Source organism: Nonomuraea angiospora, from assembly GCF_014873145.1.
Classification (GTDB): domain Bacteria; phylum Actinomycetota; class Actinomycetes; order Streptosporangiales; family Streptosporangiaceae; genus Nonomuraea; species Nonomuraea angiospora.
Window position 1 is genome coordinate 9,852,000 of the sequence record NZ_JADBEK010000001.1, and the last position, 55,969, is coordinate 9,907,968.

A 55,969-nucleotide genomic window follows, 5' to 3' on the forward strand; every position below is an offset into this window, starting at 1 on the left:
CCGCGTCGCCCTGCCCCGCGGTGATCGCGTTGCCCATCTCGGGGAACGGCTTCTCGGCGAACTTCACGTCAGCCTCGCTGAGCCCGGCCGCCCTGAGCTGGGTCGTGACCGCCAGCGTGGCGATGTTCCTGAGGTTGTTGACCAGGACCGTCTTGCCCTTCAGGTCAGCGACCCGCTGGATCGGAGAGTCCTTGGGGACCATGATCTCGAAGGTGTTGGGGGCCGCCCGGTACATGTCGGCCACCAGCTTGATCTTCTTGCCCTGGCCGGCGGCCAGAATCGAGGACACGTAGTTGGTCTGGGTGATGTCCAGGGCGCCGCTCTCGATCTGCGGCAGCGCGGCGGCGCCGCCGGTGATCGTGACCGGCTCCACCGCCAGGCCCTCTTCCTTGAAGAAGCCCTTGGCCTGGGCGATGTAGAGCGCGACCGGGTCGGGGATCGGCAGCGCCCCGACCTTGATGGTGGCCTTCTCCAGGCCGTTGGGTCCCGTCGAGGCCGGGGACGCGCCGCCCCCGCTGCAACCGGTGAGCGCGAGGACGGCGACGGAGCCGAGCACGAGTACGTGACAGCGCAGAGTGCGTGCCATGGGGGGTCTCCTACTTGTATTTGGGAGAGCGAGACACGTTACTTTGCGTGAGCGTACCCGAGGAATGATCGACTTTGCAGGCGCACGCGCCTTCAGGCGGGCCGGGACACGTAGCGGCCCACCGGCCGGCCCACGATCTTGCCGGCGTCCAGCACGTGGTTGCCGCGCACGAACGTGTCGGTGACCTTGGCGGTCAGCTCGAACCCCTCGAACGGCGTGTACTCCTGCGTCGACTCCGAGTCCTGCGCGCGTACCGTCCAGGTCTGCCCGGGGTCGACCAGGCAGATGTCGGCGTCGAACCCGGGCGCGATGGTGCCCTTGGTGCGCAGGCCGTACCGCTTGGCGGGGTTCCACGAGGTCAGCGCGGCGATCCGGCCGTACGGCAGGCCCCGGCGGCGGCCCTCGGTGATCAGGCCGGGCAGCAGGTACTCGGCGCCGCCGAACCCGGCCTTGGCCACGAAGACGTTGTCGCTCGGCTCGCCGAACTTCAGCTCCTCGCGGCAGCAGGCGTGGTCGCTGACCACCCAGTCCACGGTGCCCTCGAGCACGTGTCCCCACAGCGCCTCGACGTCCTCGCGGGGCCTGATCGGCGGGTTGACCTTGGCCCCGATGCCGCTGGCCGTGTCGATGTCGGCGAGCAGGTGACCGATCGTGACCTCGCGGCGGAAGTCGATGTGCGGGAACGTCGCCGCCATGCGGACGGCGGCGTCCAGGGCCTTGGCGGAGGACAGGTGCAGCAGGTTGATGTTGGCCAGGCCCGTCTCGTGGGCGAGGTAGGAGGCGATGAAGACGGCCAGCCCCTCGGAGTGCGGCGGGCGCGAGGCGCTGTAGGCGGCCAGGCCGCTCAGGTCTCCGGCCTCCTCCACGAGCTTCGTGTACGCGGTCATGATCTCGGCCGTCTCGCAGTGCAGCGACAGCGAGATCTCGCCGGCCAGCTCGGGCAGCCGCTCCCTGGCCGCCTGCACGCCGCGCATCACGAACTCGAAGTGCGCGTAGTCATAGCGCTCGCCCTCCGGCAGCATGAGGAACGCCCGCTGGTCGTCGGAGCGCCCGTGCAGCCCGTGCCCGCCGTAGAACATGAAGATCTTGAACGACGGCACCCCGAACCGCTCGACCAGGTCGGGCAGCTCGCCGATGTGCCCGCTCGACATGGGCGCCAGGTGGAAGCCGTAGTCGACGTAGGCCCGGCCCTCGGCCTGCTTGAGCACCTCCGGGAAGAACTCGGCGTAGGGGCCGCCCCTGTTGAGGTAGTACTGGCCGGTCCGCATGTAGGTGAGCGCCGTCGTCACGCCGCCCTGGGCACTGGCCCGGCTCTCCGACTCGGTGTCCTCGGGGAGCGGGTTGTAGATGCCCCAGTGCTGGTGGGCGTCGACGACTCCGGGGAAGGCCAGCTTGCCGCCGCCGTCGATCACCTCACCGGCGGCGGACTGGCCGGGCTCCACCCGTACGATGCGGCCGTCCGCGATGGCGATGTCCGCCTCCACGGGGTGGTCGTTCTCGTGGGTGACAACCTTCACGTTCTTCAACAACAGGTCGGTCACAGCAGTGGTCTTTCCTAAGCGAGGCGGTAGGCGTGGCGGTGCCAGGACAGCACGCGCCGCTCCACCGTGAGGAACAGTGAGTTGAATGCGAAGCCCAGCACGCCGAGCAGCACCACGTTGGCCCAGATGGCGGGCATGTCGGCGGCGCTGACGGCCATGTTGAGGAGATAGCCGAATCCCTCGGTGCTGGCCTTGAGCTCGGAGATGACCATGAGGATCAGCGCCAGGGAGACGCTCAGGCGCAGGCCCGCGAAGATCTTCGGCGCCGCGGCGGGCAGGATGATGCGGAAGAACCGCAGGTGGGCGGGCACGCCGAAGACGGCCGCGGTCTCGACCTTCAGCATGTCGAGGTTGCGCGCGCCGTCGATGGAGTTGAGCAGGATCGGCCAGACGATGCCGAACACGATGGTCGCGACCTGCACCTGCGGGCCGATCTGGAAGAGCACGAGGAAGATCGGCAACATCACGGGAGGCGGCACGGCCCGGCCGAACTCGATGAGCGGCTCGACGATGTCGGCCAGCCAGGGGGTCCTGCCGATCGCCACGCCGAGGCCCACGCCCACGACCACGGCGATGGCCCAGGAGCCGACCACCCTGATCAGGCTGGGCAAGAAGTGGTGGACCGCCTCTTCGGTGAAGAGGTAGGGCCCGGAGAACCACATCTCGTACATCCGGGACAGGATCAGGCTCGGTCCGGGGAGGAACGGTGTGGCGAGCGCCCCCGCGAGCAGCTCCCAGCCGAAGAACATGACCGGGATCAGCCACAGGCGCTTGATCAGGGTGAGGATCATGTGTTCCGCCACTTGAACAGCCGTCGCTCGGCGCGTGCGAGCAGGATGTTGACGATGAGCCCGATCACGCCGGCCCAGATCAGGACCGCGACGACGTCGATCAGCGCGTCCATGCCGATGCCGGTGCTCGCCTCGATGAGGAAGCCTCCGACGCCGACCGAACCGCCCACGATGTACTCCACGCTGATGGCCAGGATGAGCGTGATGGAGGCGGCCAGCCGGATGCCCGTCGCGATGAAGGGCGCCGCGCTCGGCAGGGCGACCCGCCAGATCACCGCGCCGGGGCCGAACCCGAAGGAGCGCAGCGTCTCCTTGCCCAGCGGGTCCACGTCACGCACCCCGTACAGGGTGTTGATCAGGATCGGCCAGGCGGCGGCGAACACGATGAGCGCCACCTTGGCGTTGATCTCCGGCTGGAAGAAGAACAGCGCCAGCGGGATCAGCGCCACCGAGGGGATGGGCCGCAGGAACTCCACGAACACCCGGGTCATCTCCTCGACCACCGGGACCGTTCCCAGCAGCAGCCCGATCGGGACGGCGATCAGGACGGCCAGCGGCAGCCCGATGACCGCCGCCGTGAGCGTGCCTCCGATGTCCCCGAGGAACTCCGGGTCCACGGCCAGGGAGAACGTCCTGGCCAGGGTTTCCGCGGCCGGAGGCATCCACTTGAACAGGCCCGTCATGCCGAGAAGCTGCCAGGCAAGCAGAAAACCCGCCACGCCGATGGCGTGGCGGGCGAATTTGGCCAGCTTGGCGCGGGCGAGCGGATTCTGCCCGCGCCGCGCCAGGTTGATCGTGCTCATCATCCCTGAGGTGCTGCGTAGATCATCGAGTTGACGTCCATCTTCTGCTTGAGCAGGCCGGAGTCGAACATCAGGTCGGCCACCCGCTGGATGCGCTGGGCGTTCAGCGAGGTCGGGTAGGCGCCGAGGTTGATCGTGGCGGCGGTCTCAGCCGGGATCTTGGTGTAGGTCGGCAGGACCTTGGTGACCGCGCTGCGGTCGGTGGCCGCGATCTGCTGCGCCTTGGCCATGGCCCGCTGGAAGGCGGCCAGGGTCTTGGGGTTGTTCTGCGTCCACTTCTCCGTGGCCGCCCAGCCGGTGATGGGCAGACCGTCGGTCGGGCCGGACATGGTGTCCAGCAGCATGGTGGCGCCGATCTCCTTCTTCGCCTGGCTGACGTACGGGTCCGTCATCCACACGGCGTCGACGCTGCCCTTGTCCAGGGAGGAGATCCAGTCCGTCGTCTGGATCACGACGTAGGTGATGTCCTTGCCGGGGGTGGGGTCGAGGCCGGCGATCTTGAAGTGGGGGCTCATCGTGAGCGTGCCCAGGCCGCCGACGATGTTGACGCCGATCTTCTTGCCCTTCAGGTCGGCGACCTGCTTGATCGGGGAGTCCTTCTTGACCATGATGCCGAAGGCCCCGGGGGCGCCCTGGTAGGAGTCCGCGATGTACTTGAACTTCTCAGTGCCGGCCTGCTGGATGGTCAGGATCGTGGCGTAGCTGCCCAGCACGACGTCCATCTGACCGTTGGCGAGCTTGGGGAGCACCGCCTGGGGAGCCTGGATGGGCTCCTGCTTGACGTTGAGGCCCTCTTCCTTGAAGAAGCCGCGCTCCATGGCGATGAACAGTGGCGCAGAGTCCGCACCCGGATACTGTCCGACCAACAGGTCGGTTTTCATGCCGCCGGCCGCGGAACTCGAGCTTTCTGGTTTGTCGCCAGAACTTGAACACCCGGTGATGACGAGGGTGCTCACAAGCCCAATCAGGGCACTACGCCCTAATGCACCGAACCGCATTACGCGTCTCCTTATGAACCCATGGGGGTTGGGTGTGTTGGTAACTGAGGGTGTCAGCGACGGTCGAACCCTAGCGCAGGCAGTAGTTCCCGATGCACCGGGAACTCCTAAAATTAACAAGATATATCACCATATGTGGCGATATATCCCTTTTGTCCGATTATTATCTCTGACCTGGCTTGACTTCTAGGGCCTGTGGCAGGTGTTGTGATTTGCGTAAAATGTGCAGCTGTGTGTCGACCGTGATCTTTGCGCTATTGGCCGATCTCGTGTTGATGTGCTCCAATAAGCTCTCGCCCCAAGGGTGCGTCGGCGTCACACCGCAAACACCTGCATAACGTGATCTTCGTGCACCAGACCGTCAGAGGAGAGGTTGCGGAGGCAAGTGAAGAGTGTTGTCCCCTCTGTGGGCGGGGATCCGGGCTTAATAGAGGAAGCCCCCCGACACGCGTCCGGCGGACCGCAGCCGGCCGCGCCGGGCGTTGCGGGTCAGGCCGTCAAGGCTGGGACGGGATCGCGTTTCTCCCTGCGTAACTGGCGTGTGCGCTCCAAGCTGCTCGTCCTGGTCGTCATCCCGACCCTCGCCGCCCTCGTGCTCGGTGGTCTGCGTGTCACGACCTCGATCGCGAGCGCCGGCGACTACGCACAGGTCAACGAGGTCGCCGTGCTGGCCAGCCGGCTGACCGCCCTCGCGCACGAGGTCGAGGTGGAGCGCGACTACACCGCGCGCTTCGTCGCCCTCGGACGCAAGGCCGGCCGGACGGAAGTGACCGATCAGTACGAGCCGGTCAACAAGCTCGTCGCCGAGGTCAAGGGCAGCGTCGACGCGCTGGCGACCTCCGACAGCCCTCAGGCGCCCGAGGCCCTGCGCATCAAGAACCGTCTCAACGAGCTCGACACCGCGCGTAAGAACGCGATGGACTCCCAGCTCGACGTGAACTCCGTCATCGAGCTCTACGACCGGTTCATCACCGACCTCCTCTCCCTGAACGACACCATCGACCAAGGTGCGGTCGACAAGGAGCTCTCGGCGAGCGTCTCCGGCTTCGCCGCCCTCGCCCGGGCCAAGCAGTACGTCTCCACGCAGCGCGCGCTGCTCGTGGCGGCCCTGGCCACCAGGGAATTCGGCCGGGTCGAGCTCGACGCCTTCATCGCCGCCCGCGCCCAGAAGAACAGCGAGCTGGCCACCTTCCGGGCACAGGTGCCCCTTGAGCTGCGCCAGGCGTACGACGACACCGTCAGCGGCAAGGCCAACGACCGCGCGGAGATCCTGGCCGCCCGAGCCCTGTTCCTGCAGAGCCTCGGGCAACCACGGAACGTGTCGGACCCGAAGCTCGGGCTCACCCGTGACGGCAAGGACTGGTTCGCCGCCATCAGCGAGACCGTCGACGGCATGCGCAAGGTCGAGACGCGCGTGGCCGACTCGATCGTGCTCCGCAGCCGCACCCTGGAAGGGGCCGAGCAGCAGAGCGCCATCATCGTGGCGGTCGGCATCCTGATCCTGCTCATCCTCGTGCTGCTGGTCACCGTCTTCATGGCGCGCTCGCTGAGCGGCCCCCTGCGCAGGCTGCGCAGGGAGGCGCTGTTCATCGCCGGTCGCCGCCTGCCCGACACCGTCCGCCAGCTCCGTGAGGCCGACTCTGTCGAGAACGTCGACGTCCAGCCCATCGGCGTCGCCTCTCAGGACGAGATCGGTGAAGTCGCGCGGGCCTTCGACGAGATCCACCGCGAGGCGGTCCGGCTGGCGGGCGAGGAAGCCCGCCTGCGCAGCAACGTCAACGCGATGTTCGTGAACCTGTCGCGCCGCAGCCAGACGCTGGTGGAACGGCAGATCACCCTGATCGACGGTCTGGAGCAGGGCGAGCAGGACGAGCAGCGGCTCGGCAACCTGTTCAAGCTGGACCACCTCGCCACCCGCATGCGGCGTAACAGCGAGAACCTCCTGGTCCTCGCGGGCCAGGAACCGCCCCGCCGCTGGAGCAAGCCCGTCAAGCTGGTCGACGTCGCCCGCGCCTCCCTGTCCGAGGTCGAGAACTACGAGCGGGTCGTCCTCCAGGTGCCCGACGGCGTCGCCGTGGCCGGCCAGGCCGTCAACGACGTCATCCACCTGCTGGCCGAGCTGATCGAGAACGCCCTGTCGTTCTCCCCGCGCGAGACCAGGGTGACCGTCTCCGGCAGCCGGATCGACGGCGGCGGCGTCATGCTGTCGATCAGCGACTCCGGCATCGGCATGACTCCGGACGAGCTCACCATCGCCAACGACCGCCTCATGGACGCCCCCACCGTGGACGTGTCCGTGTCGCGCCGCATGGGCCTGTTCGTGGTCGCGCGGCTGGCCCACCGCCACGGCATCCGGGTGCAGCTGCGCCCCCACGGCACCGGTGGTCTGACCGCCATGGTCCTGATGCCGGAAGCGCTGCTCGGCTCGCAGTCTCCTGCCTACGCCACCCCCAGCGGCAACAGCATGGGGACGCTGGACTCGTTCGACGAGGGCTTCGGCGCCCGTACGCCCATGCCTCCCATGCAGCAGCAACCCCCCATGCCGCCCGTGCCGCCGCCGCCCGCCCCCCAGTGGGGTCCGGGGGGCTACCAGCCCGGGCCGGGGCACCCGTCGTTCCCCTCACAGCCGTCCTTCTCGGCCCAGCCGAGCATGGACGTGGGCTGGCCGTCCGACCCGCGCGCCAGCAGCGGCGGCTACGACACCTCTGACGTCTGGGTGCCGGCGCGCAACTCCAACAGCCGGCCGGGCGAATGGGGCCAGGACAACGGCAACTCCCTGCCGAAACGGCCCTTCGGCGGCGACCAGATGGACATGGGTCAGCCGAGGTACGACTTCCCCGAAACGGAGGCGGCGGCGACCGGTCCCATCCCGGCCGTGAAGCCCGCCTCTTCGGGCGACGAATACCTGCCGATCTTCGCCTCGGTCGAGTCGGCCTGGTTCGAGCACGGCAACGAGGGCGCCGCCACCTGGGGTTCCGCCAAGGCCGACGCGGGCTGGAGCGCCGCGGAGGCGGTCGTCGAGCCGGTACGTGACGGTGCGACCGCCGCAGGGCTGCCCAAGCGGGTGCCCAAGGCCAACCTGGTGCCCGGCTCGGCCGACACCGTCTCGGCGCCCAAGGGCGTCGCCCCCATGCCGGCGGTCTCGCCGGAGCGGGTGCGCAGCCGCCTGTCGAGCTTCCAGCAGGGGTTCAGGGCGGCACGTGACGACATCAGCGAGGGCAGGACGTACCCCTCCGGTCCGAGAAGTGTTGAAAGCAGGGATGAGCGCGCATGAATGACCTGAGCCAGTCGGCACGTGGGGTGGACTGGTTAATCACCGATTTCGTCAGCACCGTTCCTGGCGTCGCGCACGCGGTGGTCGTCTCATCCGACGGGCTGCCGCTCGCGGCCTCCGCGGGATTCCCGGCTGACCGGGCCGACCAGCTGGCCGCCATCGCGTCGGGCCTGGTGAGCCTGACGCAGGGCGCGGCCAGGGTGTTCGAGGGCGGGCCGGTCAACCAGACGATCGTGGAGATGCAGCGCGGGCTGATGCTGATCATGTCGATCAGTGACGGCTCGTGTCTGGCGGTGCTGGCGGCTCCGGACTGTGACATGGGTCTGGTGGCGTACCAGATGACGCTGATGGTTGATCGCGCCGGTCAGGTGCTGACCCCGGCTGTGCGTGCCGAGCTGCGCGCCAGCCAGACCAGGTGATGTAGGTGACAGACCCGAGATGGAACAGCGGCGGCTGGGACTCCCATAACAGCGGTGCGTGGGATTCCCAGAACAGTGGGAGCTGGCAGCCTCCCCCTCCGCCGCCGCCCAGCAACGACCCCGCCTCGCCGGTGCGGCCCTATGCCGTGACCGGCGGGCGTACCGCGCCCAAGGTCAAGCTGGCCATGGAGGCCCTGGTGTCCTCGGCGACCGCCGAGCACCGGGAGTTCTCGCACATCACTCCCGAATACAAGGCGATCAGCCAGCTGTGCCTGCAGGTCAGGTCGGTGGCTGAGGTGTCGGCGCTGCTGCGGATCCCGCTCGGTGTGGTGCGTGTTCTGATCGCGGATATGGCGGCAGAGGGCCTGGTTCGGGTGCATCAGCCGCAGCTGGAAGCGGGTAGGCCGGACGTCAACCTGCTGGAAAGGGTGCTCAGTGGACTTCGCAGGCTCTAGCCCCGGTTTGACCTCGACGAAGATCGTGGTCGCCGGTGGGTTCGGGGTGGGCAAGACGACCTTCGTCGGCGCGGTGTCGGAGATCATGCCGTTGACCACGGAGGCCGTCATGACCGACGCCTCCAAGGGCATCGACGATCTGGGCATGACGCCGCTGAAGTCGACCACCACCGTCGCCATGGACTTCGGCCGCGTCTCGCTCGATCGCGACCTGATCCTGTACCTGTTCGGCACGCCCGGACAGCACCGGTTCTGGTTCATGTGGGACGACCTGGTGCGCGGCGCCATCGGCGCGGTGGTGCTCGTGGACACGCGCCGCCTGGCGGACAGCTTCCCCGCGATCGACTACTTCGAGGAGGCGCAGCTGCCGTTCATCGTGGGGGTGAACGGCTGGGACGGTCAGTACGCCCACAGCGACTCCGAAGTGCGTGACGCCCTGACCCTGGCGCCGCACATCCCGATGGTGCGCCTCGACGCCAGGTCCAAGGACTCGGTCAAGACCGCGCTCATCAACCTGGTCGAGCACGCGCTCTCGGTCCGCATGGCCGTGCCAGGCTGGAGCGGCTAGCGGAGCGGATAGGCTGGAGTCTTAGACGTTCATTCGCTTCGAGGACTGGCCAACCACGTGTTCGAGACGCTATCCGACCGGTTGACATCGGTCTTCTCCTCCCTCCGGTCCAAAGGCCGGCTGTCCGATGCCGACATCGACGCCACCACCCGCGAGATCCGCATCGCCCTGCTGGAGGCCGATGTCGCGCTCCCGGTGGTCAAGGCGTTCGTCGCCCAGGTCAAGGAGCGCGCCCGCGGGGCCGAGGTCTCCCAGGCGCTCAACCCGGCTCAGCAGGTCGTCAAGATCGTCAATGACGAGCTGATCGGGATTCTCGGCGGCGAGACGCGCAGGCTCCGCCTCGCCAAGACGCCGCCGACCGTCATCATGCTGGCGGGTCTGCAGGGCGCCGGTAAGACCACCCTGGCCGGCAAGCTGGCCAGGTGGCTGCGCGAGCAGGGCCACACGCCCCTGCTGGTCGCCGCCGACCTGCAGCGCCCCAACGCCGTCCAGCAGCTCCAGGTCGTGGGCGAGCGCGCCGGGGTCGCGGTCTACGCCCCCGAGCCGGGCAACGGCGCCGGCGACCCGATCGAGGTCGCCCGCACGTCGATCGACGAGGCCAAGCGCCTGCTGCACGACATCGTCATCATCGACACCGCCGGCCGCCTGGGCATCGACCAGGAGATGATGAAGCAGGCCGCCGACATCCGCGACGCGGTCTCGCCCGACGAGGTCCTGTTCGTGGTCGACGCCATGATCGGCCAGGACGCCGTCACGACGGCGCAGGCGTTCATGGAGGGCGTCGGCTTCGACGGGGTCGTGCTGACCAAGCTCGACGGCGACGCCCGCGGTGGCGCCGCCCTGTCGGTGCGGCACATCACGGGCCGGCCGATCATGTTCGCCTCCACGGGCGAGAAGCTCGAAGACTTCGACGCCTTCCACCCCGACCGGATGGCCTCCCGCATCCTCGACATGGGTGACATCCTCACCCTGATCGAGCAGGCCCAGAAGACGTTCGACGAGGAGCAGGCCGCCAAGATGGCGGGCAAGCTCACGTCGGGCGAAAACTTCACGCTCGAGGACTTCCTCGAGCAGATGATGATGGTCCAGAAGATGGGGCCCATCAAAAACCTGCTGGGCATGATGCCCGGCATGGGGCAGATGCGCGACCAGCTCAACTCCATCGACGACCGCGACCTCGACCGCATCGCCGCCATCATCCGCTCGATGACGCCCGGGGAGCGCCAGGACCCCAAGATCATCAACGGCTCGCGCCGGGCCCGCATCGCGGCCGGCTCCGGCGTCTCGGTCACCGCCGTCAGCAACCTCGTCACCCGCTTCTTCGAGGCGCAGAAGATGATGAAGCGGATGGCGGGCGGCATGGGCATTCCCGGCATGCCGGGCGGGCGCGGCAAGGCGGCCAAGGCGCAGAAGAAGGCCAAGAAGGGGCGGCGGGTCAGCGGCGACCCGCGCAAGGCGGCCCTCGGCAACGCCTCCTCGGCCGAGGCTCCGGAGGCGGCCGAGCCCAAGGGCGGCGGCCTGCTGGGCAACCTCGGGGGGAAGCTGCCTCCGGGGGTGGAGCTGCCGCCGGGCTTCGACCCCTCGAAGTTCCGCCTGCCGGGCCAGAAGTGACCACCGCCGGGATCCACCTCCCGGGGGCCTGACCTCCGGCTTTCCGGCGGCGCCGCTCCCGGTTTCCAGGGGTGGCGTGCGTCGGGCTTCCGCGTCGGTGCTCCGGCTCCGCGGTCCGCGCCCTGGCTCTCCGGCGGCGCGTGTCCCGACGGCCCTGGCTTTCCTTGCCCGTCATCATGAGCGCCCGCGCCCCTCGTACGGCACGGCTGCCCGCCCGGAACCGGTCGTTCCCCATTCGCGCGGCCGGAGATCAGGCGCCGGCGGGATAGCATGAGCGGGTCGCTCGCCGTACATGCGGCCAGGTCGCAAGCAGTGCCGAGCCTCCGGGGCGCCGTTCGGGCGCGGACGGAGGCGGCGCGCCGTGACGGAACGTCGATGGCAGTGCCATCGATCTGGCACAATGGCATGTTGGAACATCGTGACCAGGCGGGTGCCCTCTCACCTCCCGCCGGACGCGCCTGTCCCTGGAGCGTCGTCCCGTCGTGCCCCACTCGGCGAGATGCCGTTCACCCACGCTCGAATGCAGGAGAGACCACACCCGTGGCAGTCAAGATCAAGCTCAAGCGGCTCGGCATGATCCGCAACGCTCAATACCGCATCGTCGTCGCCGACAGCCGCACCAAGCGTGACGGCCGGGCGATCGAGGAGATCGGCCTGTACCACCCGAAGGACAACCCTTCGCGCATCGAGGTCAACGCCGAGCGTGCGGCCTACTGGCTGGGGGTCGGCGCGCAGCCGACCGAGCCCGTCCTCAAGCTGCTCAAGCTCACCGGCGACTGGCAGAAGTTCAAGGGCGAGCCCGCCCCTGCGCCGCTGCTGGTCGCCGAGCCCGCGCCCGACCGTCACGCCCTCTACGAGGCCGCGGCCAAGGAGGCGCTGTCCGGTGGCGACACCGGCACGGCCGCCACCACGCCGAGGAAGGCCAAGAAGAAGGAAGAGGCCGAGGCCCCCGCCGAGACCCAGGCCGAGGGCGAGGCCTGACGTGCTCGAGGAGGCTCTCGAGCACCTCGTGAAGGGCATCGTCGAACATCCAGACGATGTCCGGGTCCGCGCACGCCGCATTCGCAGCGGGCGCGTCCTGGAGGTCCGGGTGCACCCCGAGGACCTGGGCAAGGTCATCGGACGCGGCGGGCGCACCGCCAAGGCGTTGCGTACCGTTGTGAACGCCCTGGCCGACGGGAAGTACGTACGGGTCGATCTGCTCGACCTGCACGAAGCAGTCCGTTAGCGTCAGGTTTCCGCGCCCTCATCGGCTTTGCCGGCCGATGGGGGCGCTTGCGTTAGGAGTTCATGTTGCAGCTGGTCGTCGGCCGGATCGGCCGTCCGCACGGGGTGCGCGGTGAAGTGTCCGTGGAGGTACGCACCGACGATCCCGAGCTGCGTTTCGCCGTGGGCACGTCCATCGCCACGGATCCCGCCGGCAGGGGGCCGCTCGTCGTCGCGGGCCGCCGCTGGCACAAGGGCTTCCTGCTGCTGACCTTCGAGGGCGTCGCCGACCGCGACGTGGCGGAGGAGCTGCGGGGCACCATGCTGGTCATCGACTCGGCCGACGTGGCGCCGATCGACGACCCCGACGAGTTCCACGATCATCAGCTCATCGGCCTGACGGTGGAGACCGCCGCGGGGGAGCCCGTGGGCGAGATCACCGACGTCCTCCACCACGGCCAGGACCTCCTGGTGGTACGCAGGGCCGGGGCGGACGAGGCGCTCATCCCGTTCGTCAAGGCGCTGGTGCCCGAGATCGACCTGGAGGGCGGTCGGCTGGTCGTCGACCCGCCAGAGGGCCTGCTGTGATGCGGCTCGACATCATCTCGATCTTCCCCGAATACTTCGCGCCGCTCGACGTCTCGCTGATCGGCAAGGCGCGCGAGCGGGGCACGCTCGACGTACACGTGCACCAGCTCCGTGACTGGACCCACGACGTGCACAAGACCGTGGACGACACCCCCTACGGCGGGGGGCCGGGCATGGTCATGAAGCCCGAGGTGTGGGGCGAGGCCATCGACGCGGTGGCCGGGGACGGCGCGCCGCGACTGATCGTTCCGACGCCGAGCGGGCGGCCGTTCACCCAGGAGCTGGCGCAGGAGCTGGCGGGGGAGCCGTGGCTGCTGTTCGCGTGCGGGCGGTACGAGGGCATCGACTCGCGGGTCATGGAGGAGTACGGCTCCCGGCTGCGGGTCGACGAGGTCGGCATCGGCGACTATGTGCTGGCCGGGGGCGAGGTGGCGGTACTGGTCATGGTGGAGGCCATCGGGCGGCTGCTGCCCGGAGTGCTGGGCAATGCCCAATCGGCCGTGGACGACTCGTTCGCGCCCGGATCCATGCAGAATCTGGTCGAAGGTCCCGTCTACACCAAGCCGCCCGTCTGGCGGGGGCATGAAGTGCCTGAGGTGCTGCTGTCCGGGCATCACGGGAAAATCGCCAGATGGCGGCGTGACCAGGCGCTGCGCCGTACCGTACGGAACCGGCCGGAGCTGGCGGCGGCGCTCGACCCCGACACGCTCGACAAGCACGACAGGAAGCTCCTCGAGGAGCTGTCGTTTCGCGTCGAGCGCGAAGATATGGCAAACTGAATCGCTGCCAACCGTCATTTGGTTGGTCCGCCATGCCCGGGAGACGGTCCCGGGTTCATCACATCAGCAGGCGTGTCCGCCGCGAGCCACGGCCGGGTGGACCTCCGCGTGCTCACGAGGACTTGAGGACAGCTCTCATGCACACGAAGATCCAGGAGCTCGAGAAGGCGACGCTGCGCAGCGACGTGCCGGACTTCCGTCCCGGTGACACGCTCGAGGTTCACGTACGAGTCGTCGAAGGAAACCGTTCCCGTATCCAGGTCTTCAAGGGCTTCGTGCTGCGCAGGCAGGGCAGCGGCGCCCGCGAGACCTTCACGGTCCGCAAGGTCAGCTACGGCGTCGGCGTCGAGCGCACCTTCCCCGTGCACAGCCCGGTCATCGAGAAGATCGTGCTCGTGACCCGCGGCGACGTGCGCCGGGCCAAGCTCTACTACATGCGCGACCTGCGCGGCAAGGCCGCCCGTATCCGCGAGAAGCGCGAGACGACGGCCGCCAAGTAGCCCGGTCTTTTCGATGGCCCGCGCCTTGCGCGGGCCATTCGGCTTTACAGGGCCGTTTCCTTTATGTGGAGCGACTCGTGCATGGGTGTAACGTCGGTCGAGGCTTGTCGAGCCGAAGCATCATCTAGGCTCGTCAGCGATGACTAGCGAGAGCCAGGAGCACGGCGCGGCGCGCCGCCCTGTCGAGGACGAGGTGGACGTGGTCGCCGAAGAGACTCAGAAGCCAGCAAAAGGCGAGAAAAAGGAGAAGAAGGGGTCGTTCTGGAAAGAGCTGCCCGTTCTTGTCGTCGTGGCCTTGGTGCTGGCCCTGATCATCAAGACGTTTGTGGTCCAGGCCTTCTACATTCCGTCGGAGTCGATGGAGAACACCCTGTTGAAAAACGACAGGGTTCTGGTCAACAAGCTCGTCTACCACACGCGTGACATCGAGCGCGGCGACGTGGTGGTCTTCTCGGGAGTCGACTCCTGGGACGGTGAGTTCCAGATGGAGGAGCCGTCCAACCCGGTCGCGGCCTTCTTCCGCTGGGTCGGCACGGCGTTCGGCATCGTGCCCGGCGAGAAGGACTACATCAAGCGGGTCATCGGGGTCGGCGGCGACCACGTCAAGTGCTGCGACTCCAAGAATCGCATCACGGTCAACGGCACGCCCATCGACGAGGAGAGCTACCTCTATCCGGGCAACGTGCCCTCCGACAAGTTCTTCAACATCACGGTGCCGGAGGGGCGGCTGTGGGTGATGGGCGACCACCGGTCGGTCTCGCTCGACTCCCGATCCCACACCGGTGACGCGGGCGGGGGTTCCATTCCCGTGAGCCAGGTCATCGGGCGGGCCTTCGTGATCGTCTGGCCGTTCAACCGGGCGACCTCGATCGACATTCCGGACACGTTCTCGCAACCGGCACTTCAGGCGCTCGGCGGCTCCGTACCGCTGGTCGCCGGGTTCGGGCTCGCCGTACCCTTGGTCCTGGTTCGTCGCCGCTTGAGGGGGAGGAAGCGCTGATGGCCGTCACCAAGAAGGCGGAGGGCGTGGGGAAAGAGAAGAAGAAGGGCGGTTTCCGCGAGACGGTGCTGCTGCTGGTCCTGGGCGTTGGCATCGCGCTGCTGCTGCAGGCGTTCGTGGTCGGCTCGTTCTACATCCCGTCCGTCTCGATGGAGAACACTCTGCTGGTCAACGACCGGGTCTTCGTCAACAAGCTGGCGGGCAAGCCCGAGCGCGGCGACATCGTGGTCTTCAAGGGCTGGAACACCGGCGAGGACACCATCAAGCGGGTCATCGGCATCGGCGGCGACAAGGTGGTGTGCTGCGACTCCAAGAAGCGCATCACGGTCAACGGCACGCCGCTGGAGGAGACTTCCTACCTCTACCCCGGCGATTACGCTTCCGGCGATAAGTTCAGCGTCACCGTGCCGCCCGGAAAGCTCTGGCTGATGGGCGACCACCGCAGCGCCTCGGCCGACTCGCGGGCCCACATGGACGAGGCCGGAGGCGGGTTCATCTCGGAGAACGACGTGATCGGCAAGGCCGTGGTGCGCTACTGGCCGCTGTCGCGGGGTTATCTCTTCTCCCGTCCTGACACTTTCGACAAGGTCAAATAGCGGTCGCTTTCGGTCGCGGTTCGCGGCGTATGGGGCGTACGCTGCCTCTGTCATGACAGTTGCGTTCCGCCCTCGGCCAAGCGTCGTCCGGCGCGATTCCGGACTCTACGCCTATGAGCGGGCGCTCGCCCGCCGCGGCCTCACCCCCATCGCGGGCGTCGACGAGGCCGGCCGCGGCGCCTGCGCGGGGCCCCTCGTCGTCGCGGCCGTGATCCTGCGCAGGCAGATCGAGGGCCTCGGCGACTCGAAGCTGCTCTCCCCGGCGGTGCGCGAACGGCTCTACGACCAGATCGTCCGCGTCGCCCACATCGGCATGGTGATCATCCCGCCGGGGGAGATCGACGCTAAAGGTCTTCACAAATGCAACGTTTCAGGAATGCGGCGGGCTGTCGCACAGTTGCCTTGTGACCCGGAGTACATCTTGACGGACGGCTTCCCGGTGCCGGGCCTCCCGGCGCCGTCGCTGGCCGTGTGGAAGGGGGATCAGGTGGCCGCATGCGTGGCGGCGGCGTCGATCGTGGCCAAGGTGACGCGAGACCGCCTCATGGTCACGCTCGACGAACGCTACCCGCAGTACGGTTTCGCCGAGCACAAGGGGTATGTCACACCAGGACACCGGCTGGCGCTGGAAACGCACGGGCCGTGTCCTGATCACCGATACTCCTTCGTCACGGTGGCGAGGGGGATGGGTGAAAATGAAATGGGGGCCGGGGTTGCCTGACCAGGCGAACCGGGGGACCGGTACGACAGGAGGACCGCGATGAGCGCAGAAGATCTCGAAAAGTACGAAACCGAGATGGAGCTGCAGCTTTACCGCGAATACCGGGATGTCGTCGGTTTGTTCACATACGTGGTCGAGACTGAGCGTCGGTTCTATCTGACCAACTCGGTCGACCTCGACGTCCGTACCGCGGAGAACGGCGACGTCTTCTTCGACGTGAAGATGCAGGACGCCTGGGTGTGGGACATGTACCGGCCGGCGCGGTTCGTGAAGAACGTTCGAGTGGTCACGTTCAAGGATGTGAACGTGGAAGAGCTGGCCAAGGCGGACCTGGAGATGCCCAAGGAGGGGTTCTCGGGGTAACTGGGCGGGGCTCCGTACGCTCTCTCAGCTTGCCCGGCCGCCGGCGGCACGCCCCTGCCCTGGACAGGCTCAGCCGGCACCGCGCCCCACAACCTCACCACCACACGCGACAGGCGTCCCTGTGGCGGGGCCACACGCGTGCTTCCCACGGCGAGCCGCCACTGTGCACCGGCAACGGCGAGCCGCCACTGTGCACCGGCAACGGCGAGCCGCCACTGTGCACCGGCAACGGCGAGCCGCCACTGTGCACCGGCAACGGCGAGCCGCCACTGTGCACCGGCAACGGCGAGCCGCCACCGTGCACCGGCAGAGCGAGCCGTGCCTGTGCACCGCAACGACCGGCCGTGCCTGTGCACCGCAACGACCGGCCGTGCCTGTGCACCGCACCTGCCTGCCGTGTCTGAGCACCGCGCCTTCCGACCGCCACCGTGGACTGCACCCGGCCAGCCGTCACTGTGCGCCGTGCGGGGCAGCTAAGGCCGTGTACCCACTCTCATAAGCTCCCACCGTGCCCCAGACCCCGCCCAACACCGTGGCGCCCGGCTGGCTCAGTGTGGCGTACAGCCCCCAACCCGCCACCCATCTCGCCCCCCTGGGAGCGCACCCGCAGGATTCACAGCTCGCACAGCACTCCCACAAGCCGCGATAACGCACAGGCACCGCAGAGCACACCATGCACAAAAGCGTGCCCACAACTGCCGCCACGGAGCGCCACGTCGAGCCACGACGCCCCGCCCACAGCCACATGCGACCAACCGGCCGGAACGCCACAGACCACAGCCGTCGGCCCGACAAACCCTCACCCGCGAACGCGACCCCCAACCGCAGACCCCCAACCGCAGACCCCCAACCGCAGACCGCAGACCGCAGACCGCAGACCGCTGGCCCAGACCCCGACCCCCATCTCTGACCTGAGCGCCGTCCCCTCCATCTGGGAAACGCGCTATCCACAACCGAGCCCGGGCCCACCCCCACCATCCCCAGAAGAACATAGGTCGTCTGTGGACGCTGGAAAGAGACTGTTGCGGCCCTGATCAGGGGGTTGACGGCTATCTGACCTGCGGAAAGGCGGGAGAGATGAAATCAGGGGGTCCCATAGAGTCTCACGGATGCTCACTGTCGCTGACTGTTCGCGGGCCACACACGGGCCAAGCTTTTGGGGGCGTGCGCAGGGGTTATCCCGGCGACAAGGGTTCGCCTCCTAGCCTTCCCGTCTGCCGTCGCCCACCGCTCGGAAGCATGTCATGGCCCGGGGGGAAAGATGGAGCTCCCTACCGGAAGAACGATCTTTCCCCCCGGGCCATGACATGCTTGGCTTTGCCTGGGCGATGGCCGGCGGGAAGGCGGCCCTACAGCAACCACCTGCTGCCTGCGCTAAACGATCATGGCCATCCCGAAGTCGGAGCCCCCGCCGGAGGCGGGTCCTTTATGTTCTGCACAGGGCTACGGCGAGTCCAGCGGGCCAGAGGCACGCAGTGCGGCGGCCAAGCCCGAGGGGGTTCCCAAAAGGCTTTCTGGTTGCGCTTGTGGGCTTAGAGGGTGACGCCGACGCGGCGGGCGAGTCCTCGCAAGCCGGAGAGCTTGCTGTGGGGATCCCGGCGAAGTAGCTCGGTGATGACTTGGCGGGTACCGGAGCGTCGTACTTCGGAGGGCGCTATCTTCTCGGCGATGAGCAAGGCTCGTATGGCGCGGTCGGTCTTGCCCCAGAGGGCGTATGCCTCGGCGATGCCGGTGTAGTAGCTGCCTCGTCGTTCTAGCGTCGGGATTTGGTTGGGGATGACCGCCTTGGCGTGTTCGATGGCTGTGCCTGCGTCCCCTAGCACGATGGAGACGCCCATCTTGTAGATGGGGACGTGTCCATAGCCCAGAGTGAGATTGGGGGCGTGATGGGCGGCCTCGTCGGCTTCGGTGAGCATGTCGAGCGCTGAGTGTCGGTCCTCAAGGCGAGCGGCGGCAATAGCGCCAGTAGAGAGCAGAGCACCATAGGCCCCCCACGCGTGAGGTGTTGCGTCGGCGAGTTGGGGCCGGAGGGATTCTGCGGCTGAGATAGCGACGTCGCGAGCCTTGCGGTACTCGGCGGCGCGATGGAACAGGCTGATCAGGTCGCGCCGACATTCCCCTATGGCTTGGAGATCGGAGCTTGCTTGCGCGACTTCGACGCCTTTGTGGGCGGAGATCCATGCGTAGGGCGAAGCACTGAGCTTGATCAGGGTGCGCGTGGTGAGGTGGTAGATGCGCGCGGCGGTGGCCATGTCGGCAGGGGTTGAGACGGCTGAGGCAACGGGGAGGAGCGCGGCGAGTTCGTCTGCCAGCGGGAGGTAGCGAGCAGCGGCGAAGTCGCGCTGAGCACGAATGAGTGAGCGGGAAAGCGACGCTGCGGGGCTAGCTGCCTGAGAAGTCGGCGTAGTCGGGATAAGAGCATCCCGAAGTCGTGCGACGGCGGCCGTACTGGGTTCAGGCTGCCCCGCGAGGTCGTCGAACGCGCCTCCGGCCAAGAGCGCCGCACTGGTGATGAATTCACGGCGTTTCGTTGCCTCACCTCCCGAAGAACCCACGATAGTCCGGTTGGATGCGTAGTCGCTATCCCACGCCCTGATGAGCCGTCCATTCGCGCCAAGAGCCTCATCGACAAGCTCGGCCAGTACCCGCTCGGGGTTGCGTTCGCCCCGCTCAACGCGGCTGAGGTAGCTCTTGGAAAAGAACGTCAGCTCGTGAAGCGTATTGAGCGATACCTTCTGACGCTCGCGACTCTTACGAAGCGCTTCGCCAAATCGCACGGTTGCCTCTATCCGTTGCCCGGTTGCCTGCATGAGGCAACCCCTCGGTGTGGCGATATCTATCCCACATCCTTGACCGCAGGCAGGCAAGGGAACGGCAAGAACGGCAGTCAATAGGACGGGAGCCGCAGGCGCTGACACGCCGTACGGCTCCCTTGATCAGGAATCGAGGTCCTGACCCATGGCACAGCATACGGCCAGTGCGGAAGCGCGAGACGGCAGCAAGGACGGCCCAGCGGCGTTGGACGCCGATCTGCTCGGGCATCGGCGGGGGGCGTGGCCGGTGATTAATCCGAATGTGCCGAATGTGGCGCGTATGTACGACCGCTTCCTCGGCGGCAAGGACAATTACGAGGCCGACCGGGCGGCGGCTGCGGAGGCGCTGCGGCTGAATCCCGATGCGGCGCGGTGTGCGCGGGGGAACCGGGCGTTCCTGGGTCGGGCGGTGCGGTTCGTCGCCGGGTCGGGGGTGCGTCAGTTCCTGGATGTCGGGACGGGTTTCCCGTCGATGGGCAATGTGCACGAGGTGGCCCAGAGCGTCCATGGTGACGCTCGGACGGTGTACGTGGACTATGACCCGGTCGTGGTTCAGCACGGGCGGGCGCTGCTGGCCACGGACGGACACACCGTGATGGTGGAAGAGGACCTTCGCAAGCCGGGACGGGTCCTTGAGCAGGCGGCCGATCTGCTGGACTTCGGTAGGCCGGTATGCGTGCTGCTGGTGGCGTGTCTGCACTTCGTCACCGCGCAAGAGGATCCGTACCGGATCGTGAAACGGCTGATGCGGTTCACAGCGCCGGGAAGCTATCTGGTCATCTCGCACGTGATCAAGACGCCGAAGACGGTGGCGGCTGCTGCTGCCTACCAGGGTGCGTCTGCGCCGGTGGTGCTGCGGACGGACACGCAGGTCGGCCGGTTGTTCACGGCGGCGGGCGTGGAGTTGGTGGAGCCGGGGCTGGTTCGTGTCCCGGTGTGGCGGCCAGAGGTGGATTCGCAGCTTGCGGCAGAGGACGCCGCGAGGGTGGATTTCCTGGGCGGGGTCGGGAGGAAGGCGTGAACGCGGGGGCGGGGGTGGTCAGCCCTGCGGAGAGCCTGGCGCGCAAGCTGGCTGAGGAGTTGGAGCGGTACGGGATCGCATCGCAGGTCTCCGAGTGTCAGGGGGTCGCGCTGGTGGGGATCTGGTCGGTCCGGCTCGCGGTCTGGTGCGAGTGGGGGTCGCAGGGCTGGCGTTTTCGCTGGTGTCTGAACGATACGAGTGCGCGCTGGACGTATACCTCGTGCCCGTGCTCGGCGATGGAGACGGCGGTGCGGCGGCTGGTGGACCGCTACCGGATGCGGCATAGGCAGGTGTACGGGACGGACCCCTTCGGCACGGGTGAGGTGCCGTCGTGAGCGGCAAGAACGCGGCGGTGACGGCGTTCCGGTATCCGTACGTGATCGGCTGGACGGGCGAGGCTGAGAAGCATCGCCTGATCTGGGTGCCTCGGCCGCTCGGCAGTGTGCGGTTGAGCTACGTCGATTCGCGGCCGGGTGATTACGAGCTGGGTGTGCTCCGTCTGCGGCAGAACGGCAGGCGGGCGGGGCGGCCGGACTTTACGACGGTGAACACGCGTCGGCAGTGGCGCTGCATGACCCGGTCGTGGTGTCAGGTGTGCGCGGGGTCGGCGGTGGAGGCGGAGACGGGGCGGATCTGGTGGCTGTTGTCGTCGGATCAGGGTGACGCCGGGGACGGCTACACCAATGCGCCTCCGACGTGCCGGGCGTGCATCCCTGAGGCGATCTCTCAGTGTTCGCATCTGCGCCGTCATGCGGCGGTGTTCACGGTGGGTGCGTGTGTTCCGTTCGGGGTGCGGGGGGATGTGTTCCTGCCGGGCCTGCCGCCCGTGGTGCCGTTGGCCGTGAACCGGGTGGTGCGTTTCGATGATGCGGAGTTGCCGCATTGCGTGGCGCGAGAGCTGTTGATGCGGGTGGTCGATGTGCGGGAGGAGACGGCCATCGATTGCTGACCCTTGAGCGCCCCCGGTTGAGTATGCGCAGCCGCGCTTAGCCGGGGTGCCGCCCCCGACCAGGCAGGCAACTGATCACCGCACATCCGCGCCAAAGGCTCACAACCTCTGTCCGGGCGCGGGCGGTGGTCGTTGCCAGGCGGTTCCGTGGCCCCACCGCGCAAACCCCGCCGTCTGGTCGGGGGCATCGCATTGTCCAGGCAAGGTGAAGGGAGGCTCCGGTGGGAGCGGCACAGGTGGTGCACGCGGTCATGGTGGGTGAGCGGTGAGCGGGACAGCACCGGGCATGGTGAAGGGGGGCGCGGTGAAGCGGGGCCGCAAGCCGATACAGTGCCCGGTCAGCGTGGAAGAGCTGGGCAGGCGGTATGCGTCCAACTCGATACGAGGGCTCGCGGAGTCGCTGGGGGTTGCGCCCGTAACGGCGAAGCGCTGGTTGAGGGCAGCGGGGATTGAACTGCATCCGGTGGTGAAGCGGGGGCCGGAGCCGATGCGGTGCCCGGTCAGCGTGGAAGAGCTGGGCAGGCGGTATGCGTCCACCACGGTGCGGGGGCTGGCGGCGTCGCTGGGGGTGTCGTCCTCGACGGCGAAGCGCTGGCTGAGGGAAGCGGGCATCGGCAATCGTCCGGGTGGCCGGGGCGGCAAAGAGCGGATCGACATGGCGGTCTTGATCGCGCGTTACGAGGGCGGCGAAGGACTGATGAGTCTGGGCAGGGCCTATGGGCGCGACAAGGTGACGGTTCGCCGCTGGCTGCGTGATGCGGGGGTGGAGTTGCGTGGACCTGGGCGACCCCGGAAGCGGGCCGCGTCGGGGTCTGATCGCGGACAGACGGGGTAAGTCCCGGACGCTGGCGCACACCGCGCAGGGCGTGGCTGGCGGGCGCGGGCTGTCGTGGGGTCGCGCCGGGCATGCGACGGCCTTTCGGGTGGGTCGGGGCGTCGGCGGGTGTCGGTGCGGTTCGATGGGCGCGGCGAGGGCGGGCCTGCCGGACGGCGAGGGCGAGCACGGCGCGTCAGCGCCGCGCGCAGTCCCGATGCCGGTCCGGCCGGCGCGTCCCGTGGCCGAGTCCATCCGGGCGGGCAACCGGGGTGTCGGCGCGTGCCTGCTACGGCCCGGCAACGGCCGTGGGGGTGGGGTTTGCCCGCGAGCGAAGCAATGCGGGCCACGCGCGAGCGAAGCGACGCGCGAGCGGGGCGGGGGCAAGGGGAGGGGCGGCAGCCCCTCCCCCAAGGGAGGGGACCGGGGAGGGGAACCCCTCCCCGGGCTTGGGCAGGAGCGGCGGGGGCGAGACGACGCGGGCGGGTTCATGTGTCACGGGCTCTGGCATGAGGTGCTGACACTCCACTCATGGGGGCGGTTACGCGGGTGGGTGAGGGGGGCGGGTGGCGGGCTACCTCTCCGAGCCCCCGGCGTGGTTACGCGTAGCGAGCAATTGATGACTGGTATAGATGCGGGGTGGCTATCCGCTGGAGGGGGGATGGCTGCTCACAGGGGCGTCTAGGGCTGGGTGGCTACGTGGCTCGCCTTAGGCGCCCACACATCAAGATCAATTCCGCGGGACGGTGGCCCGCGTCCCGCCCGGCTCGGCCGGGCGGGCTTGATGTACTAGGGAAACTCATCACACACGCCGCTGGCTGGGCTTTTCGATGGTCGCGCCTCGCCAGGGAAGGGGTGTCCGTCCTTTCGCGCCCTGGTGGGGCTTTGCTGTGCTGGCGGCTATCGGGTTGCGGCCTGGGTAGCTGGAGAGGCGACCTCGCCCGGGATCCTCCCTGCGTGTCACGCCGACTCGGGCGAGGCCGCCACTCGCGCGGGATGTGGCTGGCCAAGTCAGCTCCCGGGGACGGGACACCCCCCGATGCCGTCCCCGGGGCTGACTCATGCGCTTGGCTTGGCTACCAAGCTCCGGCCTTAGGGCTCCATACGGTGACCGGTCGGCCTTCTATGAGCAGGAGAAGAACCGCAGGTTCAGCATGCGGGGTCGGCGCGCTATGAGGAAGCATTCGGGCGGGCGCGGCGCGACGACATATGCACTTTTGACCTGGGAAGATTAGCGATGACCTCGTCCGGGATGGGTCGCACGTGCTCTCCGTTCCTCGGGCGAGGTCGCCTGCTGTCCGGCCCTAGCATGCGGGACACGGTCTGGCATGCCGGTATGCCGTAGCGGTATGACGCTGAACCATTCGAACGCGCGTTCGAGTACTGCCTGCCAAGGTGGGTGTCACGGGGACACCCCAGAGGCAGGGAGAGACGTATGCGCTTCCCGATCGACACGAGTCAGCTCGGGTTCACGGTCGCCTCGCCGCCGACTCCGGCGAAGGACTTCGCGACCAAGAAAGTCAAGGTGACCGAGGACGGTCTACCGATCATGGTGGTCCGGTTGCTGGCGATGGACGGCAGCGACTCCACGATGATCAAGTTCAACCTGGCGGGGGAACAGCATCACCTGGTGCCGGGCCTGCCGGTGCGGGTGGAAGGTCTGGCCTACGGCACGGCGAAGGACGGGGACGTTCGCTGGTGGAGCGCCACGGGCGTGGTGCCGCTCAACGGCGGCGCGGGCCACATCGCTCCCGCGTCGAACGGCTCCCCGGCGGCCGGTGAGCAGGGCGCGGCGGCGGGCACGCGGGGGCGTAACCCGATCGGGGCCGCGCGCCACTCGGTGGCCTCGGCGGCGGGCGAGTCGTCCGGGGGCGAGGGCTGATGGATCTGGTCATCGCCCCGACCGAGAACGCGCGGGTGCACACCTGGCGCTTACCGCACGGCTGGCCACTGCTCAGCTTCGCCAGCATGACGGGTCAGCTCGTGGTGGTGCGCGTGGATCACCTGTCCCCCTCCGGCGCGGCGTGGTTCGCCTCGGCGCTGTCGCGCTCGGCGGCGGTCTTCGCCTCGGAGGTCCTGGGCTGCTTCGGCGAGGGTGAGCCGGGCTGGCTGCTGCGCGGACACGGCCCGGACGGCAGACCGGATCTGACGGACGCCGCTCCGGTGTTCGCCGGGGATCCGCCCGCCGTGGCGGGCGCGCGGCTGCACTCCCTCACCCACCAACCCCCCTACCCCGGCGACGGGGACGGGGACGCGGGCGAGGTGGCGACATGACGGGGCTGGTGGGTCCGCAGGTTCCCGGGCGTCCCTCGGGACTGCCCCCGGCAATCGAGATGCCCGCCGTGCCGATCCGGGCGCAATCCACCCCCGGCTCGCGGCTGACGGTGTACGTGCTGCGTCCGGCGTGGCTGGCCCGGCGCGAGATCGCCCTGACGGCTGCCGTGCTCGCCTCGGTGGGCGGCGGCTGGACGTACGGTGGCTGGCCGATCGCGGTGGCGGTGGCGGTCTGCCTGCTGGGTGCGCTCGGCGGGGTTCCTGCCGTGCGGGGCTGGCTGGTGGATCTGCTGTGGCGGGCGCACGTGATCCGCCGCTGGGATCGGGCGGCCCGCTTCGCCGGACTGGCCACGCACAACGACCGCATCCCCCGCGTGATGAACGCGGAGCGGACGGCGGCCGGGGAACGGCTGCTCGTCCGTGTCCCCAAGGGTGGCGCGGCCTGCGACGTGGAAGACCGCGCCCCATGGCTGGCGGCCTCGCTGGAAGCCTCCGCCGTGCGGGTGGCGGTCGATGAGAGCAACGCCCGGTACGCGCACGTGGAGGTGATCCGGCGTGATCCCCTCGACGGGTTCGGCGTGCTGGCCTGGCCGTGGGCCGATGCGCCCGATCAGGGCTGGGTGACCAGCGCGTGGGATCCGATCCCGGTCGGCGTGTCGGAGACCGGGGAACTGGTCACGGTCTCGCTGCTCAGCGACGGCCCTGAACAGGTCACGGGCGGCGGCCTAGACCAGATCGAGGGGAGGCCGGGCCGGTGAGTGTGCACACGATCATCGGCGGCGGCCCGGATGCGGGCAAGTCGGTCTCCCTGCACACGCTGATCGCGGGTCTGATGCTGGACCCCGCGACACAGGGCGTGCTGATCGACGGCAAGCGGGGCGTGGAGCTGGCCTGCTGGGAGCAAGTGGCCTACGGCGGGATCCGCACGGACATCGACAGCGCGACGGCGGGCCTGCAATGGGCGCGCGATCAGATGGAGGAGCGTTACGGCTACCTGGCCGCGTCCGGCGCACGGAAGATCACGCGCGGGATGGGTTACGGGGTGCTGGCCGTGGTCATCGACGAACTGGCCACGTTCACGCTCCACCCCGAGAAGAAGAAGCGCGAGGCGTTCCTGGTGCCTCTGCATGAGCTGGGTGCGCGGGGGCGCGCGGCGGCGGTACGCGTGATCGCGGCCACGCAGAAACCCGGCTCGGACGTGGTGCCGACCTACATCCGGGATCTGTTCGATACCCGGTGGGCGCTGCGCTGCACGACGCGGGAAGCCTCTGACACCGTGCTGGGCTCGGGCTGGGCGACGCGGGGCGTGGATGCCTCGACCATCCCCCTGGGATCGCCCGGGGTCGGCTACCTGCTGGCCGGCTCGGCCGGGCCGGTCCGTCAGAAGGGCTTCTACCTGTCCGACCGGCAACTGTCCGACCTGGCGGCGTATGCGGCTGAGCTGCGCGCCACGACTCTCACCCCCTGGAGATGACCATGCATGACACGCTCACTGACCGGACGCGCGACATCCACGACAGCACGGAGTACGTCACTCCTCGGCCGGTCCGCATCGCTCAGGGCTGGATGTACGTCCAAGCCTTCCTCGGGATCGCTGCCAGTGTCCTGCTGGTCGCTCTGCTGGCACCGTCCGGCCCGCTGCCGGGGGGCGTCTGGGCGCTCATCGGTGTGTCCGTCGCCTTCTACGTCGGGCTCGGCGTGCTGGGCGGGCTGCTCGACTCGCGCCGCCGCTGGATCCGCGTTACGGCGCTGATCCTGGAGACCCTGATGATCATTCAGGGCGGCGTCTCGATGATCACCGGCCCGAACCTGGGCACGGCGGTCGGTCTGATCGTCGCCGTCGTCGCCGTGCGCTACCTCGCCCACGAGGAGACCGCGCGCTGGCTGCACCGCTGACGCCCGGTCAGCTCAACAACCTGTCCAAGAGATCAACTGTTCCGCAAACACAAAGGAGAAACGATCATGTTCAAGCCGTCCACCGTCTTCGCGTCCGCCATCCTCGCCGCGACCCTGGCGGCGGTGCCCGTCACGACCGGCGCGGCCAACGCGGCGACGACGACGCAGACCACCACGCAGGCCAGCACGCAGGCCAGCGCGCAGGGCTCGGCGTCGGCGTGCCGAACCCTGCGGGTGACCGGGGTTAACGTCGCCATCCGCGACTTCCCCTTCGTCAACGGCCTGGTGCTGCGAACCGTCAACACGGGGACCGTCCTGACCACCTGCGAACTGGTGCGGGGCGAGCCGATCAACAGGTACCTCAACAAGTGCGGCAGGGACGGACGCAGTTGGTACAAGGTCCGTTCCGGCCGGACGAGCCTCACCGGTAGTCCGTTCGGGTACGTGCCCGCCACGTGCGTGCGCGTCGGCTGAGTCGCGACTGAAAGTCACCGTAGGTGAGCTGCCCGGCATCCGCTACGGACCGGGCAGCTTTCCGGAAACGGCTCTTACCTGCGGAAATACGGGAAATCGTTGAACCGGGCGGCGGGTCGGCGCGTACAACCCGTATCTGACAATCCCGTCCGAACGGACGGTCAAGACGTAAGACGGGGGTTTCCCCCGGGGATGGGGTCGCGGGCGATGCGGGGCTCTCCGCGACAAGGGAGACGACGACAAGGAGAAGACAGTGCGGATGTGGGTCACCGAGGGGGAACTGGTGGAGATCGGTGAGGCTTACGCGGCCGAACGGTTCGTGAGCTGGCTGAAGAAGTACGGGGAGAAGGAACTGGAGCGGACCCTGAGGGAGTTCGTTCACTCGCCGTGGGGGCACGGCGGGCTCGGCGCGGGGCTGCTGTCCGATGACAAGGACCTGGAGGCGCTGCGCGATGCGGTGCTGGAGCGGTGGGAGCCGATCAGGGCGGGCGGCTGATCGTCGGCTCTAGATCAGGCGGGGGTCTAGAGCGGGCGGTGTTCGCACGAGCGGGGGCGGCGAGTGGGGGCCGCTCCTGATGCGGATCGCCTGAAGGAACGGGGAGATTGTCAGATGATCAAGAGTCAGACGGTACTCGGGCAGATGATCGCCCGCATGGCTGATGAAGATGACTACCGGCGTTGGACGGCTCAGGTGGAACGGGCCGGGCACTGTGTGCGGCCGGTGCGGCTGGTCGGCTCGGCGATGACGGTGAACGCGGCGACGGGCGAGATTGAAGCCACCTACGCCAGCGAGCAAGAGCCGGGCGGGGCGCTGCTGGTGGCGTGTAAGGACCGCCGCGAAAGCGTCTGCCCGCCATGTGCGGCCCGCTATCGCGCCGATGCCTGGCACGTGTTCGCCGGTGGCGTGACGCCGGATGATGGCGGTGATCAGGTGGGGCATCCGATGGTGCTGGCCACGTTCACCGCGCCCAGCTTCGGACGCGTGCATGCTGCCCGTGATGGCGGGGTGTGCCGGGCCGCTCGGGGTGGTAGACGGGGCAAGCGGACGTGCGAGCACGGTAGGCCGCTGTGGTGCCATGCGCGCCATGAGGCGGCTGACGGGATGGTGGGGGCTCCGCTGTGTGAGGACTGCGCCGACCTGGCCGGGCTGGTGCTGTGGAACGCCAGTGTCGGGGAGCTGTGGCGGCGCACGGTGATCTACGTCTATCGTGCGCTGGCGGCGCTGGCTCCTGCTCTGGATGGGCGGGCGGTGACGGTGCGGCGGGTGCGGGAGGTGCTGCGCATCTCGTACGCCAAGGTGGCCGAATTCCAGAAGCGTGGCGTGGTGCACCTGCATGTGCTCGCCCGGCTGGACGGCGTGAACCCCGATGACCCGGAACAGACGATCGCGCCCCCGGCGTGGGCCGATGTGAACCTGCTGACGGCAGCCTTGGCGCACGCGGCGGCGCGGGTCAGTGTCCCGCTTCCGGTCGTGGACGGGCGTGCGGCGGCGGTGGCACGCTGGGGCGCTCAACTGGACGTGCGGCCGGTGCAACCCCGCGAGGTGGACCGGGCACGGGTGGCGGGCTATCTGGCCAAATACGCGACCAAGACGGTTGGCGACAGCGTGAGCGGCCTGCCCTCCTCGCGTCCGCGTGCCGATGAACTGGACGTGGACGGGGGCGGCAGGATCCCGGCGCACGTGGCGGCCCTGACGGCGACAGTGCGCAGGTTGGCGCGGCTGGGTGCCTGCCGGGCGCTGCGGCTGGCACGGCACGTGCACACGCTCGGCTTTCGCGGGCACGTGACCTCCAAGAGCCGCCGCTACTCCACGACGTTCGCGGCCCTGCGCGAGGCGCGTCGGGCTTGGCGGCGGTCGCAGCGAGCACGCGAACGGGACCCGTGGGCGGGAGGGGACACGGGCCTGCCCGATGACGACAGGGCGGGAACGGTCCTGGTGGGTGACTGGCGGGTCGCCGGGATCGGCTACCGCACGCTAGGCGATCGGGTGCTGGCCGAAGTGCTCGGCCGTGAGCATCGGCAAGCCCGCGAAGTGCTGCGGCTGGGGCTTGCAGAGTAGATCGGCGCGGCGGCGGCCGGCAGTTGAGATGAGAGTCGCCATCAGGCAAAACGCGCCGAAGGCACCACCTTTGATCTTTGCTGTTGGTTGGTCTTTGGTGGCTGCATCCTGTGCTTGATCTATGGTGCGCAACCCACACCGTGGGTGGGTGGGTGGGCCGCCCCGAGCGCACACAGTAACGATCGACTACAGAGCGTACCCACTTGAGATGATCTTGGCGTGGGCGCGGTCCGGCCGGTGACGGGCTACGGTCGGCGTGGCTCTCCAAACGGGAAAGATGAATTACCGAATACCATTTCCCGTCATTGGTCAATTGCGGTACGCCATTCCTCATTCTTCTGCCTGGAAATGCCTCAAAAGATTGGCATGTATGGGCTGAATGTGCAATCGCGAAGCGATCCCGCACGGGCTTAGTCCTTCCAGGCTCCTGGCCCGTGGCTGGCCCGTGAACCCTCTGATGAAAGGTGACGAGAGATGAGCCGAGATGATTTCCTGACGATCGCCGATGCTCGCCGTATCCTGCAGGTTCCCCGATCGACGTTCTATCGGTGGCTGGCCACCGGGCGCGGCCCGGAAACATATCGAATTCCTAACGGCGAAAGACGAATAAAGCACGATGACTGGATAAAATGGTTAGAGAGTCAAAAAACGGAAATGGAAGGTGGCTGACGTGTCGGCAATCGACATCCAATTCTGGAAGATCCGCAAGCGTGAGGGGCGAAAGAAGCCCTGGGAGTTACGGTGGAGAATCAACACGGGAACCTATTCTCTGTCGTTCCTGACCAAAGCGCTAGCCCAGAAATTCCAGAGCAAGCTCACTCGGGCGGCCGAGACCGTAGGCGAAGAGTGGGACCTACGCACCGGGCAACCCCTGTCCTGGACCCGCCAGCAACGCACCTGGTTCGACCACTCCTGCGACGTGGCGGCGGCCGAATGGGACGGTGCGGCGGCCGGTAGCCGGCGGCGACTCGCCGAATCGTTAACCGAGATCACCATGAACATGCTGGGAGATTCCCCGCGCGCTCGACGCACCCGCCCCACCGACCAGGTCTTGCGTAGGGCGCTCAGTCAATGGGCCTACCGGCCCGGCCGGATCGCCTCCGAGGTCGTGCCTGACGACATCGCGGCGGCGCTTGCCTGGCTCGGCGACCACACCCGGCCGGTAGCTGAGCTGGCCGATGATGAACACCTGCGTGCCCTGCTGGCGGCGATCAAGAAACTCCAGAACGGCAAACAGGCGGCGGCCACGACTGCGCGCACCCGCCGGGCGATCCTCTTCAAGTGCCTGGACCGCGCCGTGTCGGCCAAACTGATCGCCCTCAACCCGCTATCGGCGATCAAGACCCGTCGTCGCCACATGGATGATGCGGTCTCCCCTGTGGTCGTGCCCACCCTGGCTCAGACTCGACGGCTGCTGTGGGCAGTGCGGGAACTGCGCGGCCACGGCCAGTACCGCGATCGGGGGCCGCACCTGTTCGCCCTGTTCTGCCTGATCTTCTACGCGGGCGTACGCCCCTCTGAGGGTCTGCATCTGAAGGTGGAGCACTGCCAACTGCCGATGGGCGGTCGGTGGGGCAGCATCACCCTGATCGGGGCCTGCCCCGAGGTCGGCGAACTGTGGACCGACGACGGCGAACGACACGACGAACGCGGGCTCAAGCATCGCAGCAGGAAGACGGTCCGCATCGTCCCGATCCCCCCGGAATTGGTCGTGATCCTGCGCGGCCACCTGCTCACCTTCCCCCCGGCCCCCGATGGGCGGCTGTTCTACGACGGCCCCGACCGGGGCAAGGTGCCCGGCGGGGTGTACCGGTCCGTCTGGCGGCGTGCCCGCAAAGCCGCTCTCAACCCGGATGAGCACGTCTCCGAGGTCGCCAGACGGCCCTACGACCTACGGCACGCCAACGCCAGCATGCTGATAGCGGCGGGCGTGGACACTGCCGAGATCGCGCGACGGCTCGGACACTCCATCCGAACCCTGCTGACCACGTACGCGCACTGGATCAAGGGTGGTGAGGACGCGGCGAACGCCCGAATCGAAGCGGCCCTATCCGGCGAAACGATCACTGATAGTGCCCTGACCTGCGAAAATGGAAACGACGGGCCACCCACGGGCCAACCGGACGAATCCGGGGCAGCGTAGCCGTAAAACCCCAGGTCAACCCCCTGATTGTGGATAACCCAACGTTCTCCCCAGAACCCCGTTCGGGCCCACCCCCACCACCCCTCATCCACGAAAGTCGGTGCCCGGACCAGCACCAGACCGACGACGGAGGTGGCATATGGCCGCGAAACACGACCAAGACCTCGGCAAACAAGGCGAACAGGTAGCGGTGACCTACCTGGAAGCCGAGGGGATGAAGATAATCGCCCGCAACTGGCGCTGCCGCCACGGCGAGATCGACATCCTCGCCGAAGAGGGCCCCACCCTGGTCGTCGTCGAGGTCAAAACCCGATCGGGCAGATCCCACGGCACAGCCCTGGAGTCCGTGAGCCCGGCCAAGCTGGCCAGGCTGAGGATGCTCGCGGCCAAGTGGCTGGCCGCGCAGCCGCGCACGTTCCGCACCGTACGGGTGGACGTGATCGCCCTTGAGCGCTTCGCCGGTGACTTCGCCCTGAGTCACGTACGGGGGGCGATCTAGATGGCCGTGGCCCGCACGCGCAGCGTGGCCGTGATCGGAGTCGCGGGCCGCACCGTCGAGGTGGAGGCCGACGTGGGCAACGGCCTGGCCGGCATCCACCTCATCGGCCTCCCCGACACGGCGCTCAGCGAGGCCCGAGATCGGGTCAGGTCCGCGATGGTCAACAGCACCTATCCCTGGCCCGACGCCCGCATCATCGTCAGCCTCTTCCCGGCCAGCCTCCCCAAGCGAGGCTCCCAGTTCGACCTCGCCATAGCCGTGGCCATTCTGAGCGCCGCGGGCGTGATCCCGGCAGAGCGCATCGCGGAGCCGTTCTTCCTGGGTGAGCTCGGCCTCGACGGCCGTATCAGACCTGTACGCGGCGTGCTGCCCTCCATCATCGGCGCGGCCAAACACGGTGACGTCACAGTCGTCGTCCCCGCCGCGAACTCAGCCGAGGCCGCCCTGGTGCCCAATGTCAAAGTGATCCCGGTTTCACACCTCCGTCAGCTCGTGGAGTGGCTGCGCAGAGGAGACGAGGAACCCGAGCCGCGGGTCGAGGAGTGCGCCGAGTTGCCCAAGTCCACCGACGGCCCTGCGGTGGATCTCGCGGACGTCGTGGGTCAGCCGGTCGCCCGACGGGCTCTGGAGGTGTGCGCGGCAGGCGGCCACAACCTCTGGATGCTCGGCCCACCCGGCACCGGCAAGACCATGCTGGCCGAACGCCTCCCCACCCTCCTGCCGGACCTCGAGCTCGACCATGCCCTGGAGGTCACGGCCATCCATTCCGTCGCGGGCGCCCTGCCGCCGAACGCTCCGATGATGAGCAGGCCCCCGTTCGTCAGCCCGCACCACACGGCGACGTCCGCCGCGATCATCGGCGGAGGCAGCGCGGTCGTACGCCCCGGAGCCGTCTCCCTCGCCCACAGAGGCGTCCTCTTCCTGGACGAGGCCCCCGAGTTCCCCCGCCACGTGCTCGACGCCCTCCGGCAGCCTCTGGAGTCCGGCCACGTGACGGTCTCGAGGTCCGCGGGCTCGGTCACGTTCCCGGCCAGGTTCATGCTCGTCCTGGCCGCCAACCCCTGCCCGTGCGCCCAGGCCGAGGACCAGAGCGAGACCTGCAAGTGCACCCCCACGATCAAGCGCCGCTACCTGGGCAGGCTCTCCGGCCCGCTCCTCGACCGCATAGACATGAAGGTCACCGTGGTCCGCTCGACCAGACGCGAGCTTCTGGCCGACCGCCAGTTCGTAGAAACAAGCAAGACAGTGGCCGAACGCGTCCTCCTAGCCCGCGAACGCGCCGCCAAACGCCTGACCGGCACGCCCTGGCGCACGAATGCCGAAATCCCTTCCTCCCTGCTCCACTCCGACTACCGCCCGTCCAACGAGGCCATGAAACCCATGACGTCCTGCCTTGACTCCGGCACCCTCACCGCCCGCGGCCTGGACCGCGTCGTACGCGTCGCCTGGACCCTCGCCGACCTCGCCGATAAGGACACCCCACAGGAGGACGAAACAAACGCGGCCCTCAGCTTCTGGCTAGGAGTGAAGTCCTAACCCCCACCCAAGCACTGCGCCGCACCGCGTCCCAGACAGCACCGCACTTACGCAGCACCGCGATGCGCTGCCGCACCGTGGCCTGCTCCGGCACCGCGATGCGCTGCCGCACCGTGGCCTGCTCCGGCACCGCGACGTGCCCCCGCACCATGGCCTGCTCCGGCACCGCGACATGCTCCCGCACCATGGCCTGCTCCCGCATTACGACCGGTCCTCATCCCGTTCAGCTCTCACCACCGTCCGCCCTCCGTTCCCAGGAGCCCTGATGCCCAGCTCAACCCCGGAAGCTGACACACCCCTCACACCTCCGCCAGCCGCTACCCCAGGCCTACCGCGGGCAGACGCTGCACCAAGCCTCCATCCGGACTGCAGCATGACCCACGCGCCCACCGAGACGGCCTTGGCCGGCACCCTTCCAGCACCTGCCAGGACCGCTCCGACCGCTAACACGGGGACTGGAGCTGCCGTTAGCACCTGCACAAGCCCCGATACGGTCGGCGGCCTGGACACCGCCGCTGTCGGCTGCACGAGCCACCCGACCTCCGCCGAAACGGGTGCCACTTCCTTTATCACCGCAGGCAATGGCACCGCCGCAGTCGCCTACACAAGCCGCGCAAGCGCTGGCACAGCCATAGACACCGCCACTGACATGAGCGAGAACATCGTCGTCGAAGTAGGCATTGCTCACGTCGATCAACTGCGGGAATCACCCGAGCCCACCAACTCCGCCCCAATGACCAGCGATACACATCGTGTGCCCGCAACCAGGCCCAAAAGCGATACCAAGCATCAGCCCGTGACGAAGCTTCAGACGGGCACCCCCCAGACCACCTTCGCAGCCTCACCGCAACCTTCGACCTCGCCGTCCCCAACTAGCCGGGCGGTGACCGCCCCCGCCACTGCAGCCACACCAGCCGCGTGGGCCACCAGCGCTATCGCCGCAACCGACACCACCTCAGCCGCCCCCGCCACAAATGCCACCCGACCAACGACCGCCCTGCCCGCGGCAGCCACTGCGCCCACGACCGCCACCGCGCCCGCGGCAGCTATCCCGTCGGCGTCAGCCATCACGCCCACGAGTGCCATCACGTCCACGGCCGCCACTGGGTCCACGGCCGCCACTAGGTCCACGACCGCCACCTCGGCTGTGGCCACTACATCGGGCTCAGCCCCAGCCACTACATCGAGCTCGATCTCAGCTGGGAACGAAGCTGAGGCCAGAGCCGCGCTCATGAGAGCGGCTGATGTCGGCGACCCCATCATGGGCCGTCTAGTGATGCAGTACGGGGCCTCATCGGCAGTGAAGGCCATCCGAGCCCGCATCCTGCCCCCAGAGTTCGTCGCCCAGGAGATCAAGCGAGCGCAGGAAGCCCATCAAGATCGTCCCCCCGACCTCACCGCCCGCCTCAACGCCTGGCATGCCCGCCTGGCAGCGGCCAACCCAGTAGCGGACCTCGAAAACGGAGAAAGGTCCGGAGCCCGCTTGGTCACCCCGGGCAGCCCGGAATGGCCCACCCAACTGGACCAGCTAGGCCCCGGACGCCCTCTCGGTCTGTGGCTTCACGGTGCGGCCGACCTGCGCTTCTCCTGCCTCAAATCGGTAGCGGTCGTAGGAGCACGAGCCGCCACGTCGTACGGCACTCACATCGCTGCCGAGTTCGGTGTCGGCCTCGGTGAGTCGGGCTGGACGGTCGTGTCAGGCGGCGCCCACGGGGTGGACGGCGCGGCTCACCGAGGAGCCCTGGCCGCCGACGCGCCAACGGTGGTGGTCCTGGCCTGCGGCGTGGACATCTGCTACCCGGCGAGCCACGAAGTCCTGTTCGCCGCCGTTAGAGATCGGGGTGTCGTGATCAGCGAATGTCCACCCGGCGTCCACCCCACCCGAGCCCGCTTCCTCATCAGGAACCGCCTGATAGCAGCCCTGTCGAGGGGGACAGTAGTGGTGGAGGCAGCCCTACGCAGTGGCGCACTCAACACGGCCACCCACGCCCTGTCCCTCAACAGACACCTGGCAGCAGTCCCCGGCCCGGTCACCTCCGCCATGTCGGCCGGCTGCCACAAACTCCTCCGCGACCGCAAAGCCATATGCGTAACCTCTCCGGAGGAGATGATCGACCTCGTCGGCGTAATGGGCGACGACCTGGCCCCTCAGTCCCGAGCACCTGCAGTCCCCAGAGACAAACTCAACGAACCCACCCGAAAGGTCCTCGACGCGATCCCCGCCCGCGGCGGCGCAGGTCCTGCGTCCATAGCGGTCGCCGCAGGGCTAAGCCTGGATGCCACTTTGAGCGCCTTGGGCGGCCTAGCGGCCGCAGGCTACATAGAACGAGCCACGAACGGTTGGCGCCTCCGTAAACAGCTCACCTCCTACCCAAAAGCCCCCGATTCCGCGACCCCAGAACCCCCAACCGCCCCCGAGCCCGACGCATCCGACGACCCCCCGTTCCCAGACGACGACTTCCCTCACGAGCCCAAACAGCACGGTTGGCACTGAGGCACAAACGATCAACTTTTGAAGGCGACCGGACCGGACCGAACCGAACCGATGCGATGGTTGCCATGCCTGAAAATCGCTGCCCGCTCGGTACAGGGCCGTCGGCTGGGAATGGCCGGCCAGGCCGTCCCGCCATGCCCCACAGCGGCAGTGATGTACGGGAATGACATCCGACGCGACAAAGGCGTGGAAAGGGGCACCGGCTTATCGCGTGGGCGCTGGCCAGGATGCTCGAGCAGCCGGTGAGGCTGGAGCCCCTCGAGTCTCCTCCAGCGCCTGCGAGTGCCCTCGGGTGCCCTTGAGCGGCCGATGATGCTGAAGTCTTTGAGTGACCTTCAGCGGCCACAAAATGACGTAGTGCACTCCAGGGGCCACAGCGGCCGGTGATGCCTGAGTGGCCCTTCATACTCGAGCGGGCGAGGGCGAGGGCGAGGGCGGGGGCGAGGGGCGACGGCGACGGCGAGGGGCGAGGGGCGAGGACGACGGCGAGGGCGAGGGCGAGGGGCGAGGGGCGAGGACGACGGCGAGGGCGAGGACGAGAGATGAGAGATGAGAGGCGATGGGTGACGGGCGCGGCCGACGGTAGATAGGCAGCGGACGGTAGGCGGGGGAAACGACGACGGGCGGGACGGTTGTCTGACCAGCGCTGGCCGTTTGGGGCGAGCTGGGGGTGTTCGTTCGGGCGATGTCATAGGTCACCGCCGCCGAGGCGTGGAGGCAGGCGAACATACTCCTGTAAGCCGCCTCTGCGGAACATAACCACTCCCGGGCCACCGCCACGCATACGCGCATCGCTCGCCCGTCTTGGTTTGCGAGAAGCGTGCGGGCGCTCCAAAGCCCGTCGGTTCTGCACCGTTCTCAGCCTTTGGCGCCACCCACCGCATAGTGCGCTCAAGGCCTCAACTACGCCCCTAAGACCGTACATTCCGCTGGCTGGCGGAGGGTGAGCTCCGGCGTCGAAGAGTCGGTGGACGCGGCAGGCTGAGGGGGCTGTATCACGCTCAAATGCCAGCCGCTTTAACTGGTGAATGTCAGCGGAACGACGAAGATGTCGCTGAAATCTGTGATGTAAGGGGCTTTGTCTGTGCTGGTCAGAGTATTGATCGCGGGCTGCGACAAAGTCGGAGTCACCGATCGGAGATCCCCTTCGCGAACCACCGCTCGCGGGGCAGACTGATGTTTGCGGCCATCGCTCTGCTCTCCTTCGGTCTCGACTTAGGCCCTCGAAGGATCAAAGCGATGGCCGTCACCATTTCCCAGCTCCTCGCTCTTGACATTTTGACCCCACGCTCGTGAGTGCTCGTCCGAGTTCGCTCGGTCCTATGACGCAATCCCATGATCACGTTGGGTCGGCACTGCCCCTCCTGCTGTCATGGCCGAAAGGCGTCCAAGGCTGAGGACGTGCAGCCAGGCGGTGTGACTCTCCTTCATGGCGCTGGGCCGGCTCGACAGGGAAAGGCAACGGCCGAGGGTATCCATGCCAGGGCGGAGAGTCCCGGGGCCGCTCGCCACAGCACCAATGAGAAGCTGCAACCTGGCCGACTTGCGAACGGGCCTCCCAAGGTCGTTAGCCCGGGTGAGCTGGACATCTGCGGGCCCCAGTCGCGGGCCTGTCCTGGCGCGAAATTGGGTCTGGGGCTCGCTGGGAGGCTGGCAAACCCGGCGCGAATTGATCCGAGACGGAGCAAACCTAGCCCTGGCTGAACTGGGGCGGGGCATCCTAGTGCTGGCTGAACCGGGCCTGGGCAACCTAGTCCCGGCTGAACTGGGGCGGGGCAACCTGGCGCTGGCTGAACCGGGGCGGGGCCGGTCCGTGGTTGAGAGTTGGGGTGATCTTCTGGCTCTGGTGGTTATGTGTTGTTCTTGGGGTCTGGTTGGGCTTGAGTGGGCGGTGAAGTTTTGTCGGGTTGTGGTGGCATGGCGGTTGTGAGAGTGGTCGAAGTGGGGGTTCTGGGATGAGCGGGGGTGTCGGTCGTGAAGAAGTAGTGGGGGAGTTTGGGCGACATCTGCGGATTGAGCGGGACCTTTCGCAGCACACGGTGCGGGCCTACCTGACTGACGTGAACTCCTTGCTTGATCATGTGGATGGCCGGTTGGAAGGACTTGATATCGGGGTGCTCCGTGAGTGGCTGGCTGGGCAGTATCGGGCCGGCAAGGCTCGGGCCACGCTGGCGCGGCGGACCGCTTGCGTTCGTACCTTTACCGCCTACTGCTACCGCCGCGGCTGGCTTGCGGCAGATCCGGGGTTGTTGCTGGGCAGCGCGAAGGCAGCTCGGCCGTTGCCTGCCGTTCTCGCTCAGGAGCAGGCGCAGGCCGTCCTGGAGGCGCCCTCGGCTGGGGAGCCCAAGGAACTTCGAGATCAAGCCCTTCTTGAGCTGCTGTACGCCACCGGTGTGCGGGTGAGCGAGTTGTGTGGGCTCGACGTCGATGATGTGGATCGGGATCGGCGTGTCATCCGGGTCCTGGGCAAAGGGCGTAAGGAAAGGTCTGTGCCGTTTGGGCTGCCTGCTCTTCGGGCGGTGGACAGGTGGTGTATTCACGGGCGGCCGTTGTGGGTTCGGGCGCGGTCAGGGGCTGCGCTCTTCCTTGGGGTACGGGGCGGTCGCATCGATGCTGGGACGGTTCGGCGGGTCGTGCATGCGCGGCTGGCTCAGGTGGATGGGGCTCCGGACATGGGGCCGCACGGGTTGCGGCACAGTGCGGCGACTCACTTGCTCGAGGGTGGTGCGGATCTACGGAGTGTTCAGGAGCTGCTCGGGCATGCGTCTCTGAACACCACGCAGATCTATACGCATGTCTCGATCGAGCGGCTGAGAGCGGCTTACCGTCAGGCCCATCCGAGGGCCTGATGATGGATGTCGGTGATCAAGTACGCCAGTATGTCGATGGTTGGCGCTGGCTGATGCCGACGGCTGGGTGCGTCGCTGGGTGATCTTCTAATTTCCGTCGGTCGCGGATTTGCGGTGGCGGCCGGGCCTTGCGTTGGTGGTTGTGGGGTGGCTGGGCGCTGGGCGCTTCTCACCACGGTGCCTGGCGCCGGTGTTCTCGGGCACTTGATCTTCTCCTGCGGTGGCGCGGTGCTGGCCCCTTCTTCGGGGACGGTGGTCTGTTCGACTACGTCTGCGGGTGCGCACGGCGGTGATCAGGAGACCTATCCCTAACAGCGTGCCGAGGCCGATGGCGGATGTCGTGGTGGTCGAGGTCGAGCGGGTCAGGAAGTCGAGCGTTGTGGTGGGGGAATTTGGGCGGTCTCTCCGGCCTGCGGTGGTGGTGTGAATGAAGGAGTCGGCGGCTGCCAGGGGGTGGCGCTGGCTTGGCGTGCTGGCGTGACGGCTTGTCGATGAGGTGTCGGGGGACGGGCCGTGGGTGGTGGGCGTGATCGAGGTGAGGGCGGGCGGGGTGGCGGTCAGCGCCTTTGATGTTGCGGGTGGTGCTGGGCGGAGGGCGGCTGGGGATCTTGGTAGCTGTGTGATGAGCGGTCTGGTGATCTCTTCCACTGGTGGCTGGACGGGGCGCTCGTGCTCGTCGGCATCTTGGAGGGAGTGCTCATTCGGAGGCGAGAGCGGGTTCTCGTCCTCGTGCCAGAAGGGGAGGAGGCGGATAGTCGCCTGGCCCAGGAGCAGGAGGGGATCGAGGTAATGGGTGCCGCGTCGGAGGCCCCAGTGGAGGCATGACTCCGGGCAGTGGCCTGGTGAGGCTTCTATGAAGCCGAGCGTGGATCCCGGGGCGACGGGTTGGCCTCGCCGTACGGACGCTTTGACAGGGAGGTACGTCGTACGGAGGCCGCTCTCGTGCTCGACGGTGACCACACCTTTTCCAGCTACGGGGCCTGCGAAGCGGACTGTGCCGGGACCGGCCGCCAGGACTGGGGTGGATGGGGAAGCGGCCAGGTCGATGCCGCGATGTCCGGCAAGCCAGGGCTCGGGTGGTGGGGTGAAGCGGCGCAGCACGCGGGGGTGTCCGTCCAGCGGCCAGCGCCATGTGGGTGGAGATGCTCTTGCTGGGGGAGCGGGGAGAAGAAGGAACGCGGCGGCAGCGAAGAGCAGTGTTGTCAGGGCGCCTTGGGCTGTCATGAGGGTTTGGCGAATGCGGGGTGGTGGGGGTTCTCGGGTGGGCGTGACGGATTGAGCAATGCGGGATGCTGCGGGTTGTGGCCTGGGAGTGGGGGTTTGGCCAGTGCGGGGCGGTGCGGCTCCTTGGGTGGGTGTGACGGGTTGAGCAGCGCGAGGTGCTGTGGGTTCTGGCCTGAGAGTGGGGGTTTGGCGAGTGCGCGGTGGTGCGGCTTCTTGCGTGGGTGTGGAGGGTTGAGCAGTGGCGGGTGCTGTGGGTTCTTGGCTGGGTGTAGAGGTCGGAGAAGGAGAGGTCATGCCGCGAGTTTGGTTGAGCGCGGCTGGGTGGTCGGGAGGCGAACGGGATTCTGGGGACGGAGCGGGTGAGGGGCTTGGGGGTTGTGGATAACCGGTCGGACGGCGGCTTCGGGCGGGGCGAAGAGCTGCGATGATGAGGCTCCCGGTTCCGCCCGGCGATCCGAGCGCGACTTCGGCCCTGGAGCGGTGATCCGCCAGCGCCAGGAGCGCCGGCGAGCGCTGAGCAAGAGCGTGCAGGTCAGCGGGAGTGGGCACGTGCGGGCGGAGCGGGTACCTGCGCCCGGGAGCGGGCGCGGGCAGCCCTGGGACGGGAATGGCCATGTGCGGGCGGGAGCGGGCACGTGCTGGGGGAGCGGTACCTGCGGGCGGGCGCGGGCAGCCCTGGGACGGGAATGGCCATGTGCGGGCGGGAATGGCCACGTGCGGGCGGGAGCGGGCGTGCGGGCGGGAGTGGGCACCTGCGGGGCGGGCTTGGTCGGGGTGGGTGCGAGGGAATCGGCGGGGCTTTGCGGAGGCGGCGGTTGCCGGGTGGAGTGCATGTGCTGAATCGGCGGCGAATTGCGGAAGGAGATGTGCCGCATTGGCTCCTAGCGTGGTGAACACTCAAGCCGACAAGGAGTTTCAGATGGAAATTCAGCCGTTCACCATCGCTGTCCCTCAGCCCGATGTCGACGACCTGAAAGTCCGGTTGGCCCGGACTCGCTGGCCGGATGAGCTGCCCGGTGTCGGCTGGAGTCGCGGGGTGCCGCTGGAGTTTCTGAAGGAGCTGGTTGCGTACTGGGCCGAGGGTTACGACTGGCGCGTGGCCGAGGCGCGGCTCAACGAGTATCCGCAGTTCACCACCGATATCGACGGGCAGCGGATCCACTTCCTGCATGTCCGCTCCGCCAATCCCGACGCTCTGCCGCTGGTGCTCACTCATGGCTACCCCAGCGCGTTCGCCGAGTTCACCATGCTGATCGAGCACCTGCGGCAGGACTTTCATGTCGTGGTCCCGTCGCTGCCCGGTTTCGCCTTCTCCACGCCGGTGGGTGAGACCGGCTGGGCGATGGGCCGTACCGCTCGGGCCTGGGCCGAGCTGATGCGGCGGCTCGGCTACGACCGATACGGCGTCCACGGCGGCGACATCGGCGCCGGGGTGTCCGGTGCGGTGGCCGGCCTTGATGGCGAGCATGTCGTGGGCATTCATGTGGCGACCGATCCGTACACCGCGGCGGCCACGGCCACGTTCCTGCCCGGCCTGGCCGACAGGCTCGACCCGGCGGACCCGGTCGACCAGTTGGCCTTGGAGCGGATGGCGCAGTTCCGCGACGACGGCTCCGGTTACCTGGCGATCCAGAACACCCGGCCCCAGACCATCGGCTACCTGTTCAACGACTCGCCCGTGGGGCAGCTCGGGTGGATCGCTGAGAGCTTCGAACGGTGGACCGATCTGCCCTACGACCGGGAGCAGCTTCTCACGATCGCCAGCCTCTACTGGTTCACCGGCTCTGGCATCTCCGCCGCTCGTTTCCTGTACGAGCAGGCCCATTCCTTTGAATGGGGTGCGCCGCCGGCCGTACCGCAAGGTTTTGCGGTGTTCGGCGCCGATCCCACCGTCCGTAAGCTCATCAACCCGTCGGCGGAGGCCCACTGGACCGAGTATGAGCGGGGCGGACATTTCCCGGCCATGGAGGCGCCGGAGATGCTGGCGACGGATCTGTGGGTCTTCTTCGGGGGTTGAAGTGATCAAACGCCTGTGACTCGACCGCGCGTTCGTCCGTCTTCTGTTGATTTCGGGGCTCGGGTTGCGCTTTGTTTGAGGGGCTGGGGGTTAGCGAGGAGCGTAGCGTTTGGAGGCGATCAAGGATTTTACGGTTTGGAATGGGGACGGCGGATCGCTGCTGGGTTTCGTCAGGCGGGCGGGGCGCGGGCGGCGGTGCGGGCGTAGAGGGGATGTCCAGATCCAGATGGCGCTCAGGGCTATGCCTGCTGCGCAGATGAGGATGACCGGGCGTAGGCCGATGAATTCGGCGAGGATGCCGCCGGTTATGCCGCCGAGGGCCAGGACTCCTTGTACCGCGAAAGTCATGGTGGCGTTCACCCGGCCGCGAAGCTCTGGGGAGGTTTCGCGCAGGGTGATGGCGCCCATGCAGGTGGCGAAGGCCACGACGATGCCGCCTGTGATCGTTCCGGTTAGTGCGAGCAGCGCGAGTTTCCACCACAAAGGGCCGGTCAGCAGGCCTACCGCCAGGATCTCGATGGGGAAGAAGAGCACTGTGATGAGCAGGATGCGGTTCTCGCCGTAGCGTTTGGACAGGCGGGCCGTGGCCCAGGCGCCCAATATGCCGCCGATGCCGCCCAGAGCGATGAGGGCGCCTATCAGGGGCTTGGGGATGTTGAGCGTGTTGACCATGTAGAGCATGTAGATGGCCGTGTACGCCATGGCGAAGAAGTTGATCGTGACGCCTGCACCCAGGAGAGCGCGTAGTACGGGATGGGTGACGCTGGTCCGCAGGCCTTCCACGACGTCGTTCCACATGCCTCGGGAGGCTGCCGGCTCATTCTTCTCCGGGGTGCGGATGGCGCGGAGCAGGAGGGCGGAGGCCAGGAACGACAAGGCCTCCGCCAACACGGCCAGCGGGGCCGTGAAGAGTTGAACCAGGAGACCGGCCAGGCTGGGGCCGCTGACGGACGCCACCGAGTAGGAGGCGTTCAGGCCGGCCATCGCCTCGGTTCGCTGGGAAGGGGCGGCGACGGCTGCCACGTAAGGGAAGTTCGCCGCCCTGAAGAGTACGCCGGCTGTGCCGATCACGAGGGCCACGATGATCAGCCACGCGACGCTGAGGAGGTCGAGGAGCCAAGCCACGGGGACTGTGGCGGCGGCTGCGCACGAGACGAGTTCGCAGGCGATCATCAGGGGGCGGTGCCGGGTGAGCCGGTCCGCGATGGCGCCTGACTGGAGGCCGAACAGGAGGGCGGGCACCGAGGCGGCGGCCGTCAGCAGCCCCATCTGGGAGGGGGAGGCGGTCAGCAGGGTTACCGCGGTCAGGGGGATGGCCAGCTTGGACACCTCCGAGCCGGTGACGGAGATCGTCCGGGCGGCCCAGAGGAGTCGGTAGTCGCGCTGGTTTCTGAGTGGGATGGGTGTTGTTTCTGAGCTGCGTTCGTCGTGGTTGTGGTGGTCCGGGCTGAGGTCGCGGTTGTTGGAGGGGCCGTTGGGAACTGCGTGGTGTCGGCGGTCCGGATTGAGGTTCGGGTTGTCGGAGGCGCCATCGGGAACTGCGTGGTTGTGGTGGTCCGCGCTGAGTTCGCGATTGTCGGAGGGGGCATCGGGAGCTGCGTGGCTGGGGTGGTCGGGACTGGAGTTGGGCTCCTTGGCGGTGCCGTAACCAGCTGCGTGTTTGTGGCGGCTTGAACCGGTGCTGGGGTCATCGGAGGTGCCGTCGTGAGCCGCGTGCTCTGGGCCGGCGGTGGGGCGCTGGGGAATGTGGTCCGCAGAGGAGGCGTGGTTGTGATCGGGGGCGCGGTTTTCGTCGGTGAGGTTGCGGTCAGGCATTCGGTCCTCGGGCAATGGCGCTGCGGTCGCGGTCATGGTCATGCGGCCCCCGACGTGGCTGGGTGGCGGGGTGGATCGAGCTGATCGGGGTCGGCTGGGCCGGTGGCGTCGTCGTGGCTGGTTAGCGGGAGGCGCGGAGGTAACGGTGGGTGCTGTGTCTCTCGGAGGTGTGGTGGAGCTTTTGCCTGGGCTGCGGTCCGCGGTGGGCTGAGGTTCAGGGTGGTGTTGGCCGTTGGGTTGATCTCGGGGTTGCGGTTGGGCGGATCTCTGAGGTTGCGTTTGCTGGTGCTGGTGCTGGTGCTGGTGCTGGTGCTGGTGCTGGTGCTGGTGCTGGTGCTGGTGCTGGGCTGAGCGGGGGTGGGCCTGGTCGTCGGGCCGTGTGGCTGGTTATGGGTTGCGGCGGGTGCGGTTTGCGGGGTCGTCAGTTAGCGGGTGCGCAGGCCGCGCGTCCCGGAGGCGGGCGGGCTGTGGGCCTGCGGGTGGTGGGCGTTGGGGTGGTGCCGGCTTCGGCGTGGTGGGGGTGGGAGGAGACGTCGGACATATCGGTTGGCTGTGGGCGTGCCTCTCGGCGGCGCTGGGCTGGGTGCAGTTCTGGCTGATTACTGGGTGTGGTTCTGGCTGATTGACGAGCGTTCTGGCTGGTGCGGGGGCGCGGCGGAGTTGTGAAGGGAACGCTTCATAACTGTGAAGATATCCCTTCATAGTTATGAAGGCAATGCTTCATACCTGGGGACGGGTAATCTTGGCGGCATGAGTGAGGGGCTCAGTGATCCCAGGGCGATGCGGGCGCTGGCCCACCCGGCGCGCCTGATGATCCTCAATCGACTGGGTCTCGAAGGCAGTGCCACAGCCACTGAAGTGGCGGAGATCGCGGGGATCACGCCCAGCGCCGCCAGCTATCACCTGCGCATGCTGGCCAAGTACGGGTTCGTGGAGGACGCGCCGCCGCGAGGCGATGGCAGGGAACGGCTGTGGAAGAGCGTGAACAAGCCGATCAGCGTCGGAGTCAAGCCGGGCGATCATCCGGACGTACGGGATGCCAAGGTGAGGCTGATGCTGGCGTTCCGCAGGGAGGCGCATGAAGAGGCCGATCGCGCGCTGGCTGCCGTAGAGGGTGAGCCTGACGAGTGGCGGGATGTCACCCGGTTCAACCGAATGAGGGTCAGGGTCGACCCGGAGGAGATGGCTCAGCTCAACGAGTCGATCGAGAAACTGATCGAGCCGTACCTCATCGCCAATCGCGACGAGAAGGGCGCGCCGAGTGGGGTCAGGGTCGCCGAAGTGCAGCTGAACCTCTTCCCGGTCGCGAAGCGGCCGACGCCGGGGCTGCCTACCGAGGATCACGATGCGGCGGGGTGATGTGGAACTGCGGGTGGGGTCTCCGGCAAGGCGGGCGGAGGGGCCGGCTGAGGTGGTGGTTGAGGTGCGGGACCGGGCTCTGGTCCTCGGTTGAGGGCCGGGACCGGGCTCTGGTCCTTGGTTGAGGGCCGGGACCGGGCTCTGGTCCTTGGTTGAGGGCCGGTACTGGGCTCTGGTCCTTGGTTGAGGTGCGGTACTGGGCTCTGGTTCTCGGTTGAGGGCCGGGACTGGGCTCTGGCCCTTGGTTGAGGTGCGGGATCGGCCTGGCGGGTTGTGGGTGCGAAGTGTCGGCGGTTGGTTGAGTTACAGGAACGGGCCGGTGTTAGCGCGGGCTTGCCAGGTGTTGATGGTGTTTGGTGTGTGGATGACTGAGTGGTCACGTTGAGAGTGGGTGTGGGGGTAGAGAGCTGGATGTCTGATTGACGGTTGACGGTCAGGCTGGGCTGGTGTGGGAGGTAGACTTTTCGGTGGCCTGTGACCACAGGCCGACTTCGCATGCCCCACTGCGGACCGCGCCATCGGTCCGGGCCATGTGCCCGGCTGGCGGGGATTCGGGGCATCAGGGCGGCAGACGACGCGCTGCTGCGGCACAACCGAGACCCGCGCCCTTCCGCAGGGCGCCAAGACCTGGAGGACCAGCACATGGCCCCCGTCGTCACCATGCGACAGCTGCTTGAGAGCGGCGTTCACTTCGGTCACCAGACCCGGCGCTGGAACCCGAAGATGAAGCGATTCATCTTCACCGAGCGCAACGGCATCTACATCATCGACCTGCAGAAGTCGCTCTCCTACATCGACCGCGCGTACGACTTCGTCAAGGAGACCGTCGCCCACGGCGGCACCATCCTGTTCATCGGCACCAAGAAGCAGGCTCAGGAGGCCATCTCCGAGCAGGCTGCCCGGGTCGGGATGCCGTACGTCAACCAGCGTTGGCTGGGTGGCATGCTCACCAACTTCTCCACCGTGCACAAGAGGCTTCAGCGGCTGAAGGAGCTCGAGGAGCTCGACTTCGACAACGTCGCGGGCTCGGGGCTCACCAAGAAGGAGCTCCTCATGCGCCGTCGTGAGAAGGACAAGCTCGAGCGCACGCTCGGCGGTATCCGTGACATGGGCCGCGTGCCCAGCGCCGTGTGGGTCGTCGACACCAAGAAGGAGCACATCGCGATCAGCGAGGCCAAGAAGCTTGGCATCCCTGTGGTCGCGATCCTCGACACCAACTGCGACCCCGACGAGGTCGACTACCCGATCCCGGGCAACGACGACGCCATTCGCGCCGTCGGTCTGCTGACCCGGGTCGTGGCCGACGGTGTCGCGGCCGGTCTGATGGCTCGCTCCGGCGCCGCCCGCGGTGACGAGAAGCCCGCCGCCGCCGAGCCGCTGGCCGAGTGGGAGCGCGAGCTCATCGAGCAGGGCACCGGCGACGCCGCGGCCGAGGCACAGCCCGAGGCGCAGGCCGAGGTCGAGGCTCCCGCGGCTGAGGCTGAGGCTGCTCCTGAGGCTGAGGCTGAGGCTGAGGCTGAGGCGCCCGCTCCCGCGGCCGAAGCTGCTCCTGAGGCCGCTGCCGCGGCTGACGCCGAGCCGCAGGCCTGACGTCAGAGCTCAGGTACCCGGGGTTTCCCGGGTACGGGCCCGTCCCGGTCGGGTGAAAAGTTCACCAGGCAGGGCGCGCGCTTTGCTCCGGCGAACGGAACGGCAGGATGAGGGATGTCCCTGGTCCTGCCGTGACCGGGCAGGGAACGGGCCACCAAGACAAGTGAACGGTTGAGCGAGGGGCCGCGGCCTCGCCAGGTGAGTGATCGCCAGGTGAGGACGCTTCCCAGTCAGGCAAGGACCAAGAGCCGGGCTCGGGCCGCAGAGCCGGGCTGTGATCGAGGTTCAAGGTTCAAGGGCCGATGCTGAGGCGGAGGCCGTGAGCCGGGATCTGGGCCGCAGGTCAAAGGCCTGGGGCGTGGTCCAGGGGTCGGGCCCGTGAGGTCGCGGTTCAAGGGCCGAGGTTGAGGCCTGGGTCCGGAGCTGAGGCTGTGAGCTGAGATCGGGTTCCAGGGCTGGGCTGAGGCCGTGAGCTGAGGTCTGGTTCGCGGCTGAGGTTGAGGCCGTGAGTCGAGGTCTGGCTCGCGGGCTGAGGTTGAGGCTGAAGCCTGGCTCCAGGGCTGAGGCTGTGAGCTGAGGCCAGGGCCGCGGGTTCGGGGCTGAGCTCCGGGCCGGGGTCTGAGGTCTGAATCGCGGGCTTGGGTTGCGAGCCGGGGTCTGGGTTGTGATCCAGGGTTGGGTCGCAGGCCGGGCCGGTGGTGAGCCGGGCCGTTCCGGGTGACCGGAGCGGCTGGCCGGGCCGGGTTGGACTGGGGCGGCTGGCCGGGCCGGGTTGGACTGGGTAGTTCAGCGGGCCGGGGTGGTCGGCCGGGCTGGGGAGGGCGCGGTTGCCCGAACCGGGCGCGGCGGGCCGGCCGGGTGGCGTCGGTGCAGGCCGGTGATGGTCCAGGATGGTAAGCCAGGGCGAGGCTGGGCAGGATGCCAGGCGAGCCGGGCCCCGAACGCAAGACAGAGGCTGACGCAAGACAAAGGCTTCCGTACGGCAAGCGCCCGCCGTACGAACCAAGGGTGAGCAGGCGTGCCGTTGCCCACCTGATCCACGACGACGACGAAATCCCACAAGGAAAAGCAATGGCTTCCGTGAACATGGCCGATGTCAAGCGGCTTCGCGAAATCACCGCTGCCGGCATGATGGACTGCAAGAAGGCGCTCGAGGAGTCCGAGGGTGACTTCGACCGCGCCATCGAGCTTCTGCGCCTCAAGGGCGCCAAGGACGTGGGCAAGCGCGAGGCCCGTACCGCCTCCAACGGCCTGGTCGCGCTCAAGCAGGACGGCGACTCCGCTGCCGCGCTGCTCGAGCTCAACTGCGAGACCGACTTCGTGGCCAAGGGCGAGCGCTTCCAGGAGCTGGCCACCCAGGTTGTCGAGCACATCCTCGAGACCAAGCCCGCCGACGTGGCGTCGCTGCTCGAGTCGTCCTTCGGCGGCCAGACCGTCAAGGAGCACCTCGACACCGCCAACGCCGCGCTCGGCGAGAAGATCGAGATCCGCCGGTTCGCGGTGCTCGAGGGCGGCTACATCGGTGCTTACATGCACCGGACCGACCCGGCGCTGCCGCCGGCCGTCGGCGTGCTGGTCCAGCTCGACAAGCCGAACGCCGAGGTCGCCAAGGACATCGCGCAGCACGCCGCCGCGATGGCCCCGCAGTACCTCAAGGCCGCCTCCGTCCCGGCCGACGTGGTCGAGAAGGAGCGCAAGCTCTTCGAGGAGATGACCCGCGAGGAGGGCAAGCCCGAGGCTGCCATCGCCAAGATCGTCGAGGGCCGCGTGAACGGCTGGTACAAGGACTTCACCCTCCTCCAGCAGGCCTTCGTCAAGGACAACAAGAAGAGCGTGGGCAAGTACGCCGAGGAGAACGGCGTCGAGGTCCAGGCCTTTGTCCGCTTCAAGGTCGGTCAGGCTTAGGCTTAGGCAAGCAACCGGCCAGGCAGGCCCGCCGATCAAGGCGGGCCGCCCGGCCAAGGCAAGAAGCAAGCCGACAGCCTGAACTTGATCCACCGAACGAAGGAGGCCGCCGCCGTGCAGGACCACCGGGAGCCAGCCCACGAATCCACACGGACGGCGGCTTCCTCATCTCCAAATCCGCACAACCCGCTCAGATGGAAGCGGGTGATGCTGAAGTTGTCAGGCGAGGCGTTCGCCGGTAGCGAGCCGCTGGGCATCGATCCGGTGATCGTCGATCATCTGGCCGATTCGATCGCCGAGGCCGTCAAGGAAGGCGTACAGGTCGCGGTCGTGGTCGGCGGCGGCAACATGTTCCGCGGCGCCACCCTGTCGCAAGGAGGCATCGACCGCGCCAGAGCCGACTACATGGGCATGCTCGGCACGGTCATCAACTGCCTGGCCCTGCAGGACTTCCTCGAGCGGCGGGGCGTCGAGACGCGCGTCCAGACCGCCATCACCATGCAGCAGGTGGCCGAGCCGTTCCTGCCGCGCCGCGCGATCAGGCACCTCGAGAAGGGGCGCGTGGTCATCTTCGGTGCGGGGCTCGGCTCGCCGTACTTCTCCACCGACACCGCGGCGTCCCAGCGGGCCCTGGAGATCGGCGCGGAGGCGCTGCTCAAGGGAACGCAGGTGGACGGGATCTACGACTCCGATCCACGCAAAAATCCGGATGCGGTCAGGTTCGACCACCTTGACTACGGCGAGGTGCTGCTCCGCGACCTCGCGGTCATGGACGCCACCGCGATCAGCCTGTGCAAGGACAACGACCTGCCGATCGTGGTCTTCGACCTCATGGGCGAGGGCAACATCCTGCGAGCGGTACGCGGTGAGAAAATCGGCACGCTGGTGAGTCCCGCAGGCAAATGAGGGAGCGAGCCCGACACCGCCAGCTAGAAGACAGGGAGCCGCTGTGATCGACGAAACCCTCCTCGAAGCCGAGGAAAAAATGGACAAGGCCGTCTCGGTCGCGAAGGAGGACTTCGCGACCATCCGTACGGGCCGCGTCACCCCCTCGATGTTCAACAAGATCAACGCCGAGTACTACGGCACGCCGACGCCGATCCAGCAGCTGGCGTCGTTCCATGTGCCGGAGGCGCGCATGGTGCTCATCCAGCCTTTCGACAAGAGTTCGATGGGCGCCATCGAGAAGGCCATCCGCGACTCCGACCTCGGTGTCAACCCCACCGACGACGGCCAGGTGATCCGCGTGACGTTCCCGGAGCTCTCCGAGGAGCGGCGCAAGGAGTACATCAAGGTCGCCAGGAACAAGGGCGAGCACGCCAAGGTGTCGGTGCGTAACATCCGCCGCTCCGCCAAGGAAGTCCTCGACAAGATGATCAAGGATGGCGAGGCGGGGGAGGACGAGGTCAGGCGGGCCGAGAAGGAGCTCGACGACCTCACCCAGAAGCACGTCGCGAAGATCGACGAGCTGCTCAAGCACAAGGAAGCCGAGCTGCTCGAAGTCTGAGCGGCACGCCGCACGGCGGACCGCGTTCGACGGGTCGTCGTGGGTAGCGGCCTCACACCTGCGGTGGTCGCTTTGGGCGGGCGCCGCAGGTAGCGGTTTGCACCTACGGTGGTCGCTTGGGCGGGCGCCGCAGGCAAGTGGGTCGTGCCTACGGCGGGTCGTCGCAGGTGGCGACTCTGGTCTACGGTGGTCGCGTTCGGCGGGCCGTTGTGGGCGATGGTTGCACCTGGGGCGGCTCGTCGTAGGGGTGGTTCGTACCTGGGGCGGGTTGTCGCGGGTGGCGGTTGGTGTCTGCGGCGGGTTGTCGCGGGTGGCGGTTGGTGTCTGCGGCGGGTCGTTGCGGGTGGCGGTTGATGTCTGCGGCGGGTCGTTGCGGGTGGCGGTTGGTGCCTAGGGCGGGTCGCCGTGGGTAGCGGCTTGGGCCTACGGTGGGTCGTGTTCGGCGGGCCGCCGCAGGTCAGCGGGTCTTGAACGGCCCTTGCCCCGAGTGGCGGGGGCCGTGGCTCTTGGAGAAACTCTGTGGAAGAAAGTACGGCTGACACCAGCTCAGGCGGCGGCGGCCGTACCGGAAGGAACCTGCCCGCCGCGATCGCGGTCGGTGTGGTCCTGGGCGCGCTGGTCATCGGCACGATCTACACGATCAAGGAACTGTTCCTCGTGGTGGTCGCCGGTGCCGTGGGCGTCGGCGTGATGGAGCTGATCAAGGCCTTCGCCACCCGCGAGATCAAGGTGCCCGCGGTGCCGGTGCTCGCGGGCCTGGTGGCGATGCAGGCGGGCGCGTACTGGGGCGGGCCGGCGTGGCTGCTGGCCACGTTCGCGGTGTTCGCGTTGGTGCTCCTGGTCTGGCGCATGTTCAGTGACGGGACCGACGGTTACGTACGGGACGCGTCGGCCTCGGTGTTCACGCTGTTCTATCCCGCCATGCTCGCGGCGTTCGTGCCCATGCTGCTGCGTCTCCACGACGGCGACCACCGGGTGCTGATCTTCATCGCGGTGACCGTGGCCAGCGACATCGGCGGCTACTTCGCGGGCGTGCTGTTCGGCCGGCACAAGATGACGGCGATCAGCCCGAAGAAGACCTGGGAGGGGCTCGCCGGGTCGGTGATCGCGTGTACGGCGGTCGGGGCGTGGCTGGTGGTCTGGCTGATGCACGGCGCCATCTGGCAGGGCGCGCTGATCGGCGCGCTGGCGGCGCTGCTGGCCACCGTGGGTGACCTGATCGAGTCGATGATCAAGCGGGATCTCGGCATCAAGGACCTGGGCACGATCCTGCCCGGTCACGGCGGTCTGATGGACCGGCTCGACTCGCTGGTGACGACGCTGGTGCCGGTCTGGCTGCTGATGACGCTGTTCTTCTAGTTACTGCTGCGACTCCAGCGTTTCGGTGGTGACCGGGGAGAGCCAGAGCCACCGTACGGCCTCACCCCCGAACGCGAATCCTGACATGTCTGGCATGTGGGGTGCGTTGGCCAGCATCAGGACCCCCGAATACCGCGGCCCCAACGGGAACGTCGAAGGCTCGTGATACCACTTCGCCGTGTGCCCGTGGCCGAGCCACGTGACCGAGTGCCACGGATACTGCGACAGCCACACCAGCAGCAGCGCCGCGTCGCGCGGGTCCTCGCGGGTGGCCACGGCCAGCTCGATCCTGGCGTACGCGCCGGGCTTGTCGATCCACTGCTCGACCGTGGGCATGCGCTGGCAGCTCATCCCCACGGTGGACAGCACGGTGTAGGAACGGCCCTGATGCGGCGGCCGTTCGGTGATGCCGACGGTCGGCAGCCGATCGCCGCTGGCGTCCCAATAGCGCCCCGCGGGGCCGAGCGCCCCGTCCAGATGACCCATCACGAACTGCTGGAACGACGGCCACGACCCCTCGCTGTGCCGCCAGCCCCAGTAGGACCTGGCGTTGGAGATACGGGGCTGCAACCCTTCGAGCGCCTCCGACAGCGCCCACGCGAACGGCGACTCGCCCACCGCGTCGCGGGCGTAACCGGGCATGCCCCGGCTCATGTCGGCCCAGCCGGGGATCACCGCCAGCAGCTCCTCGTCCTCGTACAGGGCCACCCCGTCCCCCTCCTCGAACCACAGCGCGGTGAGCTGCCCGAGCGGCCTGCGGCCGTCGGGGTGGAGGGTGTTGGCCCTGGGCATCAGCGGAGGCAGGCCGGCGTTGATGCGGGCCAGGTCGACCACCGCCGGGGCCGGGCGGTGGTTGGCCAGCCAGACGGCGCCGTGCACAGTGCCGTCGGGCGAGCACAGGTAAGCTACCGAGGAGTCCTCGTCACGCTCGACCACGAGCGTCCGGCTGCCGTAGGGGTTGCCGGCGGCGAGAACGACCTCGGCGCCACCCTCGCCAGATGCCGACCGAAAAATCGCCATACGAGATGACTGTAGATCCGGTGGCAGCCACGATGCGAGCCGTACCGTAACCAGGAATGCCACCTCCGATCCGAACGTTCATTACCCTGATTGACAGCCACTCAAAGCAAAGGCAGGAACGTGTCCCAGCCCCCAGGCCAGCTCACCTTCGTCGCGCCCCGGCGGGCCAAGCCCGCACGGCACCTGGCCGACCTGTCGATGGCCGACCGGCGGGCCGCGGTCACCGAGCTGGGGGAGAAGGCGTTCCGCGCCGACCAGCTCTCGCGCCACTACTTCGAGCGGCTCACCACCGACGTCGGCGCCATGACCGACCTGCCGGCGGCCTCCCGCGAGAAGCTGGCCGCGCTCCTGCCCGATCTGCTGACCTCGGTCAGGGAGCAGACCACCGACGGGGGCACCACGCGTAAGACGCTGTGGCGGCTGTTCGACGGGGCGCTGGTCGAGTCGGTGCTCATGCGCTATCCCGACCGGGTCACGATGTGCGTGTCCTCGCAGGCCGGCTGCGGCATGAACTGCCCCTTCTGCGCCACCGGACAGGCCGGCCTCACCCGCAACATGTCCACCGCCGAGATCGTCGAGCAGGTCGTCGCCGGCGCCCGGGCACTGGCGGCCGGCGAGGTGCCCGGCGGGCCCGGCCGGGTGAACAACGTCGTGTTCATGGGCATGGGAGAGCCTCTGGCCAACTACAAGCAGGTCATCGGGGCGGTGCGGCGGCTGGTGGAGCCCGCGCCGCACGGGCTGGGCATCTCGGCCCGGGGCATCACCGTCTCCACCGTCGGGCTGGTGCCCGCGATCGGCAAGCTCGCCGACGAGGGGCTGCCCGTCACGCTGGCGCTGTCGCTGCACGCGCCCGACGACGAGCTGCGTGACACGCTGGTGCCGATCAACACGCGGTGGAAGGTGGCCGAGGTCCTCGACGCGGCGTGGGCGTACGCGGCGAAGACCAAGCGGCGGGTCTCGATCGAGTACGCGCTGATCAAGGACATCAACGACCACGAGTGGCGGGCCGACCTGCTGGGCAAGCTGGTCCGGGGCAAGCTCGTGCACGTCAACCTGATCCCGCTCAACCCGACCCCGGGGTCGAAGTGGACGGCTTCCCGGCCTGAGGACGAGCGGGCGTTCGTACGCCGGCTGGAGTTCCACGGCGTGCCGGTGACGGTACGCGACACGCGCGGCCGCGAGATCGACGGCGCCTGCGGCCAGCTCGCGGCCGCCGAATAACCCACCCCGCCGAGAGTTCCCGGGCGGCGGCGTTCCAAGGGACGCGGCGAGCCGGCCCGGGGTGCGGAGGGCAGGCGCACATCAAGAACGTGGACCGGGCTAGTGGGGGGCGATCGAGCGGGCGGTGAAGCCCTCGATCAGGTCGGCGATCATGGCGGCGCCCCGGCTGTTCAGGTGGACGTTGTCCGTGGTGAGCTGAAGGCCGCGGCCCCTGGAGATGGCGTCCAGGCTGCGGCCGAGCAGGAAGTGCTGCATCGCGGCGGTCTGCGCCAGCTTCCCCTCCGCCTGGTACGGAGTGCCGGGAGCCCGGCCCTGCTCCTGCAGGTAAGCCGTCATCCGCTCGTTGAGCGGCAGGTACGTGACGCCCTCGGCCGCCGCGACCCGCCGGACGATCTCGCTGTACTCGGCGGCCCGCCGCACCGGGACCGAGTCGAGCTCCTCGCCGATGACGGGCAGGGAGAGCATCGCCACGCGGGCCATCGTCTCGTCCTGGAGCCGCCGGGCGATGGTGGCGAGGTTGGCGGCGTAGGCCTCCGGGGTGGGGTCCGCGGCGAGCTTCCAGCGCTTGCGCAGGGTCTTGGCGAGCGTCCCGCTGAGCGTGGAGTTCGCGTCGTTGGTGCCGATGAGTACGGTCACGACGTCGGGGTCCTGGCCCACGACGTCGTCGAGCCGCTTGACCGTCTCCGACGACGGCTCGTAGTTGACCCCGGCGTTGATCACGGTCGCCTCGGGCAGCCGGGAGCGGAGCATGGCCACGTAGTCGGCGCTCACCTGTGCGCGGGTGATGCTGTCACCCAGGCAGATCATCTTCACCGTCGTCTCCTCTAGGGTGAGTGAGTGCTCACTAACCTACCCTACGCCGGAGCCACACGTACGTCCCCAGGCCGATCAGGCACCAGATCAGGGAGATGGCGCCGAGTTCGGGGAGCTGGTCGAGGAGGTGACCCCCGTTCGCCGCCTTCATCCAGGCGATGAGCGGGACGGTGAGCCAGTGCAGGGGCGAGGAGCTGAGCAGCAGCATCGCCAGGAACCCCAGCAACAGCCCCATGATCGAAAGTGCGGGGGAGCTGATGACCGCGCGGCTGGTGAGGGCGCCCAGCGCGGTGCCGGTGAACGCGGCCAGGGCGTTCAGGACGAGAGCGGCGGCCAGCACGCCGCGCGAGGGAGCCTGGCTCACGCCGAGCAGGAGCGCCGCGCCCAGGCCGAGCGCCGCGAACGCCACACAGGTCGCGAACGCCGCCAGCAGCCCCGCCGCCACCTCCTTGCCCCGGCCGCCCACCTGGATCGCCGACAGCTCCCGCTGCCGGTCGGGCTCGGTGTCGAGCAGGCTCCTGGCCGCCCAGGCCAGGATGGGGATGATCAGTACGGCGCCGTCCGTGAGGGCCGCGGCCTCCCCGCCGCGCGGCGCCCGGCTGCCGTAGAGGATCGCCAGCATGGCGAGTGCCAGCAGGAGTGCCTGGAACATGCGGTGCGAACGGACGTAGGCGGCCAGGCGGAACGTGGCCAGGGCGATCAACCGGACTCCTCGATCTCGCGGGCCAGATAACCCTCGCCGCGCATCCTGGCGAGGAAGTCGTGGACTTCGGACGCGGGCACCGTGACGGCCACGACCGTCCCCCTGTCCTCGACGGGATCGAGGCCGGGCGCCGTCGTGCTCTCCTTGAGGCGGCCGTCCACCAGCGACCAATGGCGCATCTCGGGCAGAGAGCGCAGGCCGCCCTGGTGGTCGCTGACGATGACGATGCCGCCGCGGCCCGCCACCTCGCCGGCGATCGACGGGAGCGCCTCACGGGTGTCCACGTCGAGCCCGGCGAACGGCTCGTCCAGGATCAGCAGCCCCGGCTCCGACATCAGCGCCTGGACCAGGCCGACCTTGTGCGCGCTGCCCTTCGACAGCTCGCCCAGGGCGACGGTGAGGAGGTGGCCCATGTTCAGGCGCTCGGCCCACGGCTCCCAGCGGGCGCCCCCGCGTACCCGGGACATGTGGCGCAGATAGGCCGTGACCGTGAACGGCTGGGCGGTCGGGAAGCGGTCGGGGGCGAAGCCGACCACCTCGGGACGCCCGGCGATCGTGCCGATCGTGGGCCGGGTGAGGCCCGCGAGGAGGCGCAGCAGAGTCGACTTGCCTGCCCCGTTCACGCCGGTCAGCTCGATCACGTCGCCGGGGGCGAGCTGGGCGTCGACGTCTTCGATGACGAAAGGATCACGTCTTCGGTAGCGGAAAGAGACCTTGGACAGACGCATGGTCCTGTAACGCTATATGTCGGGTCGCATCACCGGCATAAAGAGCCTCACAATGGAGACACCCCCAGCATCAAGAGGAGTGGGCTTG

55 protein-coding genes (2 of these 55 only partly in view) are annotated in these 55,969 nt (G+C 68.0%); 41 read left to right on the forward strand and 14 right to left on the reverse strand.

The window, feature by feature from the left end:
• The 5 genes from H4W80_RS45500 to H4W80_RS45520 all read right to left on the reverse strand — a co-directional run.
• Positions 1-586, reverse strand: the 5' portion of a protein-coding gene (locus H4W80_RS45500; RefSeq protein WP_225964013.1) for an ABC transporter substrate-binding protein. The gene continues 398 nt to the left of window position 1, outside the view; the window shows 586 of its 984 coding nt (coding positions 1-586); the start codon lies at positions 584-586; its stop codon lies off the left edge, out of view.
• Between the two features lie 92 nt (positions 587-678).
• A complete protein-coding gene (locus H4W80_RS45505; protein WP_318787359.1) occupies positions 679-2,127 on the reverse strand; it encodes a dihydroorotase in 1,449 nt (482 codons plus the stop codon).
• Positions 2,128-2,141: 14 nt separating this feature from the next.
• Positions 2,142-2,918 carry an ABC transporter permease gene (locus tag H4W80_RS45510; RefSeq protein WP_192790740.1) on the reverse strand — a complete coding sequence of 259 codons (777 nt, stop codon included), beginning with the start codon at positions 2,916-2,918 and terminating at the stop codon, positions 2,142-2,144.
• Positions 2,915-3,724, reverse strand: a complete 810-nt coding sequence (locus H4W80_RS45515; RefSeq protein WP_225964014.1) for an ABC transporter permease — start codon at positions 3,722-3,724, stop codon at positions 2,915-2,917. The genes H4W80_RS45510 and H4W80_RS45515 overlap by 4 nt, the downstream gene beginning before the upstream one ends.
• Positions 3,721-4,719, reverse strand: coding sequence for an ABC transporter substrate-binding protein (locus H4W80_RS45520; protein WP_318787360.1), 999 nt, complete (start codon positions 4,717-4,719; stop codon positions 3,721-3,723). The genes H4W80_RS45515 and H4W80_RS45520 overlap by 4 nt, the downstream gene beginning before the upstream one ends.
• A 541-nt stretch (positions 4,720-5,260) precedes the next feature.
• Between H4W80_RS45520 and H4W80_RS45525 the strand changes: the two genes are divergently transcribed.
• From H4W80_RS45525 to H4W80_RS45590, 14 genes are all read left to right on the forward strand, one after another.
• Positions 5,261-7,993 (forward strand): sensor histidine kinase, encoded by a 2,733-nt coding sequence (locus H4W80_RS45525; protein WP_192790742.1) that lies wholly within the window; start codon positions 5,261-5,263, stop codon positions 7,991-7,993.
• Positions 7,990-8,412 (forward strand): roadblock/LC7 domain-containing protein, encoded by a 423-nt coding sequence (locus H4W80_RS45530; protein WP_185071550.1) that lies wholly within the window; start codon positions 7,990-7,992, stop codon positions 8,410-8,412. Before H4W80_RS45525 ends, H4W80_RS45530 begins: the two co-directional genes overlap by 4 nt.
• Positions 8,413-8,543: 131 nt before the next feature.
• Positions 8,544-8,867: a DUF742 domain-containing protein gene (locus H4W80_RS45535; RefSeq protein WP_168022241.1), complete on the forward strand. Its 324-nt coding sequence runs from the start codon at positions 8,544-8,546 to the stop codon at positions 8,865-8,867.
• A 7-nt stretch (positions 8,868-8,874) separates the two neighbouring features.
• A complete protein-coding gene (locus H4W80_RS45540; protein ID WP_192790743.1) occupies positions 8,875-9,435 on the forward strand; it encodes a GTP-binding protein in 561 nt (186 codons plus the stop codon).
• A gap of 57 nt (positions 9,436-9,492) precedes the next feature.
• Positions 9,493-11,046: a signal recognition particle protein gene (ffh, locus tag H4W80_RS45545; protein WP_192790744.1), complete on the forward strand. Its 1,554-nt coding sequence runs from the start codon at positions 9,493-9,495 to the stop codon at positions 11,044-11,046.
• 540 nt (positions 11,047-11,586) lie between these two features.
• Entirely contained in the window at positions 11,587-12,027 is a 441-nt protein-coding gene (gene rpsP / locus H4W80_RS45550; protein WP_192790745.1) for a 30S ribosomal protein S16, read from the forward strand.
• Position 12,028: 1 nt separating this feature from the next.
• Complete coding sequence (locus H4W80_RS45555) at positions 12,029-12,274, forward strand: RNA-binding protein (RefSeq protein ID WP_043634919.1); 246 nt, start codon at positions 12,029-12,031, stop codon at positions 12,272-12,274.
• Between the two features lie 65 nt (positions 12,275-12,339).
• Positions 12,340-12,840 (forward strand): ribosome maturation factor RimM, encoded by a 501-nt coding sequence (rimM, locus tag H4W80_RS45560; protein ID WP_192794111.1) that lies wholly within the window; start codon positions 12,340-12,342, stop codon positions 12,838-12,840.
• A complete protein-coding gene (gene trmD, locus H4W80_RS45565; RefSeq protein WP_192790746.1) occupies positions 12,840-13,619 on the forward strand; it encodes a tRNA (guanosine(37)-N1)-methyltransferase TrmD in 780 nt (259 codons plus the stop codon). Before rimM ends, trmD begins: the two co-directional genes overlap by 1 nt.
• A gap of 137 nt (positions 13,620-13,756) precedes the next feature.
• Positions 13,757-14,119 carry a 50S ribosomal protein L19 gene (gene rplS / locus H4W80_RS45570; RefSeq protein ID WP_043634900.1) on the forward strand — a complete coding sequence of 121 codons (363 nt, stop codon included), beginning with the start codon at positions 13,757-13,759 and terminating at the stop codon, positions 14,117-14,119.
• A gap of 139 nt (positions 14,120-14,258) precedes the next feature.
• Positions 14,259-15,119 carry a signal peptidase I gene (lepB, locus tag H4W80_RS45575; protein ID WP_192790747.1) on the forward strand — a complete coding sequence of 287 codons (861 nt, stop codon included), beginning with the start codon at positions 14,259-14,261 and terminating at the stop codon, positions 15,117-15,119.
• Positions 15,119-15,715 carry a signal peptidase I gene (gene lepB, locus H4W80_RS45580; RefSeq protein ID WP_192790748.1) on the forward strand — a complete coding sequence of 199 codons (597 nt, stop codon included), beginning with the start codon at positions 15,119-15,121 and terminating at the stop codon, positions 15,713-15,715. The genes lepB (H4W80_RS45575) and lepB (H4W80_RS45580) overlap by 1 nt, the downstream gene beginning before the upstream one ends.
• A 52-nt stretch (positions 15,716-15,767) precedes the next feature.
• Positions 15,768-16,436: a ribonuclease HII gene (locus H4W80_RS45585; protein ID WP_192790749.1), complete on the forward strand. Its 669-nt coding sequence runs from the start codon at positions 15,768-15,770 to the stop codon at positions 16,434-16,436.
• A 39-nt stretch (positions 16,437-16,475) separates the two neighbouring features.
• Positions 16,476-16,799: a DUF2469 domain-containing protein gene (locus H4W80_RS45590; RefSeq protein WP_026215037.1), complete on the forward strand. Its 324-nt coding sequence runs from the start codon at positions 16,476-16,478 to the stop codon at positions 16,797-16,799.
• A gap of 1,532 nt (positions 16,800-18,331) precedes the next feature.
• Here the strand turns inward: H4W80_RS45590 and H4W80_RS45595 are convergent.
• Complete coding sequence (locus H4W80_RS45595; RefSeq protein WP_192790750.1) at positions 18,332-19,609, reverse strand: helix-turn-helix domain-containing protein; 1,278 nt, start codon at positions 19,607-19,609, stop codon at positions 18,332-18,334.
• 148 nt (positions 19,610-19,757) lie between these two features.
• Here H4W80_RS45595 and H4W80_RS45600 point away from each other — a divergent pair, with 148 nt between their 5' ends.
• The 16 genes from H4W80_RS45600 (at position 19,758) to H4W80_RS45675 (ending at position 33,277) form a co-directional block, all read left to right on the forward strand.
• Positions 19,758-20,633 carry an SAM-dependent methyltransferase gene (locus H4W80_RS45600; protein ID WP_192790751.1) on the forward strand — a complete coding sequence of 292 codons (876 nt, stop codon included), beginning with the start codon at positions 19,758-19,760 and terminating at the stop codon, positions 20,631-20,633.
• Positions 20,630-20,968 (forward strand): hypothetical protein, encoded by a 339-nt coding sequence (locus H4W80_RS45605; protein ID WP_192790752.1) that lies wholly within the window; start codon positions 20,630-20,632, stop codon positions 20,966-20,968. Before H4W80_RS45600 ends, H4W80_RS45605 begins: the two co-directional genes overlap by 4 nt.
• On the forward strand, positions 20,965-21,582 hold the full coding sequence (locus H4W80_RS45610; RefSeq protein WP_192790753.1) for a hypothetical protein: 618 nt from the start codon (positions 20,965-20,967) through the stop codon (positions 21,580-21,582). Before H4W80_RS45605 ends, H4W80_RS45610 begins: the two co-directional genes overlap by 4 nt.
• A gap of 304 nt (positions 21,583-21,886) precedes the next feature.
• Complete coding sequence (locus H4W80_RS45615) at positions 21,887-22,417, forward strand: hypothetical protein (RefSeq protein WP_225964016.1); 531 nt, start codon at positions 21,887-21,889, stop codon at positions 22,415-22,417.
• A gap of 1,414 nt (positions 22,418-23,831) precedes the next feature.
• Positions 23,832-24,278: a hypothetical protein gene (locus H4W80_RS45620; protein WP_192790755.1), complete on the forward strand. Its 447-nt coding sequence runs from the start codon at positions 23,832-23,834 to the stop codon at positions 24,276-24,278.
• Entirely contained in the window at positions 24,278-24,670 is a 393-nt protein-coding gene (locus tag H4W80_RS45625; RefSeq protein WP_192790756.1) for a hypothetical protein, read from the forward strand. The genes H4W80_RS45620 and H4W80_RS45625 overlap by 1 nt, the downstream gene beginning before the upstream one ends.
• Positions 24,667-25,428, forward strand: coding sequence for a hypothetical protein (locus H4W80_RS45630; RefSeq protein ID WP_192790757.1), 762 nt, complete (start codon positions 24,667-24,669; stop codon positions 25,426-25,428). Before H4W80_RS45625 ends, H4W80_RS45630 begins: the two co-directional genes overlap by 4 nt.
• Before the next feature lie 2 nt (positions 25,429-25,430).
• The gene (locus tag H4W80_RS45635; protein WP_192790758.1) at positions 25,431-26,144 is read left to right on the forward strand and encodes an FtsK/SpoIIIE domain-containing protein; all 714 of its coding nucleotides are present in this window, start codon (positions 25,431-25,433) and stop codon (positions 26,142-26,144) included.
• Entirely contained in the window at positions 26,141-26,566 is a 426-nt protein-coding gene (locus H4W80_RS45640) for a hypothetical protein (RefSeq protein WP_192790759.1), read from the forward strand. Before H4W80_RS45635 ends, H4W80_RS45640 begins: the two co-directional genes overlap by 4 nt.
• Positions 26,567-26,632: 66 nt before the next feature.
• Positions 26,633-27,040, forward strand: coding sequence for a hypothetical protein (locus H4W80_RS45645; protein ID WP_192790760.1), 408 nt, complete (start codon positions 26,633-26,635; stop codon positions 27,038-27,040).
• Positions 27,041-27,293: 253 nt separating this feature from the next.
• The gene (locus H4W80_RS45650; RefSeq protein WP_192790761.1) at positions 27,294-27,536 is read left to right on the forward strand and encodes a hypothetical protein; all 243 of its coding nucleotides are present in this window, start codon (positions 27,294-27,296) and stop codon (positions 27,534-27,536) included.
• Positions 27,537-27,650: 114 nt separating this feature from the next.
• On the forward strand, positions 27,651-29,099 hold the full coding sequence (locus H4W80_RS45655; protein WP_192790762.1) for a replication initiator: 1,449 nt from the start codon (positions 27,651-27,653) through the stop codon (positions 29,097-29,099).
• A gap of 474 nt (positions 29,100-29,573) precedes the next feature.
• Positions 29,574-29,768, forward strand: coding sequence for a helix-turn-helix transcriptional regulator (locus tag H4W80_RS45660; RefSeq protein ID WP_192790763.1), 195 nt, complete (start codon positions 29,574-29,576; stop codon positions 29,766-29,768).
• Between the two features lies 1 nt (position 29,769).
• On the forward strand, positions 29,770-31,242 hold the full coding sequence (locus H4W80_RS64015) for a tyrosine-type recombinase/integrase (protein ID WP_192790764.1): 1,473 nt from the start codon (positions 29,770-29,772) through the stop codon (positions 31,240-31,242).
• A gap of 139 nt (positions 31,243-31,381) precedes the next feature.
• Positions 31,382-31,741: a YraN family protein gene (locus H4W80_RS45670; RefSeq protein WP_192790765.1), complete on the forward strand. Its 360-nt coding sequence runs from the start codon at positions 31,382-31,384 to the stop codon at positions 31,739-31,741.
• Positions 31,742-33,277 (forward strand): YifB family Mg chelatase-like AAA ATPase, encoded by a 1,536-nt coding sequence (locus H4W80_RS45675; RefSeq protein WP_192790766.1) that lies wholly within the window; start codon positions 31,742-31,744, stop codon positions 33,275-33,277.
• On the opposite strand, the gene H4W80_RS45680 is transcribed toward H4W80_RS45675, so the two are convergent.
• Positions 33,249-33,479 carry a hypothetical protein gene (locus tag H4W80_RS45680; protein ID WP_192790767.1) on the reverse strand — a complete coding sequence of 77 codons (231 nt, stop codon included), beginning with the start codon at positions 33,477-33,479 and terminating at the stop codon, positions 33,249-33,251. The genes H4W80_RS45675 and H4W80_RS45680 overlap by 29 nt on opposite strands.
• 605 nt (positions 33,480-34,084) lie before the next feature.
• Positions 34,085-34,510 carry a hypothetical protein gene (locus H4W80_RS45685; RefSeq protein ID WP_192790768.1) on the reverse strand — a complete coding sequence of 142 codons (426 nt, stop codon included), beginning with the start codon at positions 34,508-34,510 and terminating at the stop codon, positions 34,085-34,087.
• On the opposite strand from H4W80_RS45685, the gene dprA reads away from it, so the two are divergent.
• Both dprA and H4W80_RS45695 read left to right on the forward strand, forming a co-directional pair.
• Positions 34,509-35,771, forward strand: a complete 1,263-nt coding sequence (gene dprA / locus H4W80_RS45690; RefSeq protein ID WP_192790769.1) for a DNA-processing protein DprA — start codon at positions 34,509-34,511, stop codon at positions 35,769-35,771. The two genes, H4W80_RS45685 and dprA, sit on opposite strands and share 2 nt — an antisense overlap.
• Before the next feature lie 1,955 nt (positions 35,772-37,726).
• Entirely contained in the window at positions 37,727-38,620 is an 894-nt protein-coding gene (locus H4W80_RS45695; RefSeq protein ID WP_192790770.1) for a tyrosine recombinase XerC, read from the forward strand.
• Positions 38,621-38,707: 87 nt separating this feature from the next.
• On the opposite strand, the gene H4W80_RS64020 is transcribed toward H4W80_RS45695, so the two are convergent.
• Positions 38,708-40,459, reverse strand: a complete 1,752-nt coding sequence (locus tag H4W80_RS64020; protein ID WP_318787361.1) for a murein hydrolase activator EnvC family protein — start codon at positions 40,457-40,459, stop codon at positions 38,708-38,710.
• Positions 40,460-40,763: 304 nt separating this feature from the next.
• Between H4W80_RS64020 and H4W80_RS45705 the strand changes: the two genes are divergently transcribed.
• Positions 40,764-41,861 carry an epoxide hydrolase family protein gene (locus H4W80_RS45705; protein WP_192790772.1) on the forward strand — a complete coding sequence of 366 codons (1,098 nt, stop codon included), beginning with the start codon at positions 40,764-40,766 and terminating at the stop codon, positions 41,859-41,861.
• 90 nt (positions 41,862-41,951) lie between these two features.
• Here H4W80_RS45705 and H4W80_RS45710 read toward each other — a convergent pair whose 3' ends face one another.
• Positions 41,952-43,718 carry an MFS transporter gene (locus tag H4W80_RS45710; RefSeq protein ID WP_225964017.1) on the reverse strand — a complete coding sequence of 589 codons (1,767 nt, stop codon included), beginning with the start codon at positions 43,716-43,718 and terminating at the stop codon, positions 41,952-41,954.
• 708 nt (positions 43,719-44,426) lie between these two features.
• Here H4W80_RS45710 and H4W80_RS45715 point away from each other — a divergent pair.
• The 6 genes from H4W80_RS45715 (at position 44,427) to H4W80_RS45740 (ending at position 51,396) form a co-directional block, all read left to right on the forward strand.
• A complete protein-coding gene (locus H4W80_RS45715; RefSeq protein ID WP_192790773.1) occupies positions 44,427-45,035 on the forward strand; it encodes a helix-turn-helix domain-containing protein in 609 nt (202 codons plus the stop codon).
• Positions 45,036-45,677: 642 nt separating this feature from the next.
• Positions 45,678-46,625: a 30S ribosomal protein S2 gene (gene rpsB / locus H4W80_RS45720; protein WP_192790774.1), complete on the forward strand. Its 948-nt coding sequence runs from the start codon at positions 45,678-45,680 to the stop codon at positions 46,623-46,625.
• Positions 46,626-47,696: 1,071 nt separating this feature from the next.
• Positions 47,697-48,530: a translation elongation factor Ts gene (gene tsf, locus H4W80_RS45725; protein WP_192790775.1), complete on the forward strand. Its 834-nt coding sequence runs from the start codon at positions 47,697-47,699 to the stop codon at positions 48,528-48,530.
• Between the two features lie 207 nt (positions 48,531-48,737).
• Entirely contained in the window at positions 48,738-49,436 is a 699-nt protein-coding gene (gene pyrH, locus H4W80_RS45730; RefSeq protein ID WP_219912434.1) for a UMP kinase, read from the forward strand.
• Positions 49,437-49,479: 43 nt separating this feature from the next.
• Positions 49,480-50,037, forward strand: a complete 558-nt coding sequence (frr, locus tag H4W80_RS45735; RefSeq protein WP_192790776.1) for a ribosome recycling factor — start codon at positions 49,480-49,482, stop codon at positions 50,035-50,037.
• A 519-nt stretch (positions 50,038-50,556) separates the two neighbouring features.
• Positions 50,557-51,396: a phosphatidate cytidylyltransferase gene (locus H4W80_RS45740; protein ID WP_192790777.1), complete on the forward strand. Its 840-nt coding sequence runs from the start codon at positions 50,557-50,559 to the stop codon at positions 51,394-51,396.
• Here the strand turns inward: H4W80_RS45740 and H4W80_RS45745 are convergent, their stop codons facing one another.
• Positions 51,397-52,416, reverse strand: coding sequence for a suppressor of fused domain protein (locus H4W80_RS45745; protein ID WP_192790778.1), 1,020 nt, complete (start codon positions 52,414-52,416; stop codon positions 51,397-51,399).
• Between the two features lie 120 nt (positions 52,417-52,536).
• Between H4W80_RS45745 and rlmN the strand changes: the two genes are divergently transcribed.
• A complete protein-coding gene (gene rlmN, locus H4W80_RS45750) occupies positions 52,537-53,637 on the forward strand; it encodes a dual-specificity RNA methyltransferase RlmN (RefSeq protein WP_192790779.1) in 1,101 nt (366 codons plus the stop codon).
• Between the two features lie 99 nt (positions 53,638-53,736).
• Here the strand turns inward: rlmN and H4W80_RS45755 are convergent, their stop codons facing one another.
• The 3 genes from H4W80_RS45755 to H4W80_RS45765 are packed head-to-tail and all read right to left on the reverse strand — an operon-like array spanning position 53,737 to position 55,881.
• Entirely contained in the window at positions 53,737-54,444 is a 708-nt protein-coding gene (locus H4W80_RS45755) for an SGNH/GDSL hydrolase family protein (protein WP_225965982.1), read from the reverse strand.
• A 37-nt stretch (positions 54,445-54,481) separates the two neighbouring features.
• Positions 54,482-55,153, reverse strand: a complete 672-nt coding sequence (locus H4W80_RS45760) for a hypothetical protein (RefSeq protein WP_192790781.1) — start codon at positions 55,151-55,153, stop codon at positions 54,482-54,484.
• On the reverse strand, positions 55,150-55,881 hold the full coding sequence (locus H4W80_RS45765) for an ABC transporter ATP-binding protein (protein ID WP_192790782.1): 732 nt from the start codon (positions 55,879-55,881) through the stop codon (positions 55,150-55,152). Before H4W80_RS45765 ends, H4W80_RS45760 begins: the two co-directional genes overlap by 4 nt.
• A 52-nt stretch (positions 55,882-55,933) precedes the next feature.
• Here H4W80_RS45765 and H4W80_RS45770 point away from each other — a divergent pair, with 52 nt between their 5' ends.
• Positions 55,934-55,969: the 5' end (the start) of a DivIVA domain-containing protein gene (locus H4W80_RS45770; protein WP_264086029.1), read on the forward strand. Its footprint extends 546 nt past the window's final position; 36 of the gene's 582 nt are visible here — the first part of the coding sequence; its start codon is at positions 55,934-55,936; its stop codon lies off the right edge, out of view.

Excerpts from the sequence above, each read along its gene's own strand:
- H4W80_RS45510 (WP_192790740.1), bottom strand. The coding sequence starts at position 2,918 with ATGATCCTCACCCTGATCAAGCGCCTGTGGCTGATCCCGGTCATGTTC.
- H4W80_RS45515 (WP_225964014.1), bottom strand. The coding sequence starts at position 3,724 with ATGATGAGCACGATCAACCTGGCGCGGCGCGGGCAGAATCCGCTCGCC.
- H4W80_RS45520 (WP_318787360.1), bottom strand. The coding sequence starts at position 4,719 with ATGCGGTTCGGTGCATTAGGGCGTAGTGCCCTGATTGGGCTTGTGAGC.
- H4W80_RS45530 (WP_185071550.1), top strand. The coding sequence starts at position 7,990 with ATGAATGACCTGAGCCAGTCGGCACGTGGGGTGGACTGGTTAATCACC.
- trmD (WP_192790746.1), top strand. The coding sequence starts at position 12,840 with ATGCGGCTCGACATCATCTCGATCTTCCCCGAATACTTCGCGCCGCTC.
- rplS (WP_043634900.1), top strand. The coding sequence starts at position 13,757 with ATGCACACGAAGATCCAGGAGCTCGAGAAGGCGACGCTGCGCAGCGAC.
- lepB (WP_192790747.1), top strand. The coding sequence starts at position 14,259 with ATGACTAGCGAGAGCCAGGAGCACGGCGCGGCGCGCCGCCCTGTCGAG.
- lepB (WP_192790748.1), top strand. The coding sequence starts at position 15,119 with ATGGCCGTCACCAAGAAGGCGGAGGGCGTGGGGAAAGAGAAGAAGAAG.
- H4W80_RS45585 (WP_192790749.1), top strand. The coding sequence starts at position 15,768 with ATGACAGTTGCGTTCCGCCCTCGGCCAAGCGTCGTCCGGCGCGATTCC.
- H4W80_RS45590 (WP_026215037.1), top strand. The coding sequence starts at position 16,476 with ATGAGCGCAGAAGATCTCGAAAAGTACGAAACCGAGATGGAGCTGCAG.
- H4W80_RS45595 (WP_192790750.1), bottom strand. The coding sequence starts at position 19,609 with ATGCAGGCAACCGGGCAACGGATAGAGGCAACCGTGCGATTTGGCGAA.
- H4W80_RS45600 (WP_192790751.1), top strand. The coding sequence starts at position 19,758 with ATGGCACAGCATACGGCCAGTGCGGAAGCGCGAGACGGCAGCAAGGAC.
- H4W80_RS45620 (WP_192790755.1), top strand. The coding sequence starts at position 23,832 with ATGCGCTTCCCGATCGACACGAGTCAGCTCGGGTTCACGGTCGCCTCG.
- H4W80_RS45625 (WP_192790756.1), top strand. The coding sequence starts at position 24,278 with ATGGATCTGGTCATCGCCCCGACCGAGAACGCGCGGGTGCACACCTGG.
- H4W80_RS45630 (WP_192790757.1), top strand. The coding sequence starts at position 24,667 with ATGACGGGGCTGGTGGGTCCGCAGGTTCCCGGGCGTCCCTCGGGACTG.
- H4W80_RS45640 (WP_192790759.1), top strand. The coding sequence starts at position 26,141 with ATGACCATGCATGACACGCTCACTGACCGGACGCGCGACATCCACGAC.
- H4W80_RS45645 (WP_192790760.1), top strand. The coding sequence starts at position 26,633 with ATGTTCAAGCCGTCCACCGTCTTCGCGTCCGCCATCCTCGCCGCGACC.
- H4W80_RS45655 (WP_192790762.1), top strand. The coding sequence starts at position 27,651 with ATGATCAAGAGTCAGACGGTACTCGGGCAGATGATCGCCCGCATGGCT.
- H4W80_RS45660 (WP_192790763.1), top strand. The coding sequence starts at position 29,574 with ATGAGCCGAGATGATTTCCTGACGATCGCCGATGCTCGCCGTATCCTG.
- H4W80_RS45670 (WP_192790765.1), top strand. The coding sequence starts at position 31,382 with ATGGCCGCGAAACACGACCAAGACCTCGGCAAACAAGGCGAACAGGTA.
- H4W80_RS45675 (WP_192790766.1), top strand. The coding sequence starts at position 31,742 with ATGGCCGTGGCCCGCACGCGCAGCGTGGCCGTGATCGGAGTCGCGGGC.
- H4W80_RS45680 (WP_192790767.1), bottom strand. The coding sequence starts at position 33,479 with ATGCGGGAGCAGGCCATGGTGCGGGAGCATGTCGCGGTGCCGGAGCAG.
- dprA (WP_192790769.1), top strand. The coding sequence starts at position 34,509 with ATGAGAGCGGCTGATGTCGGCGACCCCATCATGGGCCGTCTAGTGATG.
- H4W80_RS45685 (WP_192790768.1), bottom strand. The coding sequence starts at position 34,510 with ATGAGCGCGGCTCTGGCCTCAGCTTCGTTCCCAGCTGAGATCGAGCTC.
- H4W80_RS45695 (WP_192790770.1), top strand. The coding sequence starts at position 37,727 with ATGAGCGGGGGTGTCGGTCGTGAAGAAGTAGTGGGGGAGTTTGGGCGA.
- H4W80_RS64020 (WP_318787361.1), bottom strand. The coding sequence starts at position 40,459 with ATGGCCATTCCCGTCCCAGGGCTGCCCGCGCCCGCTCCCGGGCGCAGG.
- H4W80_RS45705 (WP_192790772.1), top strand. The coding sequence starts at position 40,764 with ATGGAAATTCAGCCGTTCACCATCGCTGTCCCTCAGCCCGATGTCGAC.
- H4W80_RS45710 (WP_225964017.1), bottom strand. The coding sequence starts at position 43,718 with ATGACCATGACCGCGACCGCAGCGCCATTGCCCGAGGACCGAATGCCT.
- H4W80_RS45715 (WP_192790773.1), top strand. The coding sequence starts at position 44,427 with ATGAGTGAGGGGCTCAGTGATCCCAGGGCGATGCGGGCGCTGGCCCAC.
- rpsB (WP_192790774.1), top strand. The coding sequence starts at position 45,678 with ATGGCCCCCGTCGTCACCATGCGACAGCTGCTTGAGAGCGGCGTTCAC.
- tsf (WP_192790775.1), top strand. The coding sequence starts at position 47,697 with ATGGCTTCCGTGAACATGGCCGATGTCAAGCGGCTTCGCGAAATCACC.
- pyrH (WP_219912434.1), top strand. The coding sequence starts at position 48,738 with ATGCTGAAGTTGTCAGGCGAGGCGTTCGCCGGTAGCGAGCCGCTGGGC.
- H4W80_RS45745 (WP_192790778.1), bottom strand. The coding sequence starts at position 52,416 with ATGGCGATTTTTCGGTCGGCATCTGGCGAGGGTGGCGCCGAGGTCGTT.
- H4W80_RS45755 (WP_225965982.1), bottom strand. The coding sequence starts at position 54,444 with ATGATCTGCCTGGGTGACAGCATCACCCGCGCACAGGTGAGCGCCGAC.
- H4W80_RS45765 (WP_192790782.1), bottom strand. The coding sequence starts at position 55,881 with ATGCGTCTGTCCAAGGTCTCTTTCCGCTACCGAAGACGTGATCCTTTC.